We start from the raw sequence: 57,671 nt of genomic DNA, 5'->3' as shown, positions 1-57,671 counted from the left end.
ACCCAGGGTATGCATCTTGGTGAGTGGTGTCATTTGTGCCGTATCGCCGTAGTCATAGGCGTATTTACCCCGGGTCAACGTCGGACACGCTGAAGGTTCAACCGCGACAATCCGGGACTTCTCCCCGCCTCTCAACGCATGGCCCATGAACGGGAACGCAATACCCGCGAAATTAGAGCCGCCACCGGTGCACCCAACGATCACGTCTGGCCAGCAATCGGCCATCTCCATCTGTTTCATGGACTCCAGGCCGATTACGGTCTGATGCAACAGGACATGGTTCAGCACGGAACCCAGAGCATATTTGGTGTGCGGATCCTGAACGGCCAGCTCCACCGCCTCGGAAATCGCAATACCGAGACTGCCGGTGTGGCCGGGGTTTTCCCCCAGCACCCGACGACCAAACTCCGTCATTTCTGATGGTGAAGCCACGCAGTTAGCCCCGTAGGTCTCCATCACCGCACGGCGATAGGGCTTCTGGTTGTAGGACACGCGAACCTGGAACACGGTCACATCAATGTCGAACAGGGAGCCTGCAAACGACAGCGAGGTCCCCCACTGACCAGCACCAGTTTCTGTCGTCAGACGCCGAATACCGGCCTCCCGGTTAAAAAAGGCCTGAGGAATCGCGGAATTGGGTTTGTGACTGCCCGCAGGACTACCACCCTCGTACTTGTAGAAGATCTTGGCCGGGGTGCCCAGGGCTTTTTCCAGCCGATGCGCCCGAAACATGGGCGCCGGCCGCCACATCCGATAAACATCGCGAACGGGCTCCGGAATCTCCACTTCCCGTTCCGTAGTCATTTCCTGTTCAATCAGCGACGCAGGAAACAATGGCTCCAGATCCGTTGGACCGACCGGCTGCTTTGTTCCCGGGTGGAGGACGGCCGGCAGGGGTTCGGGGAAATCCGCCTGCAGGTTGTACCAATACCTGGGCATCTGTTCTTCGTCGAGCAAGAACTTGGTTTGCATGGTGTTAAGACCCTGATGTTGTGCCAATGATTGGCTGAGCATAGCCATTCCAGACAGACATAAAAAGAGTGTAAAGCGGCACCCCGGAAAGAACTGCGCGTTTACATGGGCAACCAGTTTTCCAGCATGTCCACCAGCCAGGGCACGAGCAGCGCCGTGGCGAATGCCGAAAGCGCCATGGCCAGGCCTGAAAACGCGCCCATCTGGGAACTGACCTGGAATGCCCGGGCGGTACCAATACCATGGGCCGCCACGCCCATGGCAATCCCTTTTGCGGTGTCATCTTTCACGCGCAACCATTCAAACAGTTTGGTGCCCAGCACCGCACCGGTAATTCCGGTCAACACCACCAGCACCGCCGTGAGCGACGGCAAACCACCAATCTTCTCGGAAATACCCATGGCCACCGGTGCCGTTGCCGATTTAGGCGCCAGCGACATCTGGATTTCCAGGGAACCCCCCAACAACCTTGCCAGGCCCACCGAACTGCCAGCAGCAATAACCACCCCACTGATCAACGATATCGCGACCGGCAACCAGAGTTGACGGAGCCGTCGAAACTGCTGATACAGAGGAACCGCCAGTGCCACCGTTGCCGGCCCCAGCAGAAAATGCACGAACTGACCGCCCTCAAAGTAATCGCTGTATGAGGTGCCCGTTGCCAACAACAGGAGAATCAGCATCGCCACCGAAGTAACGACGGGATTGGCCAACGGGTTGGAATGTGTTTTCAGATAGAGCCGGTAGGCCAGCCCGTAGGCCACCAGAGTAATGGTCAGCCCTAGCAGTGGCGACGCCGACAGGTAGACCCAGATGTCGCGCAAACCCGGTTCATTCATGCTGCCCACCTTGTTCTGAAACGGAACGGACAAACCAGCGCGTCGTCAGTTGCATAATCAACGCCGTGGCAACCATGGTGATCACCGTGCTCAGAAACAGAGCCAGGGTGATCGGCAGCCACTCATCCGCTATACGCCCGAAATGCGTCATCATCCCCACGCCCGCAGGCACGAAGAGCAGTGACAGATGGCTCAGTAACGCGCTGGAGGCCTCGCTCAGGGAATCCGGGGCACTACCTCGGATCATCAAGGTAACGAACAGCATGATCATGCCAAGCACCGGCCCGGGAATCGGCAGCCCGAGAAGTCGTACCAGAATCTCGCCTGTCAGTTGATAAACCAGCAGTAACGTCACACCGTTCAGAAACTTCATGAATCAGGATTCCCCGTCTGCATGTGCCACATTGCTTTTGGGAATCACCTTCCGGCCATACATTGCCAGCAGGAATCCAATGGGGAACATAAGCACACCGTAAACGGCAGCGGGAATCGACATGGTGCTGGACTCCAGCAACGTGAGGGTGACCATCAAACCAATGGTGCCGTTCTTCACACCGAGTTCCACCGCCACCGCCAGGGATTCCCGCTGGGTCAGTCCGGCCACCCTGCCCGCCAGCAGGCCCAGGGCGATACCAGCGACATTGAGAGCGATAGTGGAGGGGCCTGCCTGCTTCAGCAGATCCCACATCTGGTCCCGAACGCCATAGAGCAGCGCCACAATCAGCACTGCCAGCACGATGCCACCAAAGATGCTGACCAGGCTCTCAGCCTTGCGCGCAAGCTCCGGCTTGCGGGTTCGCACCAGCATGCCAATGGCCACCGGCAGCGAGATGTTCTCTTCCGTGCCCATGAAATGCTGCAGCGCCATGTTGGTAAACAGTGGCAGGGTAAGAATGGTGATCAGGCTGGCGGAGACCGTCAGCACGATGGAAAGCGCAATATTACCCCGGGCCAGAAGCACAAACAGGTTGGACGTGGTACCTCCGGGGCAAGCCGCGATGATCACCAGACCAACGGCAATGGCCGGCGCCACACCGAACAGATAAGCCAGCCCGAACGCCACCATCGGCATCAGGAGAATCTGGGCGAAGGTGCCCACAATCATGCCCTTCGGATACACCGCCACCTGGCGAAAATCCCTCAGGGTAAGCGTCATACCGATACCGATCATGATAATGAACAATGCGATCGGCAAACCTGCCGAGATCAGCGGGCTGGATTCCACAAAGCCTCCGAATATTCTTGTTGTTAGTTCCTATGGCCTTAGAAATTAGCACACGAACCTTCTGACCGGGAGCCCGGCTTCGCGACATTATGTAACCGTGAAACCCTGCAAAAAGATGGGAGCCCAATCCCGGTTTTGATCGTGTGAACCTACCGATATCAGTATACTTGCAGGAAACAACCAAAACACAAATGACTGGCGGAGAATGACAAGGAATGAAACGTCTCGGAACCCTGGACGCCTCCTGGCTGGCGGTTGAATCTGAAGACACCCCGATGCATGTGGGTACGCTTCAGATTTTCTCACTGCCGGAAGGCGCACCAGAAACCTTCCTGCGTGACATGGTCACTCGAATGAAAGAAGCCGGCGATGTGGCACCACCCTGGGGATACAAACTGGCATGGTCTGGTTTCCTCGGGCGTGTGATCGCCCCGGCCTGGAAAGTCGATAAGGATATCGATCTGGATTATCACGTCCGGCACTCAGCCCTGCCCCGCCCCGGCGGGGAACGCGAACTGGGTATTCTGGTATCCCGACTGCACTCTAACCCCCTGGATTTTTCCCGCCCTCTTTGGGAATGCCACGTTATTGAAGGCCTGGAGAACAACCGTTTCGCCCTTTACACCAAAATGCACCACTCGATGATTGACGGCATCAGTGGCGTGCGGCTAATGCAAAGGGTGCTCACCACCGATCCCGAACGCTGCAATATGCCACCGCCCTGGACGGTACGCCCACACCAACGCCGTGGCGCAAAAACCGACAAAGAGGCCAGCGTGCCCGCTGCGGTTTCCCAGGCCATGGACGCCCTGAAACTCCAGGCAGACATGGCCCCCAGGCTATGGCAGGCCGGCAATCGCCTGGTGCATTCGGTTCGACATCCGGAAGACGGACTGACCGCGCCCTTCACAGGCCCGGTTTCGGTGCTCAATCACCGGGTTACCGCGCAGCGACGTTTCGCCACCCAGCATTATCAACTGGACCGACTGAAAAACCTGGCCCATGCTTCCGGCGGCTCCTTGAACGACATCGTGCTTTACCTGTGTGGCACAGCATTGCGTCGCTTTCTGGCCGAGCAGAACAATCTGCCCGACAACCCGCTGACGGCTGGTATACCGGTGAATATCCGGCCGGCAGACGACGAGGGTACGGGCACCCAGATCAGTTTCATGATTGCCTCGCTGGCCACCGACGAAGCTGACCCGTTGAACCGCCTGCAACAGATCAAAACCTCGACCCGACGGGCCAAGGAGCACCTGCAGAAACTTCCCAAAAGTGCCCTGACCCAGTACACCATGCTGCTGATGTCACCCTACATTCTGCAGTTGATGTCAGGTCTCGGGGGGAGGATGCGCCCCGTCTTCAACGTGACCATTTCCAACGTGCCCGGCCCGGAAGACACGCTGTATTATGAAGGTGCCCGGCTTGAGGCCATGTATCCGGTATCGCTGATCGCTCACGGCGGCGCCCTGAACATCACCTGCCTGAGCTATGCCGGATCGCTGAATTTCGGTTTTACCGGCTGCCGGGATACGCTGCCGAGCATGCAGAAACTGGCGGTTTATACCGGTGAGGCTCTGGATGAGCTGGAATCGCTGATACTGCCGCCGAAGAAGAAGCGCGCCCGAACCCGCAAGTAACCCAGGACGGGGTCAGTCGCTTTGCCAGTGACCAGCCCCGACAAAAATCATCTGCAGGAATCGGGTGGTGCGTTTTCGCACCTGGCCGATCTGATAATCGTCGTCTTCGGAAATGCTGAGCAGATCGGTCAGACTGAAGGCCACGGTGCGCACCACCAGATCACAGGTCAACTCCAGATCGGCATCGCTCAGGTGTTCCATGAGCCGGAGCCGGCGTAAGTCATTGGCCAATTCGCTGGCAAAAAACCGCATCTCGCTGCGAATCCCTTCCTGAACGGCCCGGCTCTCGCCTGCCAGCCCCTGCGCCATAAACAGAAAAAAACTGCGGTTGGCCTGGGCATGGGCCACAAAGATACCCACCGATTCCTCAATCAGCTTGTCGGCCTGCAACACGTTGGCCCGGGCCTCCCTCATCATCCGCCTGAGGACCAGCCCTAGCTCGTCCACCAGCTGCAAACCCAGGTCGTCCATGCTGCGAAAGTGGCGATAGAACGACGTTGGCACCACGCCGGCCTGCCGGGTCACTTCCCGAATACCGAGGCTGGCAAAGTGTCGCCCCTTGCCCACCAGAGTCAGCGCTGCGTTCATCAGCTTCTCTCGGGTTTCGCCGGGCCTGCGTTTCGGTCTGTCTGCCATAGTCTTCCTATCACGATAGTTGCGGTAACAAGTGTACACATCTGACGGCAGAAAAGTCCGCAAAACTTGTCATTTCGAGCCAACGAAGCGCCCCCTGATTGTTACGACAACCCTCACTGTGTACAGTCGTACACATAAGTGAACAAGTGTACACATCGTTACCAACGATCAGGTACAAACCTTGGAGAAAACCTATGTTGGCAAAAATGAACCAGACCCGCGCCATGCACTGGCTTGGCCGACAGTTACTGAACCGAAGCAACCCTGCCAGTTATTTTGATCCACTGGCAGAGGCCATTAATCCGATGTGGATACAGGCGTACACACCTGCACGGGTAGAGCGTATTCTGGTCGAGACTCACGACACCAAGACCTTTGTGCTCCGGCCTGCCAGCCGATGGAGCGGCTTTCGTGCCGGCCAGCACGTGAACATCTGTGTAGATATTGATGGTGTGCGACGCCAACGCACCTTCAGTCTGTCCAGCTCCCCCCTGCTCTGGCAGAACGACGGCGTGGTCACACTGACCATCAAACGCCTGCCAGGAGGGCTGGTGACCAACTGGCTGCATGATCAGTTGGACGAAGGCGCGGTGCTGGGCCTGACCGAAGCCTTTGGCGACTTTCTGATGCCAGCCATGCCCAAACCGGTGCTGTTTATTGCCGGGGGCAGCGGCATTACGCCGATTCTAAGCCTGCTGGAGACCATGGCGGCAGGGCACTTCCGGGCACCGGTCACGCTGCTCTACTTTGTTCGCACTCAGGAGGACGTGATCGCCAGTGAAAAACTGGAAGCACTAGCGGCAAGATACTCGGCACTCTCGGTCCGTATTATATGCACCCACGAAACCGACGAGCCGCGCTACCTCAACGACGCCGACCTGGATTCCGTGCCCGGCCTGAAAGCCCGGGAGGTTTATCTGTGCGGACCGGGCGGGCTGATGGATCTCGCCAATGACCTGCTTTACCAGCGCGGTCTCGGCGAAGAACAGATTCACTGTACGTTTTTCGCCCCTCCGGTTTCCTCCCTCCTCGGTGATGAAACACTCGGCGGCGAGGTGAGTTTTGCCCGTGCGGATCTCAATGTGGATTCTTCCGGCGATGCCACGCTGCTGGAGATCGCAGAAGCCGCGGGCCTCAAACCTCAATACGGCTGCCGTATGGGCATCTGCCACCAATGCAGCTGCCGTAAAACCAGCGGGACCGTGATTAACCGGCTGACAGGTAAAGCCTCCGGCCCCGGAGAGGAAAGCGTTCAACTCTGCATTTCCGTACCCCGTGGCCCGGTGACTCTGGAAGCCTGACACACAGAATTCGAGCGCGGCCTCTGAAAGCCGCAAGGAGACCTTATGATCCAACTTGACGAACAACAGCTCAACGAACTCCAGAAAGACCTGGATGCGGTACGTGATGAGGTCTTGGCCGATCTCGGCGAGCGGGATGCCCGCTACATTCGCAAGATCGTTCGCCTGCATCGGGCACTTGAAGTCGGCGGCCGGGTGATGATGCCATTCGGCTTCATTCCGCCGGTGTTTGTGGCGGCAACGGCCACCCTCGGCGTGGCCAAAATTCTGGAGAATATGGAAATTGGCCACAACGTGATGCATGGCCAGTACGACTGGATGAACGATCCCACCCTCAACTCACAGACCTACGAGTGGGATACGGTCTGTACCAGTGAATCCTGGCGCCGGACTCACAATTACGAGCACCACACCTACACCAACATCATCGGTAAAGACCGGGATTACGGCTATGCGGTGCTGCGCCTGAGTGACGACGAGCCCTGGAAACCCTGGCACACACTGCAGTTCATCAACTACATTCTGCTGAGTGTGTTCTTTCAGTGGGGCGTGGGTTTGCATGAACTGGAAACCGAGAAACTTCGCCGCCGGGAAATTTCCTGGCGCGAGAAGCTGCCGTTCCTGAAAGACTTTGTCCGTAAAGGTGGCCGCCAGGCGTTCAAGGATTACGTTTTCTTTCCATTACTGACTCTGCCGGTGGCCCCTATCGTGCTGGCCGGCAACGTGGGGGCCAACCTGATCCGGAACCTCTGGGCCTCAACGGTGATTTTCTGCGGCCACTTCACTCAGGATGCAGAAACCTTTACAGAGCGGGAATGCGAAGGTGAGAGCAAGGGCCACTGGTATCTGCGCCAGCTTACCGGCTCTTCCAACTTCACCGGTGGCCGCTGGCTGCATATTCTGAGTGGTCACTTGAGCTACCAGATCGAGCATCACGTATTTCCGGATCTGCCAGCACACCGATACCCGGAGATTTCCGAGCGGGTACAGGAAATCTGTCGCAAGTATGGCATTCACTACAACACCGGCTCATTTATGAGCCAGTATCAAACTGTGCTGCAGAGAGTCCTGCGATATTCACTGCCGGAACGGAGATCCGCGAACCCCGTAAACGTATAACTCTGGATACTCGTTTGAAGCCTGGGAGGTCTGACGCACTGCAAATACAGCAGTGCGTCAGTTCAGCAATCAAGCAATCTGGAGCAGTCGCAACAGCTGTGGTCGGTGGTGGTCCTGAATCACGTCGGCGAGCGTGTATCGATCAAGCACTTCAAGGAAGGCTTTCAGGGCTTCACCAAACATGGATTTAAGTCCGCATACCGGAGTGATCTTGCAGGCATTTTTGGAGGAGAAGCATTCCACGATACTGAGATCCTGCTCGGTCTCGCGCACCAGGATTCCGATATTGATATCCTGAGGCGCCATATGCAGCCTCATTCCGCCCTTCTTGCCACGGATGGTCTCGATGTAGCCTTTCTTGTTCAGTTGGTGAACCACCTTCATCAGGTGATTCTTGGAGATGTCGTAGCTGTCGGCAATTTCCTGGATGGTCGCCAGACGATCACCCTCTGCAGCCAGATAGATCAGCACTCTGAGTGAATAATCGGTGTAACGGGTGATGTGCATTCATAACTCCAAAATGACAGAAATCATCAATAGGATGGCCGGCTCAGCATGTACCCGGCTACACCCAACAAAAACAGCCCCGAGATAGCCAGTACCACAACTGGTGACCCGAGCCAGGCCAGCATGCACCAACTCAACCCCATCATGGCAAACGCCATCAACTTGGCCTTGCGCGGAATGGCTCGCCGGGCACGCCATTCTTCAATCGCCGGGCCGAAAGTCGGGTGGTCTTCCAGCCACCTGGCAAATGCCGGGGAGCTCTTGCTGGCAAAAAAGGCCGCGAGGATAACAAAGGGGGTGGTTGGCAAAAGCGGCAAAACCACGCCTGCTGCTGCCAGCCCCACACTCATATACGCAAGAATCCGGAAACCGGTTTTGCCTGGTTGTGCGCCCATGGCGTGGGCCTCTTGACCGTTCATAACTGCATCTATTCTACCGTGATTCAGTGTACAGGTCTCCCCAGTTTACTGAGGAATGCAAGACGGGCGACATACGCGATTTTCACCCCCACTGCGAAGATTAAAGTCCCCATATGAGCCATTACCTGAATGGCCATTGGCAACCTGGCTGCAAGCGGATACGCCAGAGCAATGGTTACCAGCAAACCGAGCACACTCACCAGTACGCCGGCATTAGCACGAGCGAGCCATTTTTCGTAAAGCCACATCACTATCTCCTGCACCTTTAATACGTTTTAAATCGGCAAAATCCTGATACCAACCGCAGACAACACCGTTAACATACATCTGTTATACGTGTTATAGATCAAAACCATTGGCTATGCAAGGTGACAGGGAATACTCCCCGAGGGGTATCGGAATCCGCCAGCGGGTTTGCCATACTTGGCCTAAACTTATGGTGATATTGCAACAGGACACGGCTTCAATGCCCCAGACCAGACTGACAGATCGCTTTGGCCGCACGGTAAACTATGTACGCCTGTCGGTAACTGACCGCTGCGATTTTCGCTGCGTGTATTGCATGGCGGAAGACATGACCTTTCTGCCACGCCAACAGGTATTGACCCTTGAAGAGATCGCACGGCTGGCACGGAATTTTGTTGCTCTGGGCACGGAGAAGATCCGGCTGACCGGCGGAGAGCCGCTGGTGCGACGAGACATCCTGGAACTGGTGCGCGAAGTCGGCACTTATGGCCTCCGTGACTTCGCCATGACCACCAACGGCAGTCAGTTGCCCACCATGGCGGAACCATTGCGCAAAGCCGGTTTGCACCGCCTCAATATCAGTCTGGATTCCCTGGACGCTGACAAATTCCGCGCCATTACCCGCACCGGTAATCTCAGCCAGGTTCTCGATGGTATTGATGCCGCCCGGGACGCCGGCTTCCGTGGCATCAAGTTGAACACGGTGGTGATGAAAGGCCGCAACGACGAGGAGATTCCGGAGCTGATTGAGTTTGCCCGTCAAAAGCAGGTAGACATCAGCTTTATCGAGGAGATGCCGCTGGGGGAGATTTCGGAGCACGACCGTGGTTTGGCGCTGTGCACCAGTGAGGAGGTGCGCGACATTATCCGCAGGCACCATGAGCTGATTCCGGCAACTGAGGATTCCGGTGGCCCCGCGCGTTATTTCCGGATGCCGGACAGCGAGGTTCGTGTCGGGTTCATTTCGCCGCATTCCCACAATTTCTGTTCGACCTGCAATCGGGTTCGGGTGACGGTGGAGGGGCGTCTGCTGCTGTGCCTGGGCAATGAGCATTCAGTGGATCTTCGCCGGGTGTTGCGGGGGCATCCGGTGACGGATGACAAGCTGCAGGAGGCGATCATCAAGGCCATGGATCTGAAGCCGGAGCGGCATCATTTTTCCAGCAATGGGGATGTGCAGATTCTTCGGTTTATGAATATGACTGGCGGCTGACCCAGGCTGCCAGCTTGGGAGTTGGAGCGGGTGCGGGTAAGCTTTCCAAAAAACGCTCCTTACGGCACTTCCCTGTGTCGCTTCTGCTCCGCCATCCCTGGCTCCGCAAATTTTTGGAAAGCTTACCCGCACCCACTCTCTCGAACTTTGGAGACATAGTCTCCCAAGACCAGTAAACCCAGGTTAAGACCTTTCGACCTTATTTTTGTGGGACTGCCACTTTAATGCTCTGTACTGTGGCTAATGTGATCATCAGCCATTCCAGCTTCATCTGCATCGTGCATACCAGCCATATCATCCATCCCGCTCATGTCGTGCATCGTCATACCATTATTCAGATGCTCCAGCGTGACCTCGGCAAACGCCAGTACGTTGCCGCCATGCTCGGCCGCGAAGTCTGTGGCGTCGGTTTTGTTGGCGAACGAGGCCAGGGTTGGGCCCATGGCGCCGTTAAGATTTGAGCCGACCACGTAGAAGGCCTCGCGGGCGTCGATCAGGTGGGTGTCATCCGGGCTGTCCCAGTGGGTTTCGGCCATGTTGTGGACGTAGAGGGTGTGATCCCGGTTTTCGTTTTCCGGCTGCAGGAACCAGGCGAACATGTCTTTGGTGGAGCAGAATTTCCGGATGTTCTGCTCTCGCTCGGTGAAGGCCTGGCCTTTTGGGCCCGGGAAGTTGGTGATGACCATGCCGCAGACGTGGCACTCGTCGCCGGATTCAAAGTGCACCGGGTCGGGTTTTTCAACGATTTCGGGTTCACTGCCGGAGCAGCCCGCCAGAAGGGTGGCGGCGAAGGCGGCGATGAGCCATTTGGTTGCTGGGTTTGCCATGTTTGTGTGTCTCCGGTCGGGATCAGATTCGTCGGTTTTTGAACAGTAACAGTGCGCCGGCCAGGGGTATGGCACACCACAGGATCAGGCCTAGCCAAAGGCCCGCAGCGCCGATAGGCAGGTCTGCACCCAGGCTGAGTACGCCACTGAGTTGACCGCTGTCGCCGAAGGCGACGATGTTGAGCAGGCGGTAGATGTCAGTGGGGTTTAGCATTAGCAGCCAGGGCAGCAGTTCGGGATTCAGTTTGCCTTCGCTGGCCACCAGGGTGCCCAGCAGCATCAGGTCGAAGATCAGTACAAAAAAGAACCAGATGGCCAGGGCCAGACCGGCAGCGACCGGTTTCTCGCTCACCCGTACGCTCACCAGGTAGGCCAGTGCGATAAAGCCCCAGCCCAGCAAAACGGTGGAGCCCACAAAACGCCCCATGGCCACTGCCAGGGCGGCAATGGCAACATCTTCCACCAACACGGCAATGGCAATACCAGCCACACCGAAGCCGATGATGGTAGCCAGCGCCAGGGTCAGGCCGTGGCCGAGGAATTTGCCCAACAGTAACTGGCTTTTACTGAGGGGGTAGGTCATCAGCAGTAACAGGGTGCCGCCCTCCTCTTCCCCCACGATGGCGTCGTAGGCCAACAACAGTGCAATCAGCGGGATCAGGAAGATCCCCAGGCTGGCCAGGCTGGCAATGGTCGCAGGTGTGGAGGCGTAGCCCACCTGCCCGGAGGCGGCGGCACCGAACCAGGCGATGCCCAGTGCCAGGGTGGCGAACACCAGGGAAATGGCAACCAGCCAGCGGTTGCGGAAGCTGTCGCTGAGCTCCTTGCGGGCGATGGTCCAGATGGCGTTCATTGGCTTCCTCCCCGGTGGGCCAGGCCACCCGAGCCAATAAAGTGTACGTAGATGTCTTCCAGGCTGGGCTGATGGATGCCCAGGTCTGCCACTTCGCCGGAGGCCATCAAGGTCTTGATCAGTTCCATTTTTTCCTGAGGTCTCACGTCTACCTGCAATCGCCCGTTTTCACTTTTCATCATCAATCCGGCACGCTGCTCGGCCTGGTCAATGGCTTTTTCCAACGCCGACAGGCTCGTGGCAGGCTGCAGGGTCAGGGTCACCGGCATGTTTGCCTGCCGCCGCAGCGACGGCAGGTCGCCGGCTGCTTTCAGGGCGCCTTCGGTCAGAATCGCGGCCCGATCAATGTAAGGTTCGACCCCCGGCAATACATGCGAACAGAGCACGATTCCGGCCCCCTCATCCCGAAGCTGGCGCAGCAAACGGTACAGATCCGCCGTTGCAACCGGGTCCAGGCCGACGGTGGGTTCGTCCAGCATCAGCAATTTGGGCTTGCCGAGCAGGGCCTGGGCCAGGCCAAGACGCTGGCGCATGCCTTTGGAATAGGTTTTGGTGCGGGCGTCCATGGCATCTCCCAGACCCACCTGTTCCAACAGTTCAGGCACCTGCTTCAGCGGCGCGCCTTTGAGGCGGGCAAAGTGGCTGAGAATTTCCCGGCCGGTCAGCTGCGGGTAGAACATCACGTTCTCTGGCAGGTAGCCGATGTGCTGGCTTACCTGCGGATCACCCGCCGCGCCTTCCAGTACAGACACCTTGCCCTCGGTCGGTTGCATCAGGCCCAGGATAAGCTTGATCGAGGTGGTCTTTCCCGCCCCGTTGTGCCCGAACAGGCCCAGAATTTCCCCCGGCTCCAGCCGAAGATCTACCCCGTGTAGCACCGTGGCCTTGTCGTAACGGTGGCTGACGTTCTCCAGTCGAAAACAGTTCATCGGATCTCCGATTGCAGGTGGTCGGGAATTCGCATCAAAGGATGGGGGTCACTCACTCCGGCAGACTTCACTACGGGGAAGGCATCCTGGACCCAACGCAGGGTATCCACCGCCGGGCTGAACATCAGTACTTTGGCCTCCGGATACTTCCACAGCAGCCGATCCACGTTGTCGTTCGGTTCATAAGGCACATCGCCGAGGCCGTCCTGATTTCGATCCCAGCCCAGGTAGTCACTCCAGTAGTTGCCTTTGCCATCCTCGGCCCAGAACTGGGTGCGAGTGGCCACGTACTTCACCTGGCGCTGGTTTTCCACAAAGGCGTTGTTGAACACCTGGTTTTCCTCGGAACCCGCAGTGAGATGAATACCGATATTGCTGTGGCCGAAATAATTGCCTTCGAAGGTGTTGTACAGCGAGTTGTAGATAAACACCGCTTTACCCTCGGCACCGGAAATGACCACTCCGGCACTCTGACCCTGGGACACTCCGGTGACCACGTTATTGCGCAACTCGGAGTTGGTGATGAAGTTCATCAGAATGCCGTAGTTCTCGTCATTCTCGGAGCGGTTATTGAATACCTTCAGGTACTTGCTTTGCATTAACGCATACCCGGTACGCGTGCCCCGGGTGACGTTGTTTTCCAGCAGGTTATGCATCGAATACATGTAATGAATGCCGTACCGGAGGTCACTCATCACATTGCCGCGAATGGTATTTCGGTTCGCGGTCTCGATATAAATGGCATCCCGGGTCTCACTGATATCGTTACCTTCAATCAGCGCACCCGTGGTGTTGAACAGGTGAATGCCATTGCCACGATCCTGGGACCGCAAGCTGGTATCACCGCGAATGTGATTCTCCCGCACGGTCACATCCGGTGTTGCATCCAGCCACACGCCGAATGCCGGGCCCTGAAGACGGTTGTTTTCCACCACCGAACCCTGCGCTACGCGGGCCACGAAAATTCCCGCATCCAGTTCGTTCAGGTCTTTGCCCCAATTGCGAACCTGGCAACCGGAAAAGGTGATCGCCTCTGCCAGAATCTCAACCGCATTGCCCTGCCCGCCACCGTCAATCACCGTTTCCGGAGCGCAGGACACAGATACCCCGGGCACCCTGATAGCCAGTGGAGACAGAGTTTCCGGAGGAAGTTGAAACGACGAGCCCGGGGCCAGGTTATCCAGCTCTTGCTGCAGGTCCGCGTTGGCGGAGAGCGCAAACAGAGCGACTGACAGGACCACTCCATAACGCAATAGTTGATACATCAATAGATCTCGAGATAGTGATAAGCAACTAGTGTCCCGTCTGGCTAATTCCTTAATCTACTGCTTGCCTCTGAGGACTCTGACCAAGGCGCCAGTCTGCAGATGTGGTGGTTCCACATCAAGGACTGGCAACACAGGGCTCAGAGTCCTCAGAGACAAGCCCTCCGGGAGCTTCTGAAAAACCGAAGAACGTCGTTCTGCTGGCTCGATTTGGAACCACCAAACCTTCACCAGCACGCCTAGCTCTTCGGTTTTTCAGAAGCTCAGTAGGTTAAGGAATTAGCCAGACGGGACACTAGGGCCCCGAAAACGGGACCCCAAGTCAGGCAACTCTCTATCAGGCCTTTTCGACGAGCATCCGCCCGCCCATCTCCATGTGGAGAGCATGACAGAACCAGTTGCAGTAGTACCAGTAAACCCCTGGCTTACCTGCCGTAAAGGTCACGGAAGCGGTCTGCTGCGGGCTGATCTCCATACTCACACCATGGTTCACCATACAGAAGCCGTGGGTCACGTCCTCAACCATATCGAGGTTGGTGATATACACAGTGACTTCATCACCCTCCTTCACCTTGAACTCGGTCATACCGTACTGAGGCGCAACGGAGGTCATGTAAACACGTACCTTGTTGCCATCACGGATGACCTTGTTGTCGGATTCCAGAGTCACACCGTCCTTCTCCGCCTGGGCACGACAGCTGGCGAAGTAGGGGTCGTTGCGCTCGTATATCTTCTTGGTCTTGATCTGATCACGACGTACCAGGATACAGTCATGCGGCTCGGCATAGGTCGGGCCATCGTGGACCAGTTTCATTTCCTCACCGGAAATATCGATCAGCTGATCGTTCTCAGGATGGAGCGGGCCAACCGGCAGGAAACGGTCTTTCGAGAACTTGGACAGAACAACCAGCCATTTGCCATCAGCATCGCGGGATTCAGTCAGCGATGCGTGGTTGTGGCCCGGCTGATACTGCACGTCCAGCTTCTGACGGATGTAATTTACCTTGTCACCGTTGTAGTGCTTGATGGCATCGGCAATATTCCACTTGCACACCTGGCTGTCGATAAACAGCGTGGTGTAGGCATTGCCACGGCCGTCGAAGGTAGTGTGCAGGGGTCCGAGACCCAGCTCCGGCTCGGCCACGATGGTGTCGCGCAGTTCGATCTTGTCTTCGAACAGATCGTCCAGTTTATCAATGGCAATCACGGATACCGTTGGTGACAGCTTGCCGTTGGCAATGAAGTACTTGCCATCGGGAGAGGTGTTCAGACCGTGCGGGTTCTTCGGCACAGGAATATAGCGGGTGAATTCGGATTCGCCTCGGCCGTCGACAACCGGCACCTTGGAATCGCCAATGGTCTTGAAGTTGCCGGCTTTTACCGCTGCAGCAATGCGCTCCACATTGAACACAACCACCCAGTCGCGGTCGTTACGCATGGTGCCCGCAAGATCAACGGCACGCTCTGAGTTGTAACAGGTAGAAGCAGCGTACTTGCCGGTATAGTCGGCATCGGTGTTATCCAGGTTACCGTCAACGATGACCTGCCAGGCCACATCCATGGTTTCTGCGTCGATGGCGGTGAACATGGTGTAGCTGTTGTCCAGGCTGAAATCCGTGCCGTCGTTGGGCTGCGGGATGACGAACTCGGCGTTACAGAACACGTAGTTGGTCTTGGGTACTTTCTGCAGGCGCAGACCATGGATGGCCTGAACGTTCGGGATGTGGGTAATCTTGTCCGTCTTCATGATATCCAGACGGATACGGGCAACCCGGGTGTTGGCCTTGTCGTTGATAAACAGGTACTTACCATCGTAACGACCGTCAGTCATGGAAATGTGCGGGTGGTGGCAGTCGCCGTTCAGGTACTGCTGATCACCGCCCAGGATTTCCTTACTTTCATTGGTAATACCCCAACCCGTTGCGGAATCCACGTTAAATACCGGAATACGCATCAGTTCACGCATGGAGGGCACGCCAAGCACGCGCACTTCGCCCTGGTGGCCACCACTCCAGAAACCGTAGTACTCATCCAGCTCGCCCGGGGCGACGTGAGCCTTGTTGCGGGCTTCTTCAGCAGCTGCAGCCCAGGTCTCACGGGACATGACCGAGGTGCCCAGACCGGTTGCACCAGCGACACCGGCCAGCGCAGCCGCACCCATAAAGCGACGACGGCTCAGACCACCTTCGGAAACCTCCGGCGTGTCCTTGGTCAGATCATCTCTTTTTTTCATAGCATCCAACTCCGTTATTGGTTATGGCGGTTATTGCTTCTCATGGCTTTCCGGGGCCTTATGGTTGGCTCCTCGGGACTACTCAGTTCACCTGCACCACCGGAATTTCCTCAGGGTGGCCGGGTGCGTTATGACCACGGCGCTTGCCACGGCGCTTCACGATCAGCGGCGGGCACTTGTGGTCATCGAAATAGGTCATCTGGCAATCCAGGCAGTAGTGACATTCCATGTAGTTGATGTGTCCATCCGGATGGATAGCCTGGACTTCGCATTCCTTGTCGCAGAGACGGCAGGGGTTACCGCATTCCTTGCGACGCTTGAGCCAGTCAAACACTCGCAGTTTGGTGGGCAATGCCAGGGCGGCACCCAGCGGGCACAGGTAGCGGCAGTACACCTTGCGGGTGAAGATATTGACCACCAGCAACAGCACAGCGTAGGTCACGAATGGCCAGGTGCGATCAAAGTGCAGGGTAATGGCGGTCTTGAACGGCTCCACTTCCGCCATGCGCTCGGCGGTGGCCATGGACTCCAGAGAAATACCAAACAGCACCAGCAGGATGATGTACTTGATGGCCCACAGGCGCTCGTGCCAGGCAAAAGGCACGGTGTACTGCGGTACCTTGAGCTTGCGGGCGATTTCATTGATCAACTCCTGCAGGGCGCCGAACGGGCATAGCCAGCCACAGTAGACCGCCCGACCCCATAGCAGGACGATGCCAGCCACCACGGCCCAGAGTACGAACATGATCGGATCGATCAGGAAGGTTTCCCATTTGAAGCCGCTGATCAGGCTGTTCACAAACGTCAGCACATTGACGATGGAAAGCTGACCCAGGGCATACCAGCCAATGAAGAACAGGGTGTAAACCAGGAAGCCATGGCGAATCCAGCGCATCATTTTCGGCTTCTGAACCAGCCAGTCCTGGAAGAACAGGATGAACAGCAGTACGGCTATACCAAGACCCAGCACGGTGATCTGGAACTGCTTCTGGTACCACACCTGAATCCACAGCGGCTGGGTTTCGAGCCATTCTTCCTCGGTCAATACAGGCTCCGGACGGGTGTAATACTGGTCCGGCAACTGGTACTCCAGCGGAAACACCTGAAATTCGCTGTCGAGCGGGCCAGTCTGGCGCTTGACCGTCAGTTCCAGCGTCCACGGGGTGCCAGGGTCGAAGTTGTACTGCTGGCGCACAATAAAGATCGCCATTTCCGAAAACTCGGGCATGCCCTCGGCGTAGACGTCACTGAGCCGGTGGAAATCCAGATCCCGGAAGTTGAAGGTGTCGCCGAACTGGCGGATCTGCACCCGGTCGAAAATGCCGCCCCGCACATAGCCTGAGCCTTTGAAGGAGTATTCGCCGTTGGCCATAACCGCAATGGCATGTTCACCCTCTTGCAGTTCCGACATCAGCCACTGGTACTGGCTCTCACCCAACAGATTGCGGCCGATGGTCGGCGCATCCAGATAGGCGGCGTAGAGATCGATCAGGGTGTCACCGCGTTCGCCCGCGTCTGCAGTTTCGATGCCCTCGGCAGGGGTCCCCACAAAAGAGTCGTCGACCTGCCCTTTGGTCAACACCAGGCGGCGAATGGAACCGTCACCGGTCAACTCCTGCCAGGACTTCTCCTGAAACTGTTCCGAGTTCACATTGGCCATGGGCGGACGGTTGCTTTTGCCACCTTCAATCAACCCAATCTCGACCCCCACCCGGTGGGCAGTGCGCATGATGACTTCGTTAATAACCATCACGGTGACCGTAGCGCCGGACAAGCCATCCACCGCCACCTTGCGTTCGGTAGACGTGCCCCCAACGGTCACCCGCTGGTCGGCTTTCAGACCGGTGTACTGGTCAGTGAACTCATGCATCTTGCTTTCGGGGATACCCACCAGCAGGATGGGTTCATCGTGATGTATGACTTTGGCGGCACGAATTTCTCCGGCGGTATCGAGCACCACCATGGCATTCAGGGGCTTGCCGGAATAGGCGGGGGTCTGGACAAAGTCCAGGGACTGGTAGGCGTAGCCTATAAGCTCCTCACCGGAATACACCTGCTGGATGGCACGGTTGCCCTCCATCGGCTGGAGTTCTGTCGCTTCCGGGAAGGCTTTTTCGATAAGCTGGCGTCCGGCCGGAGGGCTGTATTCCGATAACGGCTGGGCCCAGCTCAGCGAAGCAGCAAGTATCATCAAGATGGATAGCGCACAACGGAGGACGTTTCTCACTACAACTCCCAATACCCCATGGATTACATCAAGGGTCGTTCAATTTTGAGGAAAATCAAATACCTCTTTGAGGATAGTCCTCGGCCAAACAGAGGCGCCTTGAGTTCAGTCAAGGCTAATGGCGTGGCCGGCTTTGTTGAGGGGAAGGTAATTGCCCAGATGCCCCATGCGGATGCTTTCCACCATCATGGTCAGGGGTTGCTGGGCCTCATCACTGGAAGGAGCATGGCCGCCACGGCCCGACATGGCCGCGACAAATACCATGTCCCAGTCCTGGCCTGTCGCGCGGGATTCCTCCGCTAACACATCGAAATAAGGAACCTCATCGGGGGTTTTGTCGACACAGATAACCGGCGTCAGTGCGCCACCCTCGCCGCGTTCAAAAGCAGCCCGTTCTGCGGCACTGGCGTCGTCTGGTAATTCGGCTTTGCAAAAAACGAACAGAAACCGCTGGGGCTCCGGTTCTTTCCGGCTGGCCTGAACAAGATCCTGGTAACTGCTGATCATCACTATCCCCTGATGTTCAAGGCGGTCAAAAAAGCCGGGCCCGGAGGCCCGGAGAGGCTATTGGCTGATAGCGATCAGCCGCTGAGGGTCGGAAATAAAGAGCTTGCTGCGATTCACTCTGATCAAACCATTAGACTTGAGATCTGCCAGTATTCTGGAGAAAGTCTCGGGCTGCATGGCCAGGCGTGAAGCCACCAGGCATTTGGGCAACGGCAACTCGACTTCGCCACCTTCCTCCGCGCCGTTCGGCAGCAAATCAATGAGGTAACGAATCAAACGATCCCGGGCATTCTGGACGGTCATGATCTCAAGATCGTGGAATCTGGACACCGCACGCATGGCGTAGTGGCTCAGGGCCGCCTGGGCATACTCGGGATTCCGATCCAGCAATTCCCGATAAGCTTTAACCGGGATCATGAGCACTTCGCTGGACTTCAGGGCCTCTGCGTAGCATGCATACCTGGGCGGATTGGCATAAATCATGACTTCGGCAAAACAGTCCCCGGGTGCAATACTGTCAAGGGTTCGGTCTACGCCGGAGGAATCGAGGCGATACAGACGCAGGCGACCAGAAATCACAAAGAAGAAGTGATGGGCCGGCATATCCTGACGGTAGAGCAGCTGGTGGTGACCGAGTCTCAGCCGGCGCGATTGCTGGATCAGACTATCGAGGTCTTTCGGGCGCAGATTGCAGAACAGGGCATGGCTGCGAAGCGCTTCCAGGCTGTCTTCTTCATCAAGTGGTTTGTTGATGGCGACAAGCACCGGCTTGGTATATCGCTGTTCAGCAGTTTGTGTCATGGCCATGGGTGTACCCTCTCTGCATATTCATGCATTCAAAATCTTATTTTAAATACTAGAAGGATACTGATGAAAAATCGCTCCCCCGATGGGGGTATCCTTGGGGTTATTCCTGGGTAATTGACTTAGCTCAATTATTCGCTTTGCTAACCAAGCAGTCACTGCATCAAAGGCGAATCCGGCAGCTCCAGATCCACGCCCTCCACACCGGTTTCCGCAGCCAATACCTGGAGGTATTGCCGGAATGCCCGGCGGGTCACGCTTTCGCTCAGGTACTGGCGAATCTGGGGTTTTACATGTTCATAAGGCAGCAGTTCGCCGTTGATTCGCTGGTCTACTCGAACGATGTGCCAGCCATAGCGGCTTTCGATCAGCTCGGGGTGGAGGCCTTCGTTCAGGCTCAGGACCGGGCGTTCGAATTCTTCGACGGTCTGGCCTTTGCTGATCTGGCCGAGGCTGCCGCCCTGGTGCCGGGATTCGCAGGCGGAATACTGTTTAGCCAATTCGTTGAACTGCGAGCGGCCGTCCAGGAGGGCAGACAGCAGCTGTCGGCCAGCTTCTTCCTGACGCATGCGCTCTTCAATATCATCCGGAGCGGCAGCCAGCAATATGTGGCTAACGGCCATGATGGTAGGGCTGCAGAAGCGGCCGGGATTGGCGGCGTAGAAGCGTTCGCAGTCCTGTTCGCTCGGGTCTGGCACTTTGAGCTCGAGTTCCAGCACCCGGGCTATCCGGTCTTCTTCGTCTACGATGCTGTCAAGGTTCAGGCGGCTGGCCTGTTGCAGTAACAGTTCACGGATGGCAAGACTTCTGGCAGCTTCGTGCCAGGCTTCTGCCAGCTCTTCCGAGGGGTGGTGCTGCATTTCCCGGGCAATGTCGTCTTCGTGGATGAGAGTCTCACCCACATAGACCGGCGGGAACTGGTTTCTGGGTTTGCCGGCTTCGCCGGTGGGGATCAGTTGCATGGTGCGACTCTCCGTCAATCAGTTTGCCAGCCACCCTCCCGGAAAGAGAGGGTGGCTGTATCCGTTCAGGCGCGCTTGCGAACCACCTGGTACTTCCGCCCGAAATACTCCACTGGCACGCTAAGCATGTGCACCAGTCGGGTGAACGGGAAGAGTACGAAGATGGTCAGGCCCAGGAAGATGTGGGTCTTGTAGATCCAGTGCACGTCGGCAATGTAGGCGGCGATGCCAGATCCTTCCAGGGTGAAGACGCCCTGGGCCCAGGCGGAGAACTTGAGCATGGTGCTGCCGTCGAGGTGGCCCATGGTGGGCAGGATGGTGAGCATACCGAGGACCAGCTGAACCACCAGAATGATGATGATCATGTTGTCAGCGAAGGTGCTGCTGGCCTGAACCCGCGGGTCGGTCATACGACGCCAGGCGAGCATGCCGCCACCGATGATGGCCATGATACCTGCGATACCGCCCACCAAGATCGCCATCACCTGTTTCTGGCCCGGGGTGATGATCCACTCGTAGGCCCAGTGCGGAGTAAGCAGGCCCACCAGGTGGCCGAAGAAGATCACCAGTACGCCGACGTGGAACAGCACGCTGGCCATCACCATGTTTTTCTTGCGCAGCATCTGGCTGGAATGGGCTTTCCAGGTGAACTGGCCATGGTCATAACGCGCCCAGGTACCGACAAACAGTACCAGCAGGGCGATGTAGGGATAGATTCCGAACAAGAGTGTGTTGATATAGGACATTGTCTTTTCCTCCTGCGCCTCAGGCGCGCCCTGCCGGACGGGGCGTTGCGTCCGTCATCAGCTGATCACTCAGGTGAATGGTCTGGGTCTGTTCCAGTTCGCGGCGGCGCTGTCCAACCACGCCACCGGTGCCACAGGAGCTGCCCTGGTCATCCACAAATTTCACCATTTCCTCTTCCCAGACCTTGTCCAGTGCTTCGGGGGTGTCGTCGCGCTCTTCCGAGGCAACGAGCTGAGCCAGTTCCTGGCGGTCGGCCTTGCGGCCGGACAACACCAGCAGGGAATCCATCGCAACGTGGTAGAGGCTTTCACGCTGGTACAGGCGCTCTCCAAGCAACCCCAGAATGTGGTGAATATCTTCCAGCCAGTTGCGGATTTCTTCCCACGGGCGAGTGGAAAGGTATTCCAGAAACAGCGGCAGGTAATCCGGCAGTTCTTTGGCATCAATCTCCAGGCCGTTGGCCCGGTATTGCTCCATCAGGTCCACCATGGCCTGGCCGCGGTCGCGGGATTCGCCGTGCACGTGTTCGAACAGCAGCAGGGAGGTCGCCCGGCCCCGGTCGAAGGTGCCTACGTAGGCTTCCTGAAGATCCATCAGGTCACCATCGCACAGGCGGTCAATACAGGTCAGCAGTTGTTCCTTGTTTTGCCGCGGCAGCCGGCTGTCCTCCAGGACAGCGGCGACCAGGGCGTCTTTGGATTGCTGCAGTTCTTCGGTGGGGTATTCCAGTACCCGCGCCAGTACTTTCAAAAGTTGCATTTTGGCCTCCTCAGTCCTGCAGCTGCTTCGGGTCAACCTGCTTCACGGTCGCCAGTTTGCTGACCATGCTGGTGGTCTGCTTCTTGCCGCCGAACAGGCTGAAGTCGCTGTCACCACCGTTGCAGCCGTCGCCGAAGCTGAAGCCACATCCGCCGCGCTCGCCGTAAGCAGTCGCATCCGGGAAGGCTTCCTTGGCCAGCTCACGATGACTGGTGGGAATCACAAAACGATCTTCGTAGTTGGCGATGGCCAGGTAGCGGTACATCTCATCGGCCTGGGCCTTGGTCAGACCACACGCTTCCAGGGCTCGCAGGTCTTCCTTGCCTTCCACGGTTTCGGCGCGCTTGTATAAACGCATGGCCATGATCCGCTTCAGGGCCAGTACGATGGGCTTCTCATCACCGGCGGTCAGCAGGTTCGCCAGGTACTTGACCGGGATCCGCAGGCTCTCGATCTTCGGCAGTACGCCGTCGAACTCAACCTTGCCGGCTTCCGCCGCAGACTGGATCGGGCTCAGGGGCGGCACATACCAGACCATGGGCAGGGTGCGGTATTCCGGGTGCAGCGGCAGTGCCAGCTTCCAGTCCACCGCCATCTTGTAGACCGGACTCTGCTGGGCAGCTTCGATGACGTTCATCGGGATGCCGTCTTTCTTCGCCTGTTCGATCACTTTCGGGTCGAACGGGTCCAGGAAGATTTCCAGCTGCTTCTCGTACAGCTCGTGCTCGCCCGGGGTGCTGGCTACTTCTTCGATGCGGTCTGCGTCATACAACAGCACACCCAGGTAGCGGATCCGGCCAACGCAGGTCTCGGAGCACACGGTAGGCATGCCGGCTTCGATACGCGGATAGCAGAAGATGCACTTCTCGGACTTGCCGGTTTTCCAGTTGAAGTAGATCTTCTTGTACGGGCAGCCAGAGACACACATCCGCCAGCCGCGGCACTTGTCCTGGTCGATCAGCACAATGCCGTCTTCTTCCCGCTTGTAGATGGCACCGCTCGGGCAGCTGGCAACACAGGCCGGGTTCAGGCAGTGCTCGCACAGACGCGGCAGGTACATCATGAAGGTGTTTTCGAACTGGCCGTAGATGTCGGCCTGCACCTGGTCAAAGTTCTTGTCCTTGCGGCGCTTGGCAAACTCCGTCCCGAGGATTTCCTCCCAGTTCGGGCCCCATTCGATTTTCTTCATGCGCTCGCCGGAGATCAGCGAGCGTGGCCGTGCGACCGGCTGGTGCTTGGTATCACCGGCGGTGTGCAGGTGCTGATAATCGAAGTCGAACGGCTCGTAGTAGTCGTCGATTTCCGGCAGGTCGGGGTTGGCGAAAATGTTCGCCAGTACCCGGAACTTGCCACCAATGCGGGGGCGGATCTTGCCGGAGCTGTCGCGCATCCAGCCGCCCTTCCACTTGTCCTGGTTCTCCCACTCTTTCGGGTAGCCGATACCAGGCTTGGTTTCGACGTTGTTGAACCAGGCGTATTCCATGCCTTCACGGCTTGTCCATACGTTTTTGCAGGTGACGGAACAGGTGTGGCAACCAATGCACTTGTCCAGGTTCAGCACCATGCCGACTTGGGAACGGATTTTCATTTTACAGCCTCCTGAGCATAGTCATTGCCTTCACCGTCGAGCCAGTCCACGTTCTTCATCTTGCGGACCACCACGAACTCGTCCCGGTTGGAACCTACGGTGCCGTAGTAGTTGAAGCCGTAGGAATACTGGGCATAGCCACCAATCATGTGAGTCGGCTTCGGACACACCCGGGTTACCGAGTTGTGAATACCGCCACGGGTCCCGGTGATTTCGGAGCCGGGTATGTTCACAATCCGCTCCTGGGCGTGGTACATCATCACCATGCCGGGCATCACTCGCTGACTCACCACCGCACGGGCGGCAATGGCGCCGTTGGCGTTGAACAGTTCGATCCAGTCGTTGTCTTCCACGCCGATCTCTTTGGCGTCGTCTTCACTCAGCCAGACAATCGGGCCGCCACGGGACAGGGTCAGCATCAACAGGTTGTCACTGTAGGTGCTGTGGATGCCCCACTTCTGGTGCGGGGTGATCCAGTTCAGCGCTTTCTCGGGGTTGCCGTTACTGCGCTGGTTGATCATGCTGCCTACGGCTTTGGTGTTGATGGGCGGGCGGTACACCAGCAGGCTCTCGCCGAAGGCGCGCATCCACTCATGGTCCTGATAGAACTGCTGACGACCGGTCAGGGTGCGCCAGGGAATCAGCTCGTGCACGTTGGTATAGCCGGCGTTGTAGGACACGTGTTCGTCTTCCAGGCCAGACCAGGTGGGACTGGAAATGATCTTGCGCGGCTGCGCCACGATGTCCCGGAAGCGGATTTTTTCCTCTTCCTTGTTGGTAGCCAGATGAGTGTGATCCAGGCCGGTGAACTCGGACAGCGCCGCCCAGGCTTTGACCGCCACCTGACCGTTGGTTTCCGGCGCCAGGGTCAGGATGACCTCAGCGGCATCAATGGCACTCTCGATCTTCGGGCGACCTGCGTTGGCACCCTCAAGGTGGGTGTAGTTCAGGTCCTTCAGGAAGTTGACTTCCTTCTCGGTGTTCCAGTTGATGCCCTTGCCACCGTTACCCAGCTTGTCCATCAGCGGACCAAGGGAAGTAAAGCGGGCGTAGGTGTTCGGGTAATCCCGCTCCACCGTAATGAAGTTGGGCGCGGTCTTGCCCGGAATCAGGTCGCACTCGCCTTTTTTCCAGTCTTTCACATCGAACGGCTGGCCCAGCTCCGCCGGCGCGTCGTGCAGCAGCGGCAGGGTAACCACGTCTTTCTCGACACCCAGATGCCCCTCGGCAGCCTTGGAGAAGGACTTGGCAATGCCCTTGTAGATTTCCCAGTCACTGCGCGCTTCCCAGGCCGGATCGGTGGCAGCGGTCAGCGGGTGGATGAACGGGTGCATGTCGGAGGTGTTCAGGTCGTTCTTTTCATACCAGGTTGCGGTCGGCAGAACGATGTCGGAATACAGACAGGTGGTGGACATACGGAAGTCCAGGGTCACCAGCAGGTCGAGCTTGCCTTCCGGCGCCTGGTCGCGCCATTTCACTTCTTCCGGTTTGGCGCCACCCTCGACACCCAGATCCTTGCCCTGCAATCCGTTCTTGGTACCCAGCAGGTACTTGAGCATGTACTCGTGACCTTTACCTGAGGAGCCCAGCAGGTTGGAGCGCCAGATGAACAGGTTACGCGGGCAGTTTTCCGGCGCTTCCGGATCTTCACTGGCGAAGGCCAGAGATCCGTCCTTCATGGACTTGGCCACGTAGTCCGCCACCTCCATACCGGCCTTCTCGGCTTCCGCGGCAATGGTCAGCGGGTTTCGGTTCAGCTGCGGCGCAGACGGCAGCCAGCCCATGCGCTCGGCGCGTACGTTGTAGTCGATCAGACTGCCACCGAATTTGGACTTGTCTGCCAGCGGCGACAGGATTTCATCCACGCCCAGTTTCTCGTAGCGCCACTGACCGGAGTGAGCATAGAAGAAGGAGGTGGAGTTCATGTGGCGTGGCGGGCGCTGCCAGTCCAGACCAAAGGCCAGCGGCTGCCAGCCGGTCTGCGGGCGCAACTTCTCCTGACCCACGTAATGGGCCCAGCCACCGCCACTCTGGCCGATACAGCCACACATAATCAGCATGTTGATCAGGCCGCGGTAGTTCATGTCCATGTGGTACCAGTGGTTCATACCGGCACCGACGATGACCATGGAGCGGCCCTTGGTCTTGTCAGCGTTGTCCGCGAACTCACGGGCGATGCGGATCACTTTCTCGGCCGGTACGCCGGTGATCTGCTCCTGCCAGGCAGGCGTGTACGGCTTCACTTCGTCATAGGACGTAGCGCCATCGTCGTTACCCAGGCCGCGGCTGATGCCGTAGTTGGCAACCATCAGGTCGTACACAGTCACCACGCGACCTTCGGAACCATCGGCCAGCTGTACCTTGCGGGTACCCAGCTTGTGCTTGAGGATGTCCTTGAATTCCACGTGGTTGTAATGGTCGTGTTCGATACCGCCGAAATACGGGAAGGCGACATCGACGACTTCGTCGTGCTTTTCAACCATGGACAGCTGTAGGTTTACATCGGCGCCTTTGGCGGTCTGCTTCAGGTTCCACTTGCCTTTCTCGCCCCAGCGGTAGCCGATGGAGCCGTTCGGCGCAGTCAGTTCGCCAGTGCTTTCGTCAATGGCGATGGTTTTCCACTCGGGGTTGTTCTCTTCACCCAGGCCGTCGACCAGGTCACTGGCGCGCAGGAAGCGGCCCGGCACGAAACTGCCGTCGTCTTTCTGTTCCAGCATCACCAGGTAGGGCATGTCGGTGTAGCGGCGAACGTAGTCAATGAAGTACTCGCTGGGCTTGTCGACATGGAACTCTTTGAGGATCACATGGCCCATGGCCATGCCCAGGGCGGCATCGGTACCCTGCTTCGGGTTCAGCCACTCGTCAGACAGCTTGGAAACTTCCGCATAGTCCGGGGTAATGGCAACGGTCTTGGTGCCCTTGTAGCGTACTTCGGTGAAGAAGTGGGCATCCGGGGTACGGGTCTGGGGTACGTTGGAGCCCCAGGCAATGATGTAGCCGGAGTTGTACCAGTCGGCGGATTCCGGCACGTCGGTCTGCTCACCCCAGGTTTGCGGAGAGGCGGGCGGCAGGTCGCAGTACCAGTCGTAGAAGCTCATGCACACGCCACCGATCATGGACAGGTATCGGCTGCCCGCGGCGTAGGAGACCATGGACATGGCGGGAATCGGAGAGAAACCGATGATACGGTCCGGCCCGAATTTCTTGGCGGTGTAGACGTTCGAGGCGGCAATCAGTTCGTTGACTTCGTCCCAGCTGGAACGTACAAAACCGCCCATACCGCGGCGAGGCTTGTACTCGGCGGTCTTGGCGGGATTTTCAACAATAGAGGCCCAGGCTTCCACCGGGTCGTTGAACTGGATACGGGCAGCACGCCAGAGCTTCATCAGGCTCTTGCGCATCAGCGGGTATTTCAGGCGATTGGCACTGTACATGTACCAGGAGTAGCTGGCGCCACGAGGGCAACCACGGGGCTCGTGGTTGGGCAGATCCGGGCGTGTGCGGGGGTAATCGGTTTGCTGGGTTTCCCAGGTGACCAGCCCGTTCTTGACGTAGATTTTCCAGCTGCAGGAGCCGGTGCAGTTCACGCCATGGGTGGAGCGCACGATCTTGTCATGCTGCCAGCGCTGGCGGTAGCTGTTCTCCCAGTCGCGGTTCACTTCGTGGGTTTCACCGTGACCGTTGGAGAACGATTCGCGGTTCTTCCTGAAGTAATTCAACTTGTCGATCAAATGACTCATGGTCTCTCTCTCCATCAACCCGTTTGCCGGATCGTTGTTCCGAATGGAGACCATTGTGTGGGATCAAACCCCTGAAATCTGCGTGGTTACTACCACATAACCCGGGTGTACCACCCTGTGGGTAGGCGACCTATAACCCGGGTTGGAGAAGCATCTTTCGCTCCTCTCTGCGGGCATGTCGGGAGAAAAGCAGCAGGCTGACACTCAGCAACAGGAAGAGAATCATGAATACGGCCGTACGCACGCCCAGCCAAAGGTTCAAGCCACCAAACGCAACTGGCAGGACAAACGCAACGGCACAGGCGCTGACCAGCAATACACCGGCAAACAGGGACGCTTCCTGTCGGTTGGCCAGAATCACCATACGCTGAAGGGATCCCATGGCGGTACCCATGGCCACCCCCAGAATCACGACCAACGTGCTTTCAAGGACAACAGGCAGAGCGAACTCCACAACCAGCTCCTCTTCCACGCCGGTAATGAACAAAGTCATTGGGGGATAAGACAGCACCACGAGTGCCATCAGACAACCCGCCAGTGCCCGCGTCGCAACCCGGGCGGAACCGAAATGATCGGACAAGCCTCCACCGGCCACCTGAGCTACCGCACCGGGAATGACAAACCATTGCGCCAGGCGGGCCCCGGAATCCAGCGTAAGACCATACTGGCCTGAGAGGAAATCCGGAAGCCACAACGCCAGCGCAAAGAAACTGCCGGCAACCACACCGAAATACAAACACAGGGGTAGATTCCGACCCTGCCGGATCACCCCGAGAATTTCTCTGGCTGATCGTTCACGGCTTTCGTCTTCTTCACCCGTGGCGTCGGTCAGCATAATCAACAGCGCGATCACCAGAAGCAGGGTAATGAGGTAGGCCAGAGGTACGCCCTGCCAGGAGAACGCCTCATGGAACAGCGGCACCAGATAATAGTTGAAACCCGCTCCGGTTACCCCGGAGCCAAAAACCCCGAGCACGAGACCCAGCCGCCTGGGCTGGCAATGGCTGACCACAAACTGCAGACCGGCGCCGTAGAAGCCGCCCGCCAGCCCCAGTCCGGCGGCGGCAATAAGGTAGCCAATGTAGGTGTTTGTCAGCAGCAGTATCCCCATGCACACAGCAAGACCGCACAGACACAACAGCATGACTTCACGGGCACCATATCGCTGCGCCGCAAGCCCGGCCGGAATCGCCAGGATAGCGCTGACCGCCATGGGCATGGCCAACAGAACCCCAAACTGTAAACTACTCAGCCCCAGATCGGCTCGGAGATGCACACCGGCAACCGCAAACAGGGTCCAGCAACCGGCAGCCACCACAAAGCCAGTCAGCGCCAACGGCAACACTACTGCCAGAGATGCTAACCTCTCCTCATCCCGTTCCGATTGCATTACACGCTCCCTGAATCCCATTCTTTAGTCTCAACTTTTGCCTGAGCAAGGGTCAAAGGCTATGATGGGTTATAAACCATTGGGGTAATTGACTATCCTCAAGGAGGTATCACGATGGCGCGTTATCCACGATAATTTAGCTGTCTGTCACTACTATCCACGTTCCTTGAGTCCTGACGCTTTCCATGACCTCCAGAAGCCCGCTAGTAAACCGACTGGCAGTTGTTATCGGCGCCATCGTGCTGACGGCCATTGTCAGCATGGCCACCACTCTGGCTGTGTCCAACAGCATTGAGGGCAATGCCACTGCTATCAACCTTGCCGGTTCACTGCGTATGGGAGCATTCCAACTGGCGGCAAGATCGGCCTCTGAAGATCCCGTAGAAAACACTGACACCCTTGATCAACGCATTGAGGAGTACGAGGACAGGCTCAGGGATCCCGCCATCATCCGTTCCATTCCCCGCACCGATGATCATCCCCTCGTCGAACAATATAAAACCGTGGAATACGGCTGGGCCAATCAGCTCAGGCCGTCACTGGAGAGCCACCAGACTGGCGCCCCTCTATCCGCCGAAATGATCACGACAGTGGAGAGCTACACGGTAGAAGTGGATCGCTTGGTCTCCATGCTGGAACAACGCACCGAGGCCCGAATCGACCTGCTGCACCTTATCCAGATCATCAGCATGGTGTTCTCGGTATTGATTGTGCTCGCCCTGTTTCTGGACCTCAAAAACCGGATTCTCAGGCCCCTGCGAAAACTGGTGAGCATTGCCACCGCCGTGGGCGAACAGGATTTCAGCCACAAAGCCGATCTCAAAGGTTCCGATGAGCTGGCACAACTGGGCCAGGCCTTTGACCAGATGACCAGTGAACTGGCGCTGACCTACTACGAGCTTGAAAGCCGCGCCCGGCAAAAAACCGAAGAACTTGAAATCAGCCACGCGGCTCTGCAGGTAATGCACTCCGCCAGCCGGGGGCTATTCGCCAATCATGATCTGTGCAGTGGCGCCATTCCGATGCTGCAGGACCTGGAGCAGTTGCTGGGCATCGGTCCCATCCGCCTGTTCCTGCATGACAAGGAATCGGCAGAACCGGTGGAGGCCATTACCACCGCCACACCCAAACGCCCCTTCTATTGCCGGGATCACCATTGCAATGCCTGTCTGGTAACCCCCGAGGTCTATGATGAGATGCCGCTGGAAAACAATGATGGCCGGCGGCTGTTGCTGCCCATCCGCACTCCCGGGCAGTTGCTGGGCACACTGGAGGTCTGGTATCCGGCTGAAAAAGGATTACCGGAGACCTCGCGCCGCCTGCTGGAAACCCTCACCGACCAGTTGGCAACTGCCATTTTCCTGGAAAAACAGATCACCGAAGAACAACAGCTGACGCTGGCAGAAGAGCGTACGGTGATTGCCCGGGAGTTGCACGATTCCCTGGCACAATCGCTCTCGTATCTGAAAATGCAGGTGACCCGTCTGCGCCGGCTGAACATTGATGGCGAGCAGAAGCCCATCCACGACGATATCCTGGATGAACTGAGTACCGGCCTGAACAGCGCCTACCGCCAGCTGAGGGAACTGCTGGCCACCTTCCGGCTGAAACTGGATACGCCGGATCTGGCGACTGCGCTGCGCAAAACCATCGACGAATTCTCAGAGCGCCTCGGTAAACCGGTAGCGTTTGAATACAACCTGCCGCCCCAGACGCTGTCGCCCAATGAGGAAATCCACACCCTGCAGATCATTCGTGAAGGGCTGGCCAATGCGGTCAAACACGCCGATGCCACTGACATAGCAGTAAAAGTAGTGTTCGATTCACCACAAGTGCGGGCCAGCATACAGGACAATGGCAAGGGATTACCGGGTGGCGACCAGCCCGTGAACCACTATGGCCTGATTATTATGCAGGACCGTGCCCGCACACTCGGCGGCAAGGTTAATGTGCGAAACAGGGATGAAGGCGGCGTGGAAGTCGCGCTAACATTCGTACCCAAGAGCCGCAACCTGATTCCAACGGAAACTACGCCGGCCTGAGCCGAGCGCAGGACAAAAGAGAGAACCAATGTCTGAGACACCCGCAAGCATTCTGTTGATCGACGACCACCCGCTGCTGCGCCAGGGCATCAAGCAGCTGATCGGCATGGAAGACGACATGGAAGTGATTGGCGAAGCCAGCAATGCCGCCGATGGCATCCGTCTGGCCACCGAGCTGGAGCCGGACCTGATCCTGATGGACCTGAACATGCCGGAAATGGACGGCATCGAAGCCCTGAGAAAGCTCAGGGAACAGAATGTCAGCTCGCGCATCGTTATGTTTACTGTCTCAGACCAGGAAGACGATGTGGTCGCGGCATTGCGGGCGGGCGCCGACGGTTACCTGCTCAAAGACATGGAGCCCGAGGACATGATCGCCCAGTTGCACCAGGCGGCGGTGGGCAAGATGGTGATCAGTGACCGCCTCACGACCCTGCTGGCTGAAGCCCTGCGTTCCAACAAACCGCAGCAGACCAGCCGCCCCGACTTCGACAGCCTGACGCCGAGGGAGAAAGACATTCTCCGTCTGATTGCCGAAGGCCTGTCCAACAAGATGATCGGGCGTAAACTCGACATCAGTGACGGCACTGTCAAGGTCCACGTCAAGCACCTGCTGAAAAAGCTGAACCTGCGCTCGCGGGTGGAAGTGGCCGTCTGGGCAGTCGAGGAAGGTCTGCACAAGGGCTGACTGTTCATTCCCCTGAGTTATATCAAATCCGTTTATTGCGGTTTGAGGTAGGCTCTCCCTATCTGTTTCATGATTCCAGGAGAGCCTGCCATGCTGCATACCCTGCCCAGTTTCGGCAAATTGCCCACACCACCCGGGTTCGCGCAGCTGCAACGCCTGAGCAACCAACTCCAGCACAATCCCCTTGCGGGCCAGACCATAGCCGTCATCCAGGAGTATGCCCCTTCACCGGTGCCACTCCTGAACGGCATTGATCAGCGAATTCCCCTCCCCCTGAAACAACTGGCAGCGGAAGCACCCCTCAACCGGCTTTTCTCGGACGCCATTGCAGAAGGTGAATTCGACGATTTCGAGGGACGTCGAATCCGCCTCGAAATCAATGGCGGCCAGCCAGGCATTACCCTCGGTTACTGGGCCGGGCGCCTGCGGGTGCTGAACGGACCCGGTGAAGCCACCATCCGGGGGTCCGTTGGTGCATTCCGTACATTGGCGGAGCGAAAGCAAGACCCCGATCAGTTGTTCTTCCAGCGCCGGCTGGTTATCGAGGGGGATACTGAACTGGGGCTGGCCCTGAAAAACCTGCTCGACAGCCTGGACTGGCATCTGCGGCTCAGGGATTTTCTGAAACCCTGGTAAGCGCCCATTCCGGGAACGTTCTCCAACGGTTAATCCAGGCAGGGATCAGGGTCGCTTCAATGGGCGGAGATATAGCAAATCCCTGAGCGCATTCGCACCCGAGGCTCAACAGAATCTCACCTTGCCTGACACTTTCCACGCCCTCCGCAACCACCTGCTTCCCGAAAACCCGTGACAGACCGATCACCCCCTGAAGAATCGACAGGTTTTCACCGTTATCCTCAATGCCGGATACAAACTCCCGATCGATTTTCAGAGTATCGACAGGAAGGCGCTTGAGATAAGACAACGATGAGTAACCAGTACCAAAGTCATCCAGGGAGAAGGTCACCCCAAGCTCACAGCAATCCGCAATGGTCTGTACGGCTTTATCCAAATCCCCAAGGGCAGCGGTTTCCAGGATTTCCAGATCTAGCCTGACAGGGTCAACCCCCGGAAACGCCGACAGGATTTTGTTCAGGTGCCCGGCAAAGTTATCAGACTGAAGATGGTTGGCGGCGATGTTAACACTGACATTGACCCTGACACCCTCTTGCTCCCAGCGTTGTATCTGCAGCAGAGAGTTTCTCAACACCCATTCACCAACCTGAATATTCAGCCTGTGATGCTCAATGGCGGGCAGGAAGTGGCTCGGAGGGAGCAGCCCTTCCCGGGGATGTTGCCACCGGATCAGCGCTTCAACGCCCAAAACCTCTCCAGTCCGGAGATTAACCTTGGGTTGGAAATAAAGCCGGAACTCATCCTCGTTGAGCCCCCTGCGGATGTCCTCCAGTAACAACTGACGGGCTCGATACTGGCTCCGCTCGCCGGCATCAAGATAAAGCCAGCCACTGCGCATCTCGTGTTTTGCCCGATACAGGGTATTATCCGCCTGCCTCAGCAAGCTGTCTGCGTCCTCAACGGCGCCATCCGGAAACAGGACAACACCAGCCGTAAACCCCGCGGAAACCTCAACACCGTCGAGTTCAAATGGCTGACTGGCCGTCAAACGCAGAGCTTCCAGCCGCGACTCGGCTTGGCTGGCATCCGGCAGCAACAATGCAAACTCATCACCACCTGTTCGCGCCAGGCAGGCATCCGCCGGGATCGCATCCAGCCACCGCCGGGACAGCAAGCCGAGCAATCGGTCTGCCGCATCTTCTCCGAGACAGTCGTTGAGATCCTTGAAATTATCAAGATCAATAGACACCAGGGCTGCCGAGTTCTCAGCTCTCACTTCATCTGCAAGGTATTCACGAACTCGTCGGACGATGCCGTTTCGGTTCCAGAGGCCGGTCAAGGCATCGGTATAAGCGAGCGTTTCCAGATGGTGCTGATATTCTCGGGCTTGTTCTTCCAGGGCCTGATTCAGCCTTTCATGCTGTATTCGGGACAGCTCGTCTTCGGCCCTCAAGCGGGCCATTTTCTCCCGCATTAACTGAATCGTGCTGGATGAAAGCTTTCCGTAAATTTCCAGCAGCGCGTTGACCAGCACCGAGGCGGAACCGCTCAGCTCTGCATCGACCCGGTTTTTTGCCTCACTGACTTCCAGGCCTTGCTGAACCAACTCAACCGTCAGAGCCATTCGGCGATCTGATTCGAGGATATGGAAGGCTAACCAACGTGTGAGGAAGTCAAACAGTCTGGTTAATACCTCTTCCTGAGGTTCGCGGCTGTTGCGCAGCTCCTCAACCTGCGCAAAAAACATCTGGTGTGAATCGCGGTGGCTTTTCGCCATCGCTGCTTCACTGAGGGTTTTGTTCCAGATCGTTTCCTCGTATTCAAAATGAAACGCCGCGTAGGAAAGCAACTCATCAAGAATCTGATCGGGCGTCAACTCGGAGGTGTCCGACGCAAAGTGCCACGCCAGTCGATTCAGGATATTGACCAGCACCTTGTGCTGTTGATCAATATCATCAATGCCGGTCTCGAAATTCCGGTTCCAGGGGAAGATTTCGAAGGCATTCGGCACATTATTGGTCACAGAAGGACTCCCAAAACGGCAACCACCGTCTTGAGCATAGTTCAACTGCCAATAAATGTAGTTGTTTTAAATCAGAGAGCGGAGCTGTCTCAGAGCTGGTCGCTCAACGCAAAATCCCGCAACGCCACCGCATTATTATGGTCGGTATCTTTGGCGGCAAATACCAGCGTGACGCGTTTGTGCTCCTTGAGGATCTGCCGGAACAAATCCAGGTCCTCTGCGGCCTCATCAGACTTGAGCTCTTTGAAGTAGCGGTCTCGAAACCCGGGCCATCTGAGCGGGCAGCGTGGTCGTAGGCTCGTTTCAGGCGGATGTCCATAGAAACCTCCCAACCGGCTAATGGTGTCCTTGAGCCTAGCCTTCACCCCTTATGAATTCAAAACCCGCCATGACATAACGCATTCACCGCATCTCAAAAAACTCCCGATGCATCCGCCGGGCAGGCAGGCCCCATCTGCGGAATTCGTTGAACAGGGTCCGGGCCATGCCCACCGGGCCGCAGAACCACAGGCTGGCGCCTTGCCAATCCGGCACCGCATCGCGAATTTCCTCCGGTGTCAGTCGGCCTTCGGTACGACTGCATCGAATAACCAGGTTAACGCCCGCGGCTTCGGCATCCGCCCGCAGCTTTGTCAGAGCCTCCTCGCTGACATCGGCAGTGGGGTGGAACAGGTAGATAGTACGATTATCCGGTTTGCTGGCCAGGCGCCCCATCCGGGCAATAAACGGAGTAATGCCGATGCCCGCGCCTACCCAGATCTGAGTGCGGCAATCATCTTCAAAATCAAAACCGCCATAGGGCCCCTCCAGTGTAACCGGCATGCCCTCGCAGATCCGGTGGCTGGCCCGGCGGGTATGGTCCCCCAGTTCCTTGACCACGAATTTCAGACATCGGGTTTCCGGGTTCCAGTCTGAAGCAATGGTATAAGGGTGAGGGCCCTCCGCAGCATCCGACGTAATAAAGGCGAACTGCCCGGGGTTATGGACGGACCAGCCCTGGTCAACCCTCACCAGAAACTCGAAAACTCTCAGCTCCGGATATCGGGTTACCGAAACCACCTCCCCCGGCACCTTCCGGACCTTGCCCGGCCAGCCAAGCAGCAGTAAAACCGCTGCGATACTGCCGGCGACAACAGCGAACTGGGTCAGCCAGCCAATCGGCGCTGCCCAATAATCAAACTTCATCAGGATAAAGCTGTGCCAGGCCAGGGGCAGAAAGACCACCGCCAGCAGTTTGTGTGTTTTACGAAACAGGTGATAAGGAAAGGCTTTTACCAATGCCAGCACAATCAATACGGCCGCGGCGTAGAAAGCCCATTCTCCCAGGGTTTCTGCCAGCCCCCGCTGCCCCCTGAACCAGGCTTCCAGGCCGGCGAGTTGCTGTCCGGCCCCTTTGCCGGCCGGCTTCTCCAGCCAGCCCCAGCCCACCATCCACTTGGTGCCCTTGGCCCACCACCAATGCAACGTAGCCAGCACCAGTGAACCAATGCCCAGCCATTTGTGCAGCCGGTACACCTTGTCCAGGCCACCAACCCAACGCTCCAGAGACCGGAGACGCAGTGCCAGCACCAACGCAACTGCCATCATCACTACGGCCAGAATGCCGGAAAACTGCACAAACACAGAGCGGAACGGAAAGTAAGCGAAGGGGGAAACCCACAGGCTGTCGGAAACAAACCACAGGACGCTGACCAAAGCAGTCAGGCCCCAGAAAAATAGCGGGACGCGAGCCATAACAATAAACCCCAATGCAGTTTGAGTACCCTAGCAAGCTACTCCAGGTACATCGGCTATCTATTGACCTCAATCAACGCTCAACGGGCTTTACACAGACTTTACGATCAGATCCATTCCCGGCTTGCCATACCAGTACCCGTTGCAGGGTGGCGCTTCTACCAGCTGCAGCGGGTCGGCGACCGGCACTTCCCCCCGGCGTACCTGATCAAAGCGTTTGACCACTTGGTCCATACCTTGATGCTCCGGGCTCAGCCTCACGGTACTGACACCCATACGCTCCATCTCCGGTAGTTCCCTCATCAGGTCGTAGCGCGAGCCGGAGAGCGTGGAAATGCCATTAATCCGGAACAGCTCCTGGCTTTCCCGGGAACGTAGCTCCATGCCATCAGGATGCTCCAGACAACGGAATTCGCAGTTGTCTTTAGGCAGGTTGTAATGACGGGCAGTGAAACAGCGGGACGACCAGGCCAATGGCAGGAAGCCCCAGGAAAATACCTCGGCGGGCAGATCCAGACCTTCGCCCTTCAGCTCGCTGATCAGCTGCTCCAGGGTTTCCTTGCCCAGTTCCACCGGCAGGTTCCAGCCCTGCAGACCCTGCCTGGCGAGGATCTTCAGGGTGGCCGTGTTGTAGATGTTCATGGACGGGCCGGTAACAAACGGAATCTTGTTGCGGATCGCCACCTGCAGGGCACTCTGGTCGTTGGCCTCCACCAAAAACTCATCCTGTTCGCAAAACCGACGAAGTCGCCGCAGATCCGCTTCGGATTCGATCAGCGTCAATGTGGAAAGCACCACGTTCTTGCCACAAGCCTTCAGATCCCGGGCCAGGTCGAGCCAGTCATCGGGCTTCAGTTCCCGGCGGCGGGAGCACACCACTTCGCCAAGATAGATGGTATCTACTGGCCACTCCGCAGCGTTAGCGTAGAAATCGAATACGGACTGCTTGGTCCAGAACCACAGAATCGGGCCAAGAGAGAGTTTCATCATAGCGGGCAAAACCTTATTTCCACTTGCGATGGTAGGCCCCGATGGTGGTCAGGCCACCCTCGGAAAGACCGGCGAGAGTGCGGTTCCAGGCACTGTCTACAGCAAAGCTGTCAGGGGTGGCCTGAACCCGGTCCAGGGCCTGGCGCCAGGTTCGGGCAACATCTGCAATGTAGGCCGGGCTGCGCTAGCGGCCCTCGATTTTTACTGCGCTGATACCCAGCCCCTTCAATTCCGGCAGAAGATCCAAGGTATTCAGGCTTACCGGCTCTTCGATGGCATGGTACACGCTGCCCTCCACTTCAAACCGGCCCTTGCACAGGGTTGGGTAACCGGCGGATTCACCGGGGCCATAGCGATCAATGAGCACTTCATTCAGGCGGGATTCCAGCCCCTGAGAGGTTTCCTGCCAACGCACCGCCTTGGCCGGTGAACAGGCACCCCGGGTGTTGGGGGATTCATCCGTGAGGTAAGAAGACAGGTAGCAGCGACCCTCCGCCATAATGCACAGACTGCCGAAGGCAAAAACTTCCAGCTCCACTGGGCTATGCTTGGCCACACCCCGAACCTGATCCAGAGACAGCACGCGCGGCAGCACTGCCCGGCGGATATCGAAGTTGTCCTTGTAGAACGACAGGGCCTCATGGCTGGTGGCAGAACCCTGAACCGACAAATGCCGGGGGATATCCGGGTGCCTGTTTGCAGCGTAATCCAGCAGTCCCATATCGGCCAGGATAATGGCATCCACTCCAAGGCCGGCGGCACGATCCACCGCGGCTTTCCAGTGTTCCCAGCCATCCGGTTGCGGATAGGTATTGATGGCACAGAACACACGACTGCCTTTTGAATGAGCGTACTCAATGCCCTCGGCTGCACGTTTGTCGTTAAAATTCAGGCCAGCAAACTGGCGGGCGTTGGTACTGTCCCGGAAGCCGAAATAGACCGCATCGGCTCCATTGTCCACGGCGGTTTTAAGGGCGGGAAGGCTACCAGCCGGGCATACAAGTTCCATGGTTTTCTCCGCTGAGCACGTTGCCGTGCACCTTACCGGTCAGCGACTTAGCCCACCTTGACCTTTGTCAGCGGATTGACAGAAACCTGTCAAATACCCCTTTGGTAATACTCTACGCATTAACCCCTACCTGAACCAAAACTGCATAAAACTCATTGCTTTAACTTTTTATTACAAGCACTTACATGTGGAAATCTACCCCCTCAGGTACCCCAAGGCGTCAATGGTCTGAACTGCTACACTTATCCACAATGGACGCCATTCTCAATGATGAGGCCCTCCCATGACTTTTATCAACAACCTCTCCATGCGAGGCAAGCTGATTACTTTGGTGCTGCCTGCGCTGCTGGTCATTGTATTTTTCGCGGTCCAGAGCATCTCCCGTAATATGGATGACCTGGACAACATGCAACAGCTCAATACCTTGGTTCAGTTGGCTGAGCTTGGGGATCCGCTGGTTGAGGAATTGCAGAAAGAACGGGGCCGTTCGGCCGTGTTTATTTCCAGCGCCCCGGATTCTGACGGCGAGCGCGAGGCAGCCCGCAACCTTCAATCCCAGAGACAAAATACTGACAGGAACCTGAGCGCCTACCAGAACGGAATCAAGGCACTGGCTGAAGAAGCCCGTTTTGACGGCAGCATTCAGGCAAGCGTCGACAAATTCCAGCGGGACATTGGCAATCTAATCAGTCTGCGCAGGGATATTGATAACCGGGTGTTGGCTGGTGCCGAATCCGGCGCCCGCTACACCAGCCTGATCATGGAAATCCTTAACCGTATTCCGTTGCTGGTGCGCCGGGCATCTGAGCCCGAGCTGGCCCGGCAGATCAATGCCTACCTTGCCCTTGCCGAAGCTGCCGAAATGGCAGGCCGTGAACGGGCTGCAGGGGCGTCACTGGTGCGCAGCGGCAACTTCGACCTGCCTGCAGTTGGGCAAATAGCGGCCCTGTCAGGGCGTCAGCAAGCGTATTTCCAGACCGCAATCACCATGCTGAGTGCAAATTCGGATATCCGTGGTCGGATTGAGTCATTTCCCGAAACCGCCGAGCACCGAAAAATGCTGGATCAGCGAGATATGCTTCTGAGCAGCCCTTCCGGTATGTACGGCCTGGAAGCCAGTGACTGGTTTTCAGCCTCTACCAACCGCATACAGGCCATTAACGGCATCCGCACTGATATGCTGTCACAGGTTGAAGCACTGGGCACCGCTGGCGTGAATGCCGCCAGAAGCAATCTGATCTGGGCATCGGCCATTGCCGCGACGTCAATCGTTCTGGTGGTTCTGTTAATGACCGTGATTATTCGCGCCATTCATCAGCAGGTGAATCAGCTGCTGGAAGGTGTTCGAAACGCCATGGACAACAAGGACCTGTCGCAGGCGATTCCGGTCTCCAGCAAGGACGAGACTGGCACCATAGCCGAGGCAATCAATGAACTGTTTGGCCGTTTTAGCGAGGCCTTGCTGCAAATCGACAAGGCAAGCGTACAGCTGGCCACAGCCACCGAGGAAACCAGCTCAACCGCGGGCCAGAATTCCTCACAGATCAAGAACCAGCAACAACAGATTGAGCAAGTGGCCGCTGCCACCGAAGAAATGTCGGCAACCTCAGAGGAAATTTCTCACAACACCCAGCAGGTGGCGGACGCCTCCAGTCGGGCTATGGAGAAAAGCCAGACCGGCGAGAAGGTGCTGCACACCAGTGTCTCCCAGATCCGGGAACTGGCGAAGTCAGTACAGGACGTCAACCAGGTTATCGAAGAACTGGAACAACGCAGCACGACCATCAGCGATGTGGTTGATGTTATCCGGAAAGTTGCCGACCAGACCAATCTGCTGGCGTTGAATGCAGCGATCGAAGCCGCCCGGGCGGGCGAGCACGGACGAGGCTTTGCGGTAGTGGCGGATGAGGTTCGCACACTGGCGCAGCAAACCCATGAATCCACTACCCAGATCGAAGATATCATCAACGGCTTCAAGACCATCACCGACAACGCCAGCCGTTCAATTATCACCAGCCACAAACTGGCCGACCAAACCAGCGCGCAAGCCTCGGAGATGGAACAGACCTTTGCTGACATTCTGATGGACGTGAACAGCATTTCCGATATGGCGACCCAGATTGCCACTGCGTCGGAACAGCAGGTTGCGGTCACGCGCGAACTGGCGGGTAATATGGAATCTGTAAGCGAAGCTGCCCTCCTGACCCTGACCGGCTCCCAGGAAATCACCGAGGTCACCCAGGAACAGGCGCGGCTGGCCCGCCAGTTACAGGATCTGGCCAATGAGTTCAAAGTGGCCTGATCAGAAAACCCTCCACGACAACGCAAGAGGGCTGCCATGTGGCAGCCCTCTTGCGTTTGTGCTCATTGTTCTCCAGTCAGATAATTCTGGAGAACCGCTGGCTCGCCCCTTCCTTGCGGTACAGATCGAAGATCTGGCAAATGGCCCGGATCAGTAGGCGACCGGCTGGCTGAACCTGCAGCAAAGAACCGCAATCCGCAATCAACTCGTCCTGAATCATCGGCTTCAGGCGGTTCATTTCATCCGCGAAATAGCGGTCAAAATCTTCATTCCACTGTTCGGCAAACTGCTTGCGGTCCAGTCGGAACTGGCAGATCAGCTGGCCGATCACCCAGCGTCGGATGCGGTCGTCGCGGGTCAGGCCCACGCCACGAATAATCGCCAATTGGCCAGCATCGATGGACGCCTCCCAGGACGGCAGGTCGTGGTTGTTCTGGAAGTAGGCATCGTCGGTCTGGCCAATGGCTGATACACCCAGGGACACCAGGTCACAATCCGAGTGAGTGGTGTACCCCTGGAAGTTCCGATGCAGGCGGCCTTCGCGCTGGGCTACCGCCAGGCTGTCGTCCGGCTTGGCGAAGTGGTCCATGCCGATGTATTCGTAACCAGCTTCCAGCAAACGGTTGATGGTGTTGTGCAGAATCGTCAGTTTCTGCTGCGGACTGGGCAGTGTATCGGCCTGAATCCGTGTTTGCGGATAGAAACGGTCCGGCAGATGCGCGTAACTGAACACCGAAAGCCGGTCCGGCGACATCTCGATCACCGATTCCAGGGTTTCGGCAAAGCTTTCCGGAGTCTGGTACGGCAGGCCGTAGATCAGATCCAGGTTGATGGAGCGGAAGCCGATGCGGCGCGCTTCGTTCAATACCGACTTAGTCATGTCCCGGGGCTGGATACGGTTCACCGCCTTCTGCACTTCCGGATTCACATCCTGTACACCCAGGCTGATACGGTTGAAACCCAGCTCCCAGAGGGTGGACAGAGTATCTTCGTCCACTTCCCGGGGATCGATTTCGACACTGTAGTCCCGATCGTCGCCGGACTGCAGGTTAAACAACTCACCGTAACCGGCCATCAGGTGTTGCATCACATCTCTGGGCAGGAAGGTAGGTGTACCACCACCCCAGTGCAGTTGCTTGACCGGGCGGTCGGCACCGAACAGTTTCGACTGGATGGCCGCTTCTTTCAGTACCCGCTCCACATAGGGCATGGCCTTGTCGCGCTTCTTGGTGATCACCTTGTTGCAGGCGCAGTAGTAGCAAAGGTGCGCACAGAACGGCAGGTGAGTATACAGCGAGATGGGCCCGCCAGCGGCCTTGCTGCGGCCAGCCGCCTTGACCATGTCTTCAATGGAATAGTTCGGGGTGAACTCCACCGCTGTTGGATAGGATGTGTAGCGAGGTCCGCTCAGATCATAACGGCGGATGAGCGCCTCATCCCAGATGAAAGCGGGCAGATTGTTTGCTGCAGCGGTATCAGAAGCCATAGTAAAACTCTAACGTCGAATAGGATCGGCATGCCGGAAAGCGCGCATTATGCCTGACCGGCGGCCGGCACGATTTGATGCGAATCAGCTGAGTGTACCAGCATACCCAATGAACCACCCTTGCGCCCATGGCGTATTCTGCCTACCTCTAAAGGATAAACTCAGCCGGAGCCCGTCATGGCCAATCTCATCCTGATCCTGGGTGATCAACTCAGCCACCATCTCTCTGCCCTTGAGGGCGCAGACAAGGACAACGACCTGGTCGTGATGGCCGAGGTCCACAGTGAAGCCAGCTACACCAACCATCACAAGAAGAAGCTGGTGTTCGTTTTCAGTGCCATGCGGCACTTTGCCGATGCGCTGGAGGAGGATGGCTGGCGGGTTCACTATCAGCGCTATCACCCGGACAATCCGGCACAATCTATTGAACAGGTAATAGCGGAGCTGGCACGGGAATACCAACCGGAGCGAGTCATTACGACAGAATGTGGTGAGTGGCGTTTACACGAACAGATCAGCCGCTGGCACAAAACACTGGGCATCCCCGTGGAAATCCGGCCAGATACCCGCTTCGTCTGCAATATTGACGAGTTCGCCCGCTGGGCCGAGGGCCGAAAGCAGCTGCGCATGGAATTCTTCTATCGAGAAATGCGCAAAAAAACGGGTTTGCTGATGACCTCCGAAGGCCAGCCCGAAGGTGGCCAGTGGAACTTCGACACCGACAACCGAAAGAAATGGGCCGGCAAGCCTCCCGCCCCGGCCCCGTTCCGTGAGGAACCGGATGCCATCACCACCGAAGTGATCGAGCTGGTAAACGAATACTTTTCAGAACATTTCGGCACCACGGGAAATTTTCACTACGCCGTGACCGCCGAACAGGCGCAGGAAGCGCTTGCCCACTTTGTCGACTTCGCCCTGCCCTGCTTCGGCGACTACCAGGATGCCATATCAGACAATGAAGACTGGCTGTTCCATTCCATCCTGTCCCCCTATCTCAACACCGGCCTGCTGGATCCCATGGAGGTGTGTGAAGAAGCGGTACGGGCCTGGCACGCCGGCCGGGCGCCGCTGAATGCCGTGGAAGGCTTTGTCCGCCAGATCATCGGCTGGCGGGAATTCGTGCGCGGCATCTACTGGCTGCTGATGCCCGGTTACGCCCGGGAAAACCGTTTGGGCAACAGCCGTGAGCTGCCCTGGTTCTACTGGACCGGCGATACAAAGATGCGCTGCATGCACAAGGCCATCAACGCCACGGCCCGCAACGCCTATGCCCACCACATCCAGCGACTGATGATCACCGGTAACTTTGCCCTCCTGGCCGGGGTGAAACCGGAAGCCATCTGTGACTGGTACCTGGCGGTGTATATCGACGCCTTCGACTGGGTGGAGCTGCCCAACACCCTGGGCATGGTAATGCACGCCGATGGTGGCTACCTGGGCTCCAAGCCTTACGCCGCCAGCGGCAAATACATCCAGCGCATGTCTGACCACTGCCAGAACTGCCACTACCGGGTGCAGGACGCTACCGGAGACCGCGCCTGCCCGTTCAACAGCCTGTACTGGCACTTCATTGACCGGCACCGCGAGGATTTTGCCAACAATCCACGAATGACCATGATGTACCGGAACTGGGACAAGCAGAAGCCAGAGCGGCGGAAAGCCTTGCGGGCAAGGGCAGACTGGGTTCTGGCCAATATCGAAACACTGTGATCCGACTACGCCAAATGAGGTACGGAAAAGCGGGATTATGACTGCTATGCTCATACCATTGTCAGCAATCTGGACGCTTGAGTGCGCACATGGATGCCCGCAGCCTGATTATCGGATTGAGCCTTGTTATGGCCTCATTGAGCGTGAGGGCAGACCACCATGGCTTCAGCCTGTATACCTTTCTGGCACCGCCTTACCAGTATGCGGAACCCCAGATTCCGGTGGTTACCGGTGAAACCACGGAAACCATCCGCTGCGCCCTGAACAAGTCCGGATTTCAGGCCAGGATCAGTCTGATGCCGCAAAGCCGGGCCCGTTACTCGCTGGAACGCAACCTGGTGGACGGCTACTATGCCGTCGGGTCATCCGAGGAACTGGACCAATCCGCCGTTCGCTCGCACCCGGTCGCCCTGGAAAAATGGCACTGGTTCTTTACCGCCGAAGCCAAACCGGACCCCGGCACTGCAAGAATTGGCGTGGTCGGTGGCAGCAATGAAGCCATCTGGCTGGAAGACAATGATCTGAAACCGTTTATCACGGTTACAGGGGCTGAGCAGCTTCCAGCGCTTCTGGTACGAAAGCGGATTGATCTCGCTCTGATGGATCAGCGTGCCATGAACTACCTGCAGGACCAGAAATCCGGGGTAGATTGGTCACTGAATTCTGATTTTGTTCGGTATGCGCCTTTGCACCTGTATGTGAGCTCTCGCTTTTCTGCGAACCACCCTCGCTTCCTGTCCGGATTTAACGCACACCTTGCCGGCTGTGCAATGCCCAGTATGCAATTGTCCGAACAGGAAGCGTCCGAGGTTCAGAGGCTGGCGCAAGCACTGATGGCTGATCTCTCTGGCAACATCAATCTGACCAATGCCATCTACCAGGGGCCGACCTATGACAACCTGACCGATATCCTGACCAAGGACACGCTCTGGCAAGCGCTGGCACCCCACCATCCGACACCGCTGGCTGGCGAAATACTTGAGCTGCCGGCTTCCCGGGCAATGACAGCCTGGCAGGCCAGCCACTCGCCACTCGTTACCGAGGTACTGCTGACTGACAAAGCCGGGGCGCTGGTCGCCATGAGCCGCCTGTCCTCAGACTACTGGCAGGGCGACGAGCCCAAGGTTCAGGAAATCGCCCTTGAAACCGACCGAGGCGTTGAGAGAAAGCGCGACATGTGGATTTCGCCGATTCGCTACGATGCCTCCACCGCCCGTTTCCAGGTGATGGTCAGCTTTCCGGTGCCGCTGAATAAACTCAACAACGGACTCGAAGGCGTGCTGGTACTCGGGCTCGACATCGAACACGCTCTTCACAATCCCCCCGCCCCCGGCTCGGTAGAATAACCAACATCTTCCAGAGTCAGGGAGGCCCGACTTCGCAGGCCAGCACCAGAGCCCAGAACTCGGAGAAATCGTTAACCACTACATCCGGTTTGTCCGGGTGTTTGTGAGTACCGGGAAAAATCCGGTTCAGCCACGGCAAATCCCACTGGGCGCCGTTGAAGAACACCGCGGTCATACCGGCCCGTTTGGCCGCAATGATGTCAGTGGTAGAGTCGCCCACGTACCACACACTGGGGTCCGGTGGGTAATCCAGCTTCTGCACTGCCAGCAGCAATTGATCCGGGTGGGGTTTGCGCAGCGGGGTATCATCACCACACACGTTAACGTCAAACAGGTGTGTCCAGCCGGTATCTTCCACCGCCGCCAGTTCGTGCTCGAAAAACTCCCGGTCGCGGTTGGTGATCACGCCCACCAGGATACCCAGCTTGCGCAGCCCTTCCAGCATTTCCCGCACCCTGGGCTCGAAGGCTTTCACGGTGCCGTAGTGATTCCGGTAGTGATGATTAAAGGCTTTGTGGGCAATCTGCTTGGCGTCCTGATCCTCACCGAACAGCACTTCAAAAATATCGGTGCGGGAGATTTTTCGATCAGCCTTTACCTTGGGATGCAGTTTGGCGAACTCTCGCACGTATGCCACCAGGCGGGCATCTTCCGGGGTTTTGCTGTCTTCCGGCGCCACCATCCGGTCCATCAACCCCAGCTTGTGGAAATCCGGCAGCATGTCATCCACCGCGTGGTACATGGCATCAAGGGTATCCACCAGAGTAGCGTGCCAGTCGAACAGGATCACCGCCGGACGAATCAGTTTCACCACCGCCGGGTGCCAGTCAGGCTCGATGCGGGGCTCCGGCCGCTCTGGCGCCGGGAAAGGTTTCGGGCGCACCTCTGCCGGGCTGGCGACAAACGCTTCGGAATGTTCACGTTCCAGCAGGGCGAGTAAATCCATCAGATCTTCAAAGCTGTCGAGAACAGCGGTCGGGGCGTCTCGCTTGGTGAACCAGCTGCTGATCCGGTCCTGCTCCCAGCAGGCACCGTTGTAGAACACTCCAGCCACACCGGCATGGTGGGCGGTAAGCATGTCCACATAACTGTCCCCGATGTACCAGGCGTGTTCATCCGTTTGGATCGACAGCTTTTCAAGCGCTTTGAGGATAACCTCCGGATCCGGCTTGTATTCAGTGACGTCATCAGCACACACGGTGGCATCGAACAAATGCAGCCAGCGGCCTTCGTCGACAATCTGCAACTCCCTGTCCAGGAACTCCCGGTTGCGGTTGGTGCACACCGCCAGCTTGATGCCCAGGGCTTTCAGGGCCGACAGATACTCATAAGCGCCCGGCTGAAACGGTTTCACCTGGCCGAAGTACTTCCGGTAGGCCTGGTTGTAGGCTTTATGGGCGACCAGCTTGGCAGCCTTGTTCTCACCAAAGATGGCGTTGAAAATATCCGTTCGGGAGACCCGGCGCTCAGCCAGAATCCGCGGGTGCAATCGGCGATAGATGCGAATGTAACGCACCAACCGGGCATCGTCTTCGGTGCGGCACTGGTCTTCAGGCAGCAACTGCTCCACGAGGCCCAGCTCTTCCAGTTGCGGTAACATCTCCTCCATGGCGCTGAACATGGCATCATGGGTGTCCACCAGGGTACCGTGCCAGTCGAAGATCAGGACCGAGGGTGGCAGGATGTTGTCGTCGAATCGGGACATGGCAAAACCTCTGGAAGCTCAGTCACGTATATCCACACACCTCTTTCAGTTAAACCCATAAACCGCCCATGCACAAAAAACCGCACTTACCTGAGAAAATCTGCCCGGCCTGCCACCGCCCTTTCACCTGGCGCAAGAAGTGGGCAAAGGACTGGGACCAGGTGAAATACTGCAGTGAGCGTTGCCGGCGCAATCGGGGGCCGCACTGATGGCAGTCGTGGTCTGGTTCAAACGGGATTTACGGGTGGAGGATCACGGCCCACTTTACGCCGCTGTGCAATCGGGGCAGCCGGTGGTGCCCTTGTACGTGGTGGAGCCGGAATACTGGCAGCAACCGGACACCTCCCGCCGGCAGTGGCAGTTCGTTGCGGAGTCTCTCGAATCCTTGCGCAAGCAGTTAAAACGCCTGGGCAGTGATCTGCTGATTGCTCACGGGGAGGTCATCAGAACCCTGGATGACCTGAAACAGCAGTACGGCATCACACAGGTGTTCTGCCATCAGGAAACCGGCGGGGACTGGACCTTTCAACGGGATAAAGCGGTGATTGCCTGGTGCCAGAGCCAGCAGATTGAGTTCCGCGAATGGCAGGGCTTTGGTGTCGTTCGGCGACTGGTCAACCGAGACGACTGGGACCAGCACTGGAACCGGATCATCAAAAGCACACGCCTGCCTGCACCCGAGGGGATTCGTTCGCCGGATACCTCCGGCTGGCCACAGAGCTTACCCGCACCCGCCCAGCTTAACGGTGGCCCGTGCCCGGATCGTCAGGCCGGCGGCAGCGAACGGGCCATTGCCCTGCTGGATTCGTTTCTGGAACGGCGGTGCGTGGGTTATCAGTACAACATGTCCTCACCGCTTACCGCACCTCGCGCCTGCTCACGGCTCAGCCCTCACCTGGCCTGGGGCACCATCAGCCTGCGCGATGTCTATCAGCAGTCAAAAGAGACCGGAGACCACCGCAACACGCTGCCCCGCAAGAAGAAAAGCCTCACCAGCTTTCGCTCAAGGCTGCACTGGCATTGCCACTTTATCCAGAAGCTGGAGGATGAACCGGAACTGGAATTCCGTGCCATGCATCGGGAACTGGAGCACCTGAAAACCGGACCAAACAACAGCGAGCGACTGCATCGCTGGCAGGAGGGCCAGACCGGCTGGCCGCTGGTGGATGCCTGCATGCGCAGCCTGGAGCACACCGGTTGGATCAACTTCCGCATGCGGGCCATGCTGATGGCGGTGGCCAGTTATCAGCTATGGCTTCACTGGCGGGACCCGGCACTGCACCTGGCTCGACTGTTTACCGATTTCGAGCCCGGCATTCACTATCCCCAGGCCCAGATGCAATCAGGGCTCACCGGCATCAACGCCCTGCGCATATACAACCCGGTGTTGCAAAGCCAGAAACTGGATCCGGAAGGTGAGTTCATCCGCCGCTGGATACCGGAGCTGGCCGGCGTCCCGGCGGAGATGATCCACACCCCATGGCTGATGACGCCGGCCCAGAAGCAGCGCTTTGGCGGCAATACCTATATTTCACCAGTCTGTGATCATGAGCAGGCAGCACGGGTGGCTCGCAAGGCGGTCGGGGAGTTCAGGAAGCGGCAAGTGAGCCAGACAGAGACGGACCGGGTTCTTAACCGTCATGGCAGTCGGAAGGGGCCGACACAGAACCGGCCCAGGACTGGCAGCCATGACTCTGAACCGGCATCACAGCTCCCTCTTTTTTGATCCCAATGGACAAGGACCTTACTCGCTCTCTACAGGTCCGTCGCTCTCGTTTTTCTCCACACTGGGAAGCACCAGCACCGAACAAGGGGCATTGACCGACACATACTCCACCGTTGCCTTGCGTAACGGCCAGTGGCTGCCGCCACCACGGGAGACCAGAATCATCAGGTCTGCACACAGCTGGCCGGCCAGTGCCACCAGTTTCTCACCGGCCGAACCGGCCACCACGTGCAGGATCGCCTCCCGGTTCAGGGGCAGGTATTTCCGGGCCAGCAGATCCAGGTGGTGCCGCACCTGTTCTTCTTTGTCTTCCGGTGCTTCTTCGGTGACGTGAGGAAAGAAACCGCTGCCACCCGGGTTGAAGACACTGGCCAGGTGCAACTCGCCACCCTCCTCCAGAAGCTTCAGGGCCGCTTCCAGTGCACGCTTGCCCTCCCCGTCGTCTTTCGGATCAATCGCGATCAGCAGCTTCCGGTACATAACCTTTCTCCTGTTTGGGTTCAGAATCGGCTTCCACTTCCGGGAAGGCGCGGCCTCGCACCAGCTCATCCACACTGTAGCCGCGATAATCGGCGTGCAGGGCGCGATAGAGGGACACCGCCATAAAAACCAGCAGAATACAGAACGGTAAACCAAGTGAAGTGATCACGTTCTGCAGAGCATCCAGCCCGCCGGCAAGCAACAGAGTGGCCGCAATTACCCCTTGGGCCGCCGCCCAGAAAATCCGTTGGCGAATCAGCGAAGGCTGGTCGTCCCGGCGTGTCAGCATATCAATCACCAGGGAGGCGGAGTCCGATGACGTGGTAAAGAAAATGACAATAATGACCACACTCAGAGCAGAAGCCGCCTCCGCCAGCGGAAAAACATCAAGAAACGCAAAGATGGCCACCGACGGATCCCTCTGCACCTGATCCGCCAGTGCCACCAGGCCATTCATCTCAACGTTGATGGCAGAGAGACCAAAGATGCCGAACCACACCAGCGTAAACGCGGTTGGCGCAAACAGTACGCCGGCTACGAACTCCCGAATGGTTCGCCCACGGGAAATCCGGGCAATGAAAATACCCACATAGGGCGCCCAGGAAATCGTCCAGGCCCAGTAGAACAACGTCCAGTTGCGTTGCCAGTCCGACTCGCGAAAGGTTTCTGTCCAGAACGCCAGCCAGGGCAAGGCATCAAAATAATCACCCACGCTCTGAACCATACCTTCGGCAATAAACACGGTAGGGCCCAGCGCAAATACAAACAGCAGCAACACAATCGCCAGCAGAATATTCACCTGGGACAGCCGCCGCACCCCTTTGTCCAGGCCTAGCGCTACCGAGGTCGCTGCAATGCTCGCAATAACCGTGATCAGCAGAACCTGAACCCAGCCCGCGGAAGGAACACCGAACAGGTAATTCAGTCCACTGTTCAGCTGCAACGTGCCCAGCCCGAGCGACGTCGCCACCCCGAACAGCGTGCCCAACACCGCGATAACGTCCACCGCCCAGCCCCATGGACCAAAGGTGCGCTCACCAAGAATCGGGTAGAACAGGCTACTGATACGCATGGGAAGGCTGTGGCGATAGGAGAAATAACCAATGGCCAGCCCCGGCATGGCAAAGATGGTCCAGGTGTGAAGGCCGAAATGATAGAGGGCAATGGTCATGGCGTCGGTAGCGGCCTGCTCGGTGCCGCCCTGCACACCATCGAATGGCGGATTGGCAAAGTGGGACACCGGCTCAGCCACCCCCCAGAACATGAGGATAGTGCCAATGCCGGCAGCAAACAGCATGGTGAACCAGGTGAGATTCGAGTAGTCCGGCCGACTGTCATCCGCCCCAAGGCGGATGCTGCCGTAGCGACTGAGCGCCAGACCAAGAAGAAAAATCAGAAGCGAAGACACCGCCAGGATATAGAACCAGCCCAGGTTACGGGCCACCCATCCGGTCAACTGCCCGAAACTGCTGGCCACAGCCTGGTCAAAAGGAATCGCCAAAGCCACAAACAGCGCGGCTATAGCAGCTGAACTAAAGAACACTCCGGGTATTGTCTGCAAGCCCAGCCGGTGTTGCAGGCGCTCCAGCACAGTCGCCTCCTCATTCCATGAAACCACCGCGCCACTGTACCATAGTGACAGTATCGTCTTCGGGCTGAGAGTTGACCGATGTCAGGCATTCAAGGGAATACATCATGAAAATTGGAGAGTTGTCCCGGCAGGCCGGTGTTCCGGTAGAAACTATCCGTTATTTTGAAAAAATCGGGCTGATGGCCAAGCCAGAGCGCGGCGAAAACGGATATCGCTATTATCGTCAGGAACACCTCGACCGCCTCCTGTTTATCCGGCGCTGCCGCAATCTGGACATGGCTCAGGACGAGATTCGTGAACTCATCCGGCTGGCTGAAAAACCCACTGCCGATTGCTCAGACGTCAATGCTCTGCTGGCTCGACACCTGTCACATGTTCGGGCCAGGCTCAACGAACTGAAAAGCCTGGAACAGATGCTGGTCAACCTACAGAACGCCTGTTCAGACCCGCGGACCATCCGGGAATGTGGGATTCTGGGCGGGCTCAGCGACGAATTGGCCACCGTCCCGGAACCCACCGCATCGGATAACCATGTACCAGGCACTCATGGATCAGGCCATCATGATTAGCAGGTGTTGACCCTGTAGCAACTACAGGGTTTTTAATGGAGACACTTAAACATTGGAGGTCTCTATGGCGTGTTCCTGTTCTGCACCTGAACCCAAAACTCCCGCTCCGGGGTTCCGAAAAGCGCTTTGGCTGGCGCTGTGGGTGAATCTGGTGATGTTTCTGGTGGAAGGCTTCGCCAGCCTGCAATCCGGGTCCGTTTCCCTGATGGCCGATGCCATCGATTTCTTTGGCGACAGCGCCAACTATCTGCTTTCTTTGAGCGTTCTGGGAATGGGGATGCTCTGGCGCGGGCGGGCGGCTATGGTAAAAGGTCTGACCATGGCCGTGTTCGGACTGGTAGTCTGGGGCCGGGCCGTCTGGGTACTGCAAAGCGGCATCACGCCCGAGCCACTGACCATGGGCATGGTGGGGCTGCTGGCGCTTGCCGCCAATGTCTTTGTTGCCGTGATGCTGTTCCGGTTCCGGGACGGTGACTCAGACATGCGCTCGGTCTGGCTTTGCAGCCGCAACGACGCTATCGGCAATATGGCCGTTATGGCCGCCGCACTGGGCGTGTTCGGCACCGGCAGTGCCTGGCCAGATCTGATCGTCGCAGCCATCATGGGTACGCTGGCCGTCACCGCCGGAGTTAGCGTGGTTCGCCATGCCCGCGCCGATATCAACGACGCGAAGCGTGACGCACAATTGCAGGCCAGCGAGACCTGAGTCCCTCAGAAAGGCTGGAAATCCGATAGACGGTAGGAGAATTCATCGTCTGCGATGAATGGGCTACCATCCACCTCCAGCCGTACCGGGAACCCATAGCGTTGATCGTACTCAGCGACCAGGGTTTCTGCACTGTGCCGGGCTTTATCAATAACACCCAACAAACCATCGATGGTCAGGCGCCTGGGGTCCAGAATATCCGGATGGTTGATCGGCTGTTCCAAACCTTCAACATCGATCACCGTTCCCTCGCGCACAGTAACTCGCATGGGCTGGAGCAGGTCGGGCGGGCAGAAACAGGTTTGCCACACCGTAACCTCGTAACTGTCGATACCATGGGCTTGCCAAACGGCCTGAGCCTGTTGAAAATCCAGCAACGGGGCATTGTCTTTGCCGGCGCCGGCGCAACCCGCCGCCAGCAATGACACCACCAGCACCAGGCCTATGCAGGTTATCTGACGTTCCACCACCGCCTCCTTCTGACGATCACGGCCGTCAGAGCAACCAGCAACCACCCCGCGCCCAGGCTGCCACCGCCACCGGATGAACCGCCACCCTGGTCTTCGTCGGTCGAGGTTTCCTCGAGCTCCGGCATGATTGCCGGAACCGTCTCACTGCTGGCAAACTGACCACCGTTGATAGCAACCAGTCGGTATTCGTAGGTATATCCCGCCACCGGTGTCTCATCGACATAGCTCTCGGTACCGTAAGGAGCCGTTGCCAGCAACTGCCACGGGGAATATTCAGTTCCTGTGCGGCGGCGTTCAATCCGATATCCGGTCTGAGGGCCGACATTCTCGGTCCAGGACAGCAGCACACGGCCCACCTCGGCCACAGCGGTCAGCCCCTCGGGAGCAACAGGGGCGTTGTTCCAGCTTATGCTCGCTGAATTGCCGGGCAATGAACGCACGCCCTCCAGCACGGCCACCACGCGATACGCATACTCACCAGTCGCGATCAAAGACGCATCGCGGTACTGATTCGTGCCCGCAGACAAGGTCACAGACAGGTCGGAATAGGCGGTCTCGCCAGGGGCCATTCGTTGCACAACATAGCCAGCATCTGTGGTCTCGCTTGGTTGCCATTGCAGAAACGCGCTCCGGGCCTCCGGTGTCACCACCAGGTCACCAGGTGCCGCAACCGCGGTGGGCGCCACCTCAAAACGGCTTTCCAGCGTATTGTTGGCCGGCTGCAAATCCAGTACTTCACCACTCAAGCTGATCAGGGAGACCCGTTGATTCAGGGTCAGATTGGCTTCGGTGCCTGAATATGCCTGAATCGCGAGCTGTTGTCCCCGAGCATCGGGGATAAGATCGGAACAGCTATAGGACCGGGACGAGATCTCGCAAGGCACACCATCAACGGTGACCATCTCCAGCCGGGTATCTGTGCCCGTCAGTTCGCCCGTCACTTCCAACCGGTCTGCATTTTCGGAAGCGCTCTGATAGCCAATATCGAAAAAGGCCTGGAACTGGCTTTGTCCCGGTATCCTCTCAGGATTTGTGGTTACCGCCGTGAGCATGGTATCGGCCGGAAAATTGAAACACTGTTCCAGCGCCGGTTGCTGGTTAATGGTATTGATCAGGTTGGTTTCGGAACACGACGAAAACCGGGTCGCATCCGGGTTTGCCCAGGGGCTCATGATGAATCCGGTCGAACAGCTGTTCTGTTGCTCATCATGATTGGCACCGAAATTATGACCGAGCTCATGGGCAACGACGACGGCGGTCAGCACGTTGGAGTCAAACGCATTGGTGACGCCGGTACCGTAACCGTTGCCATCACACAGAGTGCCCACCCAGGCCAGCCCGGCCGTGCTTCCATCAAAATCCCTTCCGCTCACCAGATGCAACAAGGCGCGCCGATTCTGCTGAAACGGAAGATTACCGCCGGCCACCTGTGTCTGTACATCATCCAGCAGATCATTCGCTGAAGTGGATGTAGTGAAGGTATTCGTCTTCAGGAAAGTTAGACTCAGGGTGTCCAGGCCAATACCAAACTGCTCGAAATAGAACCCTTCCACCAGATTCAGAATACTGACGGCCCGGTCCTGGAAATCATCGGGGAAACGTTGCTGGAATTCGAGATCGAACACCACCTCCAGCTCCAGCAGCAGGCAGGCTCCTTCTACCCGGCTGTCGCAGAGGCTGTCGTAGCTCGCAGACACCGCCTGCGCCATCATTGGCGTAAGAACACGATCAGGAGCAATAACGGCACTGCTGTGTACATGGTCAACACCGCAGCTGGGAGCGACATCAAACCCAAAGCTCTTCGTGACCAACTGCTGACTGTCCTGCCGGCCACCAATCACATGCATACGCCCAAACAGGTAGGCCATACCTTCCCAGCCATTCTGCAGGCGAGACACCCTTACCCAGCTGTCCGGGTCGACCGCCACCTTACCCTGGAAGTGGCGGCCCGAGGCGAGTGCCTGGTGCGCCCCCAGGGCTGAGACCAGCCGATTGTTGGCTTACAGCTCAACTTCGTAATCCTGGCCATCTATCCACAAATCCAGTGACTCCGAAGCGCTGGCATGAATTGAGAACAACAACAGCCAGACATGAACCAGTATCGGGAAAAGGTACAGCAAACGTCTCACGGGCGAATCCTTTTCTGTTAAGGCAATTGGAATTCGCGCAAACTAATAGGCTTGGCAGGGCGAGACCAGCCCGAACCAGTAACAATCTGCATTTATGAGAGACATGTCCCGCATGAGGGTTCGAGTAGTTAACAGGTCGGCACTCTTGTTATGCATGGTGCTTGTATTTTCATTTTTTCTTCCACCGCAATTGTTGCAGTGGCAAACGGACACAATCACATCCGGACAGTGGTGGCGCTTGTTTACAGGTCACCTGGTTCACCTGAACGTGAACCATCTCCTGTTGAATCTGGCAGGCGTGCTCATTCTCGCTCTTCTGTTCCCACGCTTCCTGCCTGCCGACAGGTTACTCTGGATCACACTGCTGATGGCCGCAGCGATCTCCCTGGGGCTATTGTCGCTCCGGCCAGACCTGGCCAGCTATCGAGGATTCTCCGGCTGTATCCACGGCCTGGCCGCAATTCTGGCAATGAGAGGGCTGAAAACGGATCGCTGGTTTTCCATCACACTGCTTGCAGCACTGTCCGTGAAACTTGTATTGGAAGGCGTTGGACTGGACCGTTCCGAGACCACGGCCCTGATTGGAGGGCCGGTCATCTGGGAGGCCCATGCACTGGGTTTCGCTTCCGGACTGCTGATTGCCGGAGCCGGCTTTATCCGGCGCCGAACGCCAAAGCAATCATCACTGGAATAAAACCGAGGGCAAACAAGGTACTGAGCAACGTAGTACCCGCTGCCTGCCTGGGTGAGGCCTCCAGCAAAGTCGCAATCACCACGGTATTGGCGGCAATCGGTGTGATGGAAATCAGGAAAATGGCCTGATGCACCGCCGGCTCGTAGATTCCCAGAAGCGCTGAATCCACCCACCAGAACACAATAGCCACCAATGGCCAGATCACAAACTTGCCGAAAAATGCCAGCGCCGTGAACCGAGGGTTGCCGGCCAACCCCCGGAAGCTTGTAATGCCCATGCCGATAATCATCATACCTAGAATGCTGTAGGCACCTCGCAGGTTATCAAACAGCGGCACGAAAATATCCGGAATGCCTATCCCGGCCAGATTCAGGACCACCGCTGCCAGAAAGGCATACACCGAAGGCAGCTTAAGCACCCGCCACAGTGCATCCTTGATGCTGTACCGGCCCCTTGCGGCAAGATAGAAGCCAACGGAATTCTCAAAAAGCGTCGTACCCAGCATACAGACAATATAAAGCCCCAGCCCCTCTTCCCCGAACAAAAGCAATGCGACTGGCACCCCGAAGTAACCGGTGTTACCCGAGCCTACGCACAGGGGAATTATGTTTGCACTGCCATCGGACAGCGCCTTTTTGGCCAGTTTCAACTGAACCAGCCCCAGTACCGATGACGTTCCGAAAACAAGGAAGGGGAGCAGAATCACCTCAGGGCTCAGCGGCGCCGCCATTACGCCGGAAAACACCACTGACGGTGTGACGATGTAGAGCATGATGCCGGCTATATGTCGGCCACTGGCTTCCAGGAACCGACCCGCTATCCAACCCAGTGCAACGGTGACATAAAGCGGAAGAAGTTTAAGCAGCAGGGCCAGGGCGGCAGACATGATCTCTCCGGGCGTAAAACCTTGAAAATACAACCAGCGGGGCAGTCTACCACCTACCCATCAAGAGGTAACTCCCCAGCGCAATAGAGAAACCCGGGATCATCTTTGATAATCATCAATAGCATTAGGGATGCATCTTTATATCCTAGTGGGGCAGTCAGGTATTCGTAACAACCAAGGAGAGAGACCAATGGCCGAGCGCTTTACCAAAAGCATGGCCAGGAACATATATCTGGGGGGAAGTGCCTTCTTCGTCCTGCTGTTCCTGGCCCTGACTTTTGACACTCAGCTGCGTGCTATGCCCGAGCGGGATAACCGCGACGAGCTCACCGAACAGGTGGTGCGCGGCAAACATCTGTGGGAAGAGAACAACTGTGTCGGTTGTCATTCCATCATGGGCGAAGGCGCTTACTTCGCTCCCGAACTGGCCAACGTGTTTGACCGCCGTGGCGGCGGTGATACTGAGGTCTTCAAGGCATACATGAAAGCCTGGATGAACGCCATGCCCACGAATATTCCGGGCCGGCGCCAGATGCCGGATTTCAATCTGAGTGATTCCGAGATCGAAGACCTGGCCGCTTTCCTGGAGTGGACATCCAAGATCGACGACAACGGTTGGCCACCCAACATCGAGGGGTAAGGGAGCAGATATGAAATACGAATCTCAAAGGGTCGCCATGCCCTACTTCATCTTTGCCCTGATTCTGTTTGCCGGCCAGATTGTGTTCGGCCTGATTCTGGGGCTCCAGTACGTTGTCGGTGATTTCCTGTTTCCGGAAATTCCTTTCAACGTTGCGCGGATGGTGCATACCAACCTGCTGATTGTCTGGCTGCTCTTCGGCTTCATGGGCGCCACCTACTACATGGTTCCGGAAGAAGCCCAGACCGAACTGCACAGCCCCCTGCTGGCGTGGATTCTGTTCTGGGTGTTCGCGGCAGCCGGCACGCTGACCATCCTGGGCTACCTGTTTGTGGACTACGCGACCTTGGCAGAAGTCACCATGAACAAGTTGCTACCCACCATGGGCCGGGAGTTCCTGGAGCAACCCACGATAACCAAGATCGGTATCGCCGTGGTCGTGGTGGCGTTCCTCTATAACATCGCCATGACCGCGCTGAAAGGCCGCAAGACCGTGGTCAACATCGTGCTGATCACCGGTCTGGTAGGCCTGGCCGTATTGTGGCTGTTCTCCTTCTACAACCCCGGTAACCTGGCCACCGACAAGTACTTCTGGTGGTTTGTGGTCCACCTGTGGGTAGAAGGCGTGTGGGAACTGATCATGGGTGCCATCCTGGCCTATGTGTTAATCAAGCTCACCGGTGTAGACCGCGAAGTGATCGAGAAGTGGCTGTACGTGATCATCGCCATGGCGCTGATTACCGGCATCATCGGTACCGGGCACCACTTCTTCTGGATCGGGCCGCCCGAGTACTGGCTCTGGCTGGGTTCTGTGTTCTCTGCACTGGAACCGCTTCCGTTCTTCATGATGGTGGTCTTCGCCTTCAACATGATCAACCGTCGCCGCCGCAACCACCCGAACAAGGCCGCGATGCTGTGGGCCATGGGTACAACTGTCATGGCATTCCTGGGCGCCGGCGTGTGGGGCTTCCTGCACACCCTGGCTCCGGTGAACTGGTACACCCATGGTAGCCAGATTACCGCAGCCCACGGCCACATGGCCTTCTATGGCGCCTACGTAATGATTGTACTGACCATCATTTCCTACGCCATGCCAATCATGCGCGGTCGCCCCTACGGCAACAGCAATACCGCCCAGATTGTGGAAATGTGGGGCTTCTGGCTGATGACCATCTCCATGGTGTTCATCACCCTGTTCCTGACCGCTGCCGGCGTCCTGCA

The 57,671-nt window shown here is 57.5% G+C and carries 51 protein-coding genes and 1 pseudogene (2 of these 52 cut by a window edge); 17 read left to right on the top strand and 35 right to left on the bottom strand.

The genetic code is table 11. The features are described 5' to 3' along the window. From Q669_RS00820 to Q669_RS00805, 4 genes are all read right to left on the bottom strand, one after another. A protein-coding gene (locus Q669_RS00820; RefSeq protein ID WP_036148137.1) for a TrpB-like pyridoxal phosphate-dependent enzyme crosses the window boundary here: on the bottom strand, nt 1-972 show its 5' portion. 387 nt of this gene lie to the left of the window's left edge; 972 of the gene's 1,359 nt are visible here — the first part of the coding sequence; its start codon is at nt 970-972; its stop codon lies off the left edge, out of view. Nucleotides 973-1,073: 101 nt separating this feature from the next. Then, nucleotides 1,074-1,811 (bottom strand): LrgB family protein, encoded by a 738-nt coding sequence (locus Q669_RS00815; protein WP_022990872.1) that lies wholly within the window; start codon nt 1,809-1,811, stop codon nt 1,074-1,076. Next, nucleotides 1,804-2,184, bottom strand: coding sequence for a CidA/LrgA family protein (locus tag Q669_RS00810; protein ID WP_022990871.1), 381 nt, complete (start codon nt 2,182-2,184; stop codon nt 1,804-1,806). Before Q669_RS00810 ends, Q669_RS00815 begins: the two co-directional genes overlap by 8 nt. 3 nt (nt 2,185-2,187) lie before the next feature. Continuing rightward, on the bottom strand, nt 2,188-3,036 hold the full coding sequence (locus tag Q669_RS00805) for a bile acid:sodium symporter family protein (protein ID WP_022990870.1): 849 nt from the start codon (nt 3,034-3,036) through the stop codon (nt 2,188-2,190). Between the two features lie 215 nt (nt 3,037-3,251). Between Q669_RS00805 and Q669_RS00800 the strand changes: the two genes are divergently transcribed. Continuing rightward, nucleotides 3,252-4,676: a WS/DGAT/MGAT family O-acyltransferase gene (locus tag Q669_RS00800; protein ID WP_022990869.1), complete on the top strand. Its 1,425-nt coding sequence runs from the start codon at nt 3,252-3,254 to the stop codon at nt 4,674-4,676. Between the two features lie 12 nt (nt 4,677-4,688). On the opposite strand, the gene Q669_RS00795 is transcribed toward Q669_RS00800, so the two are convergent. Further along, a complete protein-coding gene (locus tag Q669_RS00795) occupies nt 4,689-5,312 on the bottom strand; it encodes a TetR family transcriptional regulator (protein ID WP_011786510.1) in 624 nt (207 codons plus the stop codon). Nucleotides 5,313-5,506: 194 nt separating this feature from the next. On the opposite strand from Q669_RS00795, the gene Q669_RS00790 reads away from it, so the two are divergent. Together Q669_RS00790 and Q669_RS00785 are read left to right on the top strand one after the other, a co-directional pair. After that, on the top strand, nt 5,507-6,613 hold the full coding sequence (locus Q669_RS00790; RefSeq protein WP_022990868.1) for a ferredoxin reductase: 1,107 nt from the start codon (nt 5,507-5,509) through the stop codon (nt 6,611-6,613). A gap of 45 nt (nt 6,614-6,658) precedes the next feature. Beyond that, nucleotides 6,659-7,732 (top strand): fatty acid desaturase family protein, encoded by a 1,074-nt coding sequence (locus tag Q669_RS00785; protein WP_022990867.1) that lies wholly within the window; start codon nt 6,659-6,661, stop codon nt 7,730-7,732. Between the two features lie 69 nt (nt 7,733-7,801). Here Q669_RS00785 and Q669_RS00780 read toward each other — a convergent pair whose 3' ends face one another. The 3 genes from Q669_RS00780 to Q669_RS00770 are packed head-to-tail and all read right to left on the bottom strand — an operon-like array spanning nt 7,802 to nt 8,906. Beyond that, nucleotides 7,802-8,239 (bottom strand): RrF2 family transcriptional regulator, encoded by a 438-nt coding sequence (locus Q669_RS00780; RefSeq protein WP_011786513.1) that lies wholly within the window; start codon nt 8,237-8,239, stop codon nt 7,802-7,804. Nucleotides 8,240-8,265: 26 nt separating this feature from the next. Further along, nucleotides 8,266-8,658 (bottom strand): YbaN family protein, encoded by a 393-nt coding sequence (locus Q669_RS00775; RefSeq protein ID WP_052000772.1) that lies wholly within the window; start codon nt 8,656-8,658, stop codon nt 8,266-8,268. 23 nt (nt 8,659-8,681) lie between these two features. Then, nucleotides 8,682-8,906, bottom strand: coding sequence for a hypothetical protein (locus tag Q669_RS00770; RefSeq protein WP_022990865.1), 225 nt, complete (start codon nt 8,904-8,906; stop codon nt 8,682-8,684). A gap of 218 nt (nt 8,907-9,124) precedes the next feature. Between Q669_RS00770 and moaA the strand changes: the two genes are divergently transcribed. Beyond that, nucleotides 9,125-10,117: a GTP 3',8-cyclase MoaA gene (moaA, locus tag Q669_RS00765; protein WP_022990864.1), complete on the top strand. Its 993-nt coding sequence runs from the start codon at nt 9,125-9,127 to the stop codon at nt 10,115-10,117. Nucleotides 10,118-10,338: 221 nt separating this feature from the next. Here moaA and Q669_RS00760 read toward each other — a convergent pair whose 3' ends face one another. From Q669_RS00760 to Q669_RS00695, 14 genes are all read right to left on the bottom strand, one after another. Continuing rightward, nucleotides 10,339-10,944 (bottom strand): nitrous oxide reductase accessory protein NosL, encoded by a 606-nt coding sequence (locus Q669_RS00760; protein WP_022990863.1) that lies wholly within the window; start codon nt 10,942-10,944, stop codon nt 10,339-10,341. Nucleotides 10,945-10,966: 22 nt separating this feature from the next. Continuing rightward, a complete protein-coding gene (locus tag Q669_RS00755; RefSeq protein ID WP_022990862.1) occupies nt 10,967-11,797 on the bottom strand; it encodes an ABC transporter permease in 831 nt (276 codons plus the stop codon). Continuing rightward, nucleotides 11,794-12,726 (bottom strand): ABC transporter ATP-binding protein, encoded by a 933-nt coding sequence (locus Q669_RS00750; protein WP_022990861.1) that lies wholly within the window; start codon nt 12,724-12,726, stop codon nt 11,794-11,796. Before Q669_RS00750 ends, Q669_RS00755 begins: the two co-directional genes overlap by 4 nt. After that, the gene (locus Q669_RS00745; protein WP_022990860.1) at nt 12,723-13,991 is read right to left on the bottom strand and encodes a nitrous oxide reductase family maturation protein NosD; all 1,269 of its coding nucleotides are present in this window, start codon (nt 13,989-13,991) and stop codon (nt 12,723-12,725) included. The genes Q669_RS00750 and Q669_RS00745 overlap by 4 nt, the downstream gene beginning before the upstream one ends. A gap of 337 nt (nt 13,992-14,328) precedes the next feature. Further along, complete coding sequence (nosZ, locus tag Q669_RS00740) at nt 14,329-16,224, bottom strand: TAT-dependent nitrous-oxide reductase (RefSeq protein WP_022990859.1); 1,896 nt, start codon at nt 16,222-16,224, stop codon at nt 14,329-14,331. Between the two features lie 82 nt (nt 16,225-16,306). Beyond that, nucleotides 16,307-18,415, bottom strand: a complete 2,109-nt coding sequence (nosR, locus tag Q669_RS00735) for a transcriptional regulator NosR (protein WP_022990858.1) — start codon at nt 18,413-18,415, stop codon at nt 16,307-16,309. A gap of 141 nt (nt 18,416-18,556) precedes the next feature. Then, nucleotides 18,557-18,958, bottom strand: coding sequence for a hypothetical protein (locus Q669_RS00730; protein WP_011786522.1), 402 nt, complete (start codon nt 18,956-18,958; stop codon nt 18,557-18,559). Nucleotides 18,959-19,015: 57 nt separating this feature from the next. After that, nucleotides 19,016-19,765, bottom strand: coding sequence for a Crp/Fnr family transcriptional regulator (locus Q669_RS00725; protein ID WP_014422450.1), 750 nt, complete (start codon nt 19,763-19,765; stop codon nt 19,016-19,018). Between the two features lie 152 nt (nt 19,766-19,917). Next, entirely contained in the window at nt 19,918-20,724 is an 807-nt protein-coding gene (locus tag Q669_RS00720; RefSeq protein WP_011786524.1) for a peptidylprolyl isomerase, read from the bottom strand. A gap of 65 nt (nt 20,725-20,789) precedes the next feature. Next, complete coding sequence (gene narI, locus Q669_RS00715; protein WP_022990857.1) at nt 20,790-21,470, bottom strand: respiratory nitrate reductase subunit gamma; 681 nt, start codon at nt 21,468-21,470, stop codon at nt 20,790-20,792. A gap of 19 nt (nt 21,471-21,489) precedes the next feature. Further along, a complete protein-coding gene (gene narJ, locus Q669_RS00710; protein WP_022990856.1) occupies nt 21,490-22,230 on the bottom strand; it encodes a nitrate reductase molybdenum cofactor assembly chaperone in 741 nt (246 codons plus the stop codon). Between the two features lie 10 nt (nt 22,231-22,240). Beyond that, nucleotides 22,241-23,818 (bottom strand): nitrate reductase subunit beta, encoded by a 1,578-nt coding sequence (gene narH / locus Q669_RS00705; RefSeq protein ID WP_022990855.1) that lies wholly within the window; start codon nt 23,816-23,818, stop codon nt 22,241-22,243. After that, nucleotides 23,815-27,558: a nitrate reductase subunit alpha gene (locus Q669_RS00700; RefSeq protein WP_036148124.1), complete on the bottom strand. Its 3,744-nt coding sequence runs from the start codon at nt 27,556-27,558 to the stop codon at nt 23,815-23,817. The genes narH and Q669_RS00700 overlap by 4 nt, the downstream gene beginning before the upstream one ends. A 130-nt stretch (nt 27,559-27,688) precedes the next feature. Then, on the bottom strand, nt 27,689-28,948 hold the full coding sequence (locus Q669_RS00695; RefSeq protein WP_022990853.1) for an MFS transporter: 1,260 nt from the start codon (nt 28,946-28,948) through the stop codon (nt 27,689-27,691). A 185-nt stretch (nt 28,949-29,133) separates the two neighbouring features. Here Q669_RS00695 and Q669_RS00690 point away from each other — a divergent pair, with 185 nt between their 5' ends. The 3 genes from Q669_RS00690 to ubiT all read left to right on the top strand — a co-directional run bounded on the left by Q669_RS00690 (nt 29,134) and on the right by ubiT (nt 32,314). Next, entirely contained in the window at nt 29,134-30,990 is a 1,857-nt protein-coding gene (locus Q669_RS00690; RefSeq protein WP_014422457.1) for a histidine kinase, read from the top strand. Nucleotides 30,991-31,018: 28 nt separating this feature from the next. After that, nucleotides 31,019-31,678: a two-component system response regulator NarL gene (narL, locus tag Q669_RS00685; protein WP_011786531.1), complete on the top strand. Its 660-nt coding sequence runs from the start codon at nt 31,019-31,021 to the stop codon at nt 31,676-31,678. A gap of 90 nt (nt 31,679-31,768) precedes the next feature. After that, the gene (ubiT, locus tag Q669_RS00680; protein WP_022990852.1) at nt 31,769-32,314 is read left to right on the top strand and encodes a ubiquinone anaerobic biosynthesis accessory factor UbiT; all 546 of its coding nucleotides are present in this window, start codon (nt 31,769-31,771) and stop codon (nt 32,312-32,314) included. Here ubiT and Q669_RS00675 read toward each other — a convergent pair. From Q669_RS00675 to ubiU, 5 genes and pseudogenes are all read right to left on the bottom strand, one after another. Next, nucleotides 32,289-34,277: a putative bifunctional diguanylate cyclase/phosphodiesterase gene (locus Q669_RS00675; protein ID WP_022990851.1), complete on the bottom strand. Its 1,989-nt coding sequence runs from the start codon at nt 34,275-34,277 to the stop codon at nt 32,289-32,291. The two genes, ubiT and Q669_RS00675, sit on opposite strands and share 26 nt — an antisense overlap. An 89-nt stretch (nt 34,278-34,366) precedes the next feature. Continuing rightward, nucleotides 34,367-34,642 carry a DUF488 domain-containing protein gene (locus Q669_RS00670; protein ID WP_022990850.1) on the bottom strand — a complete coding sequence of 92 codons (276 nt, stop codon included), beginning with the start codon at nt 34,640-34,642 and terminating at the stop codon, nt 34,367-34,369. Between the two features lie 37 nt (nt 34,643-34,679). Then, nucleotides 34,680-36,011 carry a ferric reductase-like transmembrane domain-containing protein gene (locus tag Q669_RS00665; protein WP_036148116.1) on the bottom strand — a complete coding sequence of 444 codons (1,332 nt, stop codon included), beginning with the start codon at nt 36,009-36,011 and terminating at the stop codon, nt 34,680-34,682. A 90-nt stretch (nt 36,012-36,101) separates the two neighbouring features. Continuing rightward, the gene (locus tag Q669_RS00660; protein ID WP_022990848.1) at nt 36,102-37,001 is read right to left on the bottom strand and encodes a U32 family peptidase; all 900 of its coding nucleotides are present in this window, start codon (nt 36,999-37,001) and stop codon (nt 36,102-36,104) included. A 13-nt stretch (nt 37,002-37,014) separates the two neighbouring features. Beyond that, nucleotides 37,015-38,010, bottom strand: a pseudogene (ubiU, locus tag Q669_RS00655) (ubiquinone anaerobic biosynthesis protein UbiU). A 283-nt stretch (nt 38,011-38,293) separates the two neighbouring features. Here ubiU and Q669_RS00650 point away from each other — a divergent pair. Further along, nucleotides 38,294-40,312 (top strand): methyl-accepting chemotaxis protein, encoded by a 2,019-nt coding sequence (locus tag Q669_RS00650; RefSeq protein ID WP_022990846.1) that lies wholly within the window; start codon nt 38,294-38,296, stop codon nt 40,310-40,312. Nucleotides 40,313-40,388: 76 nt separating this feature from the next. Here Q669_RS00650 and hemN read toward each other — a convergent pair whose 3' ends face one another. Next, nucleotides 40,389-41,798 carry an oxygen-independent coproporphyrinogen III oxidase gene (gene hemN, locus Q669_RS00645; RefSeq protein WP_022990845.1) on the bottom strand — a complete coding sequence of 470 codons (1,410 nt, stop codon included), beginning with the start codon at nt 41,796-41,798 and terminating at the stop codon, nt 40,389-40,391. Nucleotides 41,799-41,975: 177 nt separating this feature from the next. Between hemN and Q669_RS00640 the strand changes: the two genes are divergently transcribed. Continuing rightward, nucleotides 41,976-43,508: a cryptochrome/photolyase family protein gene (locus tag Q669_RS00640; RefSeq protein ID WP_022990844.1), complete on the top strand. Its 1,533-nt coding sequence runs from the start codon at nt 41,976-41,978 to the stop codon at nt 43,506-43,508. Nucleotides 43,509-43,597: 89 nt separating this feature from the next. Next, nucleotides 43,598-44,854 (top strand): hypothetical protein, encoded by a 1,257-nt coding sequence (locus tag Q669_RS00635; RefSeq protein ID WP_022990843.1) that lies wholly within the window; start codon nt 43,598-43,600, stop codon nt 44,852-44,854. A gap of 16 nt (nt 44,855-44,870) precedes the next feature. Here the strand turns inward: Q669_RS00635 and Q669_RS00630 are convergent, their stop codons facing one another. After that, entirely contained in the window at nt 44,871-46,559 is a 1,689-nt protein-coding gene (locus tag Q669_RS00630) for an HAD family hydrolase (RefSeq protein ID WP_022990842.1), read from the bottom strand. A 68-nt stretch (nt 46,560-46,627) separates the two neighbouring features. On the opposite strand from Q669_RS00630, the gene Q669_RS19170 reads away from it, so the two are divergent. Further along, a complete protein-coding gene (locus Q669_RS19170) occupies nt 46,628-46,768 on the top strand; it encodes a DUF2256 domain-containing protein (protein ID WP_011786546.1) in 141 nt (46 codons plus the stop codon). Further along, nucleotides 46,768-48,285 (top strand): FAD-binding domain-containing protein, encoded by a 1,518-nt coding sequence (locus Q669_RS00625; protein ID WP_011786547.1) that lies wholly within the window; start codon nt 46,768-46,770, stop codon nt 48,283-48,285. Before Q669_RS19170 ends, Q669_RS00625 begins: the two co-directional genes overlap by 1 nt. 18 nt (nt 48,286-48,303) lie before the next feature. On the opposite strand, the gene Q669_RS00620 is transcribed toward Q669_RS00625, so the two are convergent. Further along, nucleotides 48,304-48,765, bottom strand: coding sequence for a universal stress protein (locus tag Q669_RS00620; RefSeq protein WP_022990841.1), 462 nt, complete (start codon nt 48,763-48,765; stop codon nt 48,304-48,306). Continuing rightward, a complete protein-coding gene (locus tag Q669_RS00615) occupies nt 48,737-50,356 on the bottom strand; it encodes a BCCT family transporter (RefSeq protein WP_022990840.1) in 1,620 nt (539 codons plus the stop codon). The genes Q669_RS00620 and Q669_RS00615 overlap by 29 nt, the downstream gene beginning before the upstream one ends. 104 nt (nt 50,357-50,460) lie before the next feature. On the opposite strand from Q669_RS00615, the gene cadR reads away from it, so the two are divergent. Together cadR and Q669_RS00605 are read left to right on the top strand one after the other, a co-directional pair. Continuing rightward, on the top strand, nt 50,461-50,925 hold the full coding sequence (gene cadR, locus Q669_RS00610; protein WP_022990838.1) for a Cd(II)/Pb(II)-responsive transcriptional regulator: 465 nt from the start codon (nt 50,461-50,463) through the stop codon (nt 50,923-50,925). A gap of 64 nt (nt 50,926-50,989) precedes the next feature. Further along, complete coding sequence (locus Q669_RS00605) at nt 50,990-51,631, top strand: cation transporter (protein ID WP_022990837.1); 642 nt, start codon at nt 50,990-50,992, stop codon at nt 51,629-51,631. A gap of 5 nt (nt 51,632-51,636) precedes the next feature. Here the strand turns inward: Q669_RS00605 and Q669_RS00600 are convergent, their stop codons facing one another. The 3 genes from Q669_RS00600 to Q669_RS19985 all read right to left on the bottom strand — a co-directional run bounded on the left by Q669_RS00600 (nt 51,637) and on the right by Q669_RS19985 (nt 54,230). After that, the gene (locus tag Q669_RS00600) at nt 51,637-52,098 is read right to left on the bottom strand and encodes a DUF6174 domain-containing protein (RefSeq protein WP_022990836.1); all 462 of its coding nucleotides are present in this window, start codon (nt 52,096-52,098) and stop codon (nt 51,637-51,639) included. Further along, nucleotides 52,083-53,999, bottom strand: a complete 1,917-nt coding sequence (locus Q669_RS00595) for a M12 family metallo-peptidase (RefSeq protein ID WP_227501032.1) — start codon at nt 53,997-53,999, stop codon at nt 52,083-52,085. The genes Q669_RS00600 and Q669_RS00595 overlap by 16 nt, the downstream gene beginning before the upstream one ends. Nucleotides 54,000-54,101: 102 nt before the next feature. Further along, entirely contained in the window at nt 54,102-54,230 is a 129-nt protein-coding gene (locus Q669_RS19985; protein ID WP_022990834.1) for a hypothetical protein, read from the bottom strand. A gap of 94 nt (nt 54,231-54,324) precedes the next feature. Here Q669_RS19985 and rrtA point away from each other — a divergent pair, with 94 nt between their 5' ends. Beyond that, nucleotides 54,325-54,924, top strand: a complete 600-nt coding sequence (gene rrtA, locus Q669_RS00590) for a rhombosortase (RefSeq protein ID WP_081699699.1) — start codon at nt 54,325-54,327, stop codon at nt 54,922-54,924. Here rrtA and Q669_RS00585 read toward each other — a convergent pair. After that, nucleotides 54,884-55,810, bottom strand: a complete 927-nt coding sequence (locus Q669_RS00585; RefSeq protein WP_011786555.1) for an AEC family transporter — start codon at nt 55,808-55,810, stop codon at nt 54,884-54,886. The genes rrtA and Q669_RS00585 overlap by 41 nt on opposite strands. A gap of 190 nt (nt 55,811-56,000) precedes the next feature. On the opposite strand from Q669_RS00585, the gene Q669_RS00580 reads away from it, so the two are divergent. After that, nucleotides 56,001-56,450: a c-type cytochrome gene (locus tag Q669_RS00580; protein ID WP_022990832.1), complete on the top strand. Its 450-nt coding sequence runs from the start codon at nt 56,001-56,003 to the stop codon at nt 56,448-56,450. A gap of 10 nt (nt 56,451-56,460) precedes the next feature. Further along, nucleotides 56,461-57,671 carry the 5' portion of a cbb3-type cytochrome c oxidase subunit I gene (locus tag Q669_RS00575; protein WP_011786557.1) on the top strand. Its footprint extends 205 nt past the window's final position, so only the first 1,211 of its 1,416 coding nucleotides appear in the window; its start codon is at nt 56,461-56,463; its stop codon lies beyond the right edge, outside the window.

The organism is Marinobacter sp. C1S70 (assembly GCF_000475355.1).
GTDB lineage: Bacteria > Pseudomonadota > Gammaproteobacteria > Pseudomonadales > Oleiphilaceae > Marinobacter > Marinobacter nauticus.
This window is presented reverse-complemented; position numbering and strand designations above follow the sequence as displayed.

Bases quoted from the DNA above. Each gene is read 5' to 3' on its own strand.
- Q669_RS00815 (WP_022990872.1), bottom strand. From the start codon at position 1,811: ATGAATGAACCGGGTTTGCGCGACATCTGGGTCTACCTGTCGGCGTCG.
- Q669_RS00810 (WP_022990871.1), bottom strand. From the start codon at position 2,184: ATGAAGTTTCTGAACGGTGTGACGTTACTGCTGGTTTATCAACTGACA.
- Q669_RS00800 (WP_022990869.1), top strand. From the start codon at position 3,252: ATGAAACGTCTCGGAACCCTGGACGCCTCCTGGCTGGCGGTTGAATCT.
- Q669_RS00795 (WP_011786510.1), bottom strand. From the start codon at position 5,312: ATGGCAGACAGACCGAAACGCAGGCCCGGCGAAACCCGAGAGAAGCTG.
- Q669_RS00790 (WP_022990868.1), top strand. From the start codon at position 5,507: ATGTTGGCAAAAATGAACCAGACCCGCGCCATGCACTGGCTTGGCCGA.
- Q669_RS00785 (WP_022990867.1), top strand. From the start codon at position 6,659: ATGATCCAACTTGACGAACAACAGCTCAACGAACTCCAGAAAGACCTG.
- Q669_RS00780 (WP_011786513.1), bottom strand. From the start codon at position 8,239: ATGCACATCACCCGTTACACCGATTATTCACTCAGAGTGCTGATCTAT.
- Q669_RS00775 (WP_052000772.1), bottom strand. From the start codon at position 8,658: ATGAACGGTCAAGAGGCCCACGCCATGGGCGCACAACCAGGCAAAACC.
- Q669_RS00770 (WP_022990865.1), bottom strand. From the start codon at position 8,906: ATGTGGCTTTACGAAAAATGGCTCGCTCGTGCTAATGCCGGCGTACTG.
- moaA (WP_022990864.1), top strand. From the start codon at position 9,125: ATGCCCCAGACCAGACTGACAGATCGCTTTGGCCGCACGGTAAACTAT.
- Q669_RS00760 (WP_022990863.1), bottom strand. From the start codon at position 10,944: ATGGCAAACCCAGCAACCAAATGGCTCATCGCCGCCTTCGCCGCCACC.
- Q669_RS00755 (WP_022990862.1), bottom strand. From the start codon at position 11,797: ATGAACGCCATCTGGACCATCGCCCGCAAGGAGCTCAGCGACAGCTTC.
- Q669_RS00750 (WP_022990861.1), bottom strand. From the start codon at position 12,726: ATGAACTGTTTTCGACTGGAGAACGTCAGCCACCGTTACGACAAGGCC.
- Q669_RS00745 (WP_022990860.1), bottom strand. From the start codon at position 13,991: ATGTATCAACTATTGCGTTATGGAGTGGTCCTGTCAGTCGCTCTGTTT.
- nosZ (WP_022990859.1), bottom strand. From the start codon at position 16,224: ATGAAAAAAAGAGATGATCTGACCAAGGACACGCCGGAGGTTTCCGAA.
- nosR (WP_022990858.1), bottom strand. From the start codon at position 18,415: ATGATACTTGCTGCTTCGCTGAGCTGGGCCCAGCCGTTATCGGAATAC.
- Q669_RS00730 (WP_011786522.1), bottom strand. From the start codon at position 18,958: ATGATCAGCAGTTACCAGGATCTTGTTCAGGCCAGCCGGAAAGAACCG.
- Q669_RS00725 (WP_014422450.1), bottom strand. From the start codon at position 19,765: ATGGCCATGACACAAACTGCTGAACAGCGATATACCAAGCCGGTGCTT.
- Q669_RS00720 (WP_011786524.1), bottom strand. From the start codon at position 20,724: ATGCAACTGATCCCCACCGGCGAAGCCGGCAAACCCAGAAACCAGTTC.
- narI (WP_022990857.1), bottom strand. From the start codon at position 21,470: ATGTCCTATATCAACACACTCTTGTTCGGAATCTATCCCTACATCGCC.
- narJ (WP_022990856.1), bottom strand. From the start codon at position 22,230: ATGCAACTTTTGAAAGTACTGGCGCGGGTACTGGAATACCCCACCGAA.
- narH (WP_022990855.1), bottom strand. From the start codon at position 23,818: ATGAAAATCCGTTCCCAAGTCGGCATGGTGCTGAACCTGGACAAGTGC.
- Q669_RS00700 (WP_036148124.1), bottom strand. From the start codon at position 27,558: ATGAGTCATTTGATCGACAAGTTGAATTACTTCAGGAAGAACCGCGAA.
- Q669_RS00695 (WP_022990853.1), bottom strand. From the start codon at position 28,948: ATGCAATCGGAACGGGATGAGGAGAGGTTAGCATCTCTGGCAGTAGTG.
- Q669_RS00690 (WP_014422457.1), top strand. From the start codon at position 29,134: ATGACCTCCAGAAGCCCGCTAGTAAACCGACTGGCAGTTGTTATCGGC.
- narL (WP_011786531.1), top strand. From the start codon at position 31,019: ATGTCTGAGACACCCGCAAGCATTCTGTTGATCGACGACCACCCGCTG.
- ubiT (WP_022990852.1), top strand. From the start codon at position 31,769: ATGCTGCATACCCTGCCCAGTTTCGGCAAATTGCCCACACCACCCGGG.
- Q669_RS00665 (WP_036148116.1), bottom strand. From the start codon at position 36,011: ATGGCTCGCGTCCCGCTATTTTTCTGGGGCCTGACTGCTTTGGTCAGC.
- Q669_RS00660 (WP_022990848.1), bottom strand. From the start codon at position 37,001: ATGATGAAACTCTCTCTTGGCCCGATTCTGTGGTTCTGGACCAAGCAG.
- Q669_RS00650 (WP_022990846.1), top strand. From the start codon at position 38,294: ATGACTTTTATCAACAACCTCTCCATGCGAGGCAAGCTGATTACTTTG.
- hemN (WP_022990845.1), bottom strand. From the start codon at position 41,798: ATGGCTTCTGATACCGCTGCAGCAAACAATCTGCCCGCTTTCATCTGG.
- Q669_RS00640 (WP_022990844.1), top strand. From the start codon at position 41,976: ATGGCCAATCTCATCCTGATCCTGGGTGATCAACTCAGCCACCATCTC.
- Q669_RS00635 (WP_022990843.1), top strand. From the start codon at position 43,598: ATGGATGCCCGCAGCCTGATTATCGGATTGAGCCTTGTTATGGCCTCA.
- Q669_RS00630 (WP_022990842.1), bottom strand. From the start codon at position 46,559: ATGTCCCGATTCGACGACAACATCCTGCCACCCTCGGTCCTGATCTTC.
- Q669_RS19170 (WP_011786546.1), top strand. From the start codon at position 46,628: ATGCACAAAAAACCGCACTTACCTGAGAAAATCTGCCCGGCCTGCCAC.
- Q669_RS00625 (WP_011786547.1), top strand. From the start codon at position 46,768: ATGGCAGTCGTGGTCTGGTTCAAACGGGATTTACGGGTGGAGGATCAC.
- Q669_RS00620 (WP_022990841.1), bottom strand. From the start codon at position 48,765: ATGTACCGGAAGCTGCTGATCGCGATTGATCCGAAAGACGACGGGGAG.
- cadR (WP_022990838.1), top strand. From the start codon at position 50,461: ATGAAAATTGGAGAGTTGTCCCGGCAGGCCGGTGTTCCGGTAGAAACT.
- Q669_RS00605 (WP_022990837.1), top strand. From the start codon at position 50,990: ATGGCGTGTTCCTGTTCTGCACCTGAACCCAAAACTCCCGCTCCGGGG.
- rrtA (WP_081699699.1), top strand. From the start codon at position 54,325: ATGAGAGACATGTCCCGCATGAGGGTTCGAGTAGTTAACAGGTCGGCA.
- Q669_RS00585 (WP_011786555.1), bottom strand. From the start codon at position 55,810: ATGTCTGCCGCCCTGGCCCTGCTGCTTAAACTTCTTCCGCTTTATGTC.
- Q669_RS00580 (WP_022990832.1), top strand. From the start codon at position 56,001: ATGGCCGAGCGCTTTACCAAAAGCATGGCCAGGAACATATATCTGGGG.